Below are 55,785 nucleotides of genomic sequence, written 5' to 3'. Positions count from 1 at the left end.
AAGGACCCGGATGTGCTCTCCGCCCGCCTGGCCGCCGCGGTGGAAAAAGCCGTCACCGGCCGCCAGGACCCCAAGGCCGCGCTGGACGAGGCGGCGGCGTTCTGGAGCGGCAAACTGTAAAACGCGCTTGACCGCGGCGGAGTCTCAGACGCCGCCTCCCGCAACCCGCAGGCCGTCGCCGCATTCCGGCGTCGGCCTGCCGCTACGTCACAAGGTTCTGCCCATGCGCACCAAGACCACGCTGCAAGCCTATCTGTTCCTGGCCCCGGCGCTGTTGCTGATGCTGGCGTTCTCCTTCTGGCCGGTGGGCTTCGGCAGCTTCATCGCCTTCACCCAGTACAACCTGATCGACAGCCCTCGCTGGGTGGGCCTGGACAATTTCCGCGAGCTGTTCGCAGACGACTTGTTCCTGGCCTCGCTGAAGAACTCCGCCATCTACCTGTTGGTGGTGCCGGTGATCCAGATCGTCGCCATGCTGCTGGCGGTGCTGGTCAACAACCAGCTTCCCGCCATCAAGTGGTTCCGCGCCGCCTACTACCTGCCGGTGGTCACTTCCGTATCGGTGATCGGCATCATCTGGAACTTCATGTACACCGAAGACGGCGTGCTTAACGCCGCGCTGCACTGGCTGCGGGTGGTCAACGAACCGGTGGGCTGGCTCAACGACGACCGGATTGCGCTGTTCGCGGTGATGTTCATCACCGTTTGGCGCGGCCTGGGCTGGTATATGGTGCTCTATCTGGCCGGCCTGCAGGCGGTGCCGGCCGACATCTACGAAGCGGCGCAGCTGGACGGCGCCAACGCCTGGCAGCGTTTCTGGCGCATCACCGTGCCGCTGCTGGCCCCCACCATCCTGCTGTGCTCGATGATGTCGGTGCTGGCCGCGGTCAAGGCCTTCGAGGAGGTGCAGATCATGACCAAGGGCGGGCCGATGCAATCCACCTACACCGCGCTGTTCTACGCCTACGAGTTCGGCATCAAGTCGCTGAACTTCGGCCGCGCGCTGGCCGCCAGCCTGGTGATGTCGGTGTTCTGCGTGGCGCTGGCCTGGTTGAACTTCCGCTATCTGCAGCCGCGCGAACCATAAGGAAACGCCATGCAAAACACCGCCACCCTCGCCGCGCCCGCCGCCCGCAGCCACAGCGCCCGGCTAAGCAAGCTGGCCGGCCGCGGCCTGCATTATCTGGTGCTGAGCCTGATCTCCGTCGTCACCGTCTACCCGTTCTGGTGGACGCTGGTCACCGCGCTCTCCACCGAGGGCGACGTGTTCGCCTTTCCGCCGCCCTTATTGCCCAGCGCCCCCGGCCTGGACAACTTCAAGGAGGCGGTGTCCAGCATCGACCTGCTGGCCTTCTACAAGAACTCCGTCGTCATCGCGCTGGCCACCGTGGCCGGCACCCTGCTGGTCAGCGCGCTGGCCGCCTACCCGCTGGCGCGGATGCGCTTTCCTGGCCGCAAGCTGGTGTTCGGCGCCATTCTCGCCACCATGATCCTGCCCAGCGAAGTCAACTTCCTGGTCAACTTCATCACCGTGTCCAAACTGCAGCTCACCGACAGTTACAGCGGCGTGGTGCTGCCCACGCTGGCCGGCGCGGTGGGCATATTCCTGATGAAACAGGCCTTTGAGGCCGTGCCGCAGGACTTGATAGACGCCGCCCGCGTCGACGGCGCCGGCGACTGGCAGATCTTCTGGAAAATCATGTTGCCGCTATCTCGTCCGGCGCTGGCGGCGCTGACCATACTCACCATGGTGTCGGCGTGGAACCAATACATCTGGCCGTCCATCGTGATGTCCAGTCCGGACAAATTCCCGCTGTCGGTGGGCGTGCTCTACCTGTCCGGCGCCTTCAGTTTCAAAACCCGGGTGGTGGCCGCCGGCGCGGTGCTGACCGTGCTGCCCATCCTGCTGGTCTTCCTGTTCACCCAGCGCTACTTCCTGCGCGGATTCGATGGAGCCGTCAAATGAGCGATACCCTGCAACAACTGGCCGGCCAGGCGCTGATGGTGGATGTGGCCGGCCCGCGTCTGGGCGAAGACGAAGCCGCCTTCCTGCAACAACTGGGCGCGCGCGCCATCTGCCTGTTCCGCCGAAATGTGCCGGACGAGGCCAGCATCCGCCGGCTGATAGCCGATCTGCAATGCGCGCTGGGCGAGGACATCCTGATCGGCATGGACCAGGAAGGCGGCGCGGTGATGCGCACCCTGTTTCTGCCGGCGGCGCCGTCGGCGATGGCCCTGGGCGCGGTGGACGACGCGGAACTCGCCGCGAAAGTGGGCGCCGCGGTAGCGCGCGGGCTGGCCAGCCTGGGCGTGAACTGGAACTTCGCCCCGGTGCTGGACCTCAACAACAACCCGGACAATCCGGTGATCTCGGAACGCTCCTTCGGCGAAAACCCGCTCAAGGCGGCGAGACTGGCGCGGGCCTGGATCAGCGGCCATCTATCCGAAGGCGTGGCCTGCTGCGTCAAGCACTTCCCCGGCCACGGAGACACCCACACCGACTCCCATCTGGATCTGCCGGTGGTGGACAAGCCCAAGGCCGAACTGCGCGATTACGAGCTGTCGCCGTTCGCCGCGCTGGCCGACCTCGCCCCCGGCATGATGAGCGCCCACATACGCTTCCCGACGCTGGACGCGGACTGGCCGGCCACGCTGTCGCCGGCCATCCTGCGGCAACTGCTGCGCGAGCAGTTGGGCTATCAGGGCGTGATGATCACCGACGGCATGAATATGAAAGCCATCCGCGAACGCTGGGGCCAGCCCCAAGGCAGCGCCCAGGCGCTGGCCGCCGGCGCCGACCTCAGCCTGGTACTGCAATTCCAGGACGAAATGGAAGAGAGCAAGCAGGCGCTGATCGACGCCGTCGCCGCCGGCCGGCTGAGCGAGGCGCGGCTGCAAGAAGCCGCCACGCGCGTGGACGCGCTGATCCGGCGCTACCCCAGCCGTCAGCGCGATTACGAACCGGCGCAGCGCGCCGCCGACGCCGAATTGTTCGCCGAAGCCTGGCGCCGCGCGCTGACCGCCCACGGCCAGCCGCAACGGCCGCCGGTGGGCGCCACGCTGCGCCTGGTGGTGCAGGACCAGGCGCCGTCCGACGGCGTGTCCGAGGCCGGCCTGTCCGCCGACGCGCTGATCGCCCGGCTGTCGCGCCGCTTTAGCCTGGAAGTGATCCGCTACCAAAGCCGCGAGGAACTGGACTGGCGCCGTCTGCCTCAGGACGGCCGCTACACCGTGGTCGCCTCCACCACCCGCGAACGCTATGGCGCGCGCGAGCGCGCCGAATGGCGGCCGGACCTGCACCTGGCCTTGTGGAACCCCTACGCCGCCGCCGATCTCGAGGCGCCGGCGCTGATCAGCTACGGCTTCGCCGACGCGGCGCTGGACGCCGTCGCCCAATGGCTGGCCGGTGAGATAGAAGCCGCGGGCGTGCTGCCGGCGCGCTTGCAATAAAAGGATTCGATATGGCCCACCTCAAGCTCAGCAATATCCACAAAGTCTACGACGACGGCAACGCCGTCATTCACGGCGTGGACCTCGCCGTCCGCGACGGCGAATTCATGGTCTTCGTCGGCCCCTCCGGCTGCGGCAAATCCACGATGATGCGCATGATCGCCGGCCTGGAAGACATCAGCGCCGGCGAACTGTGGATAGGCGGCCAGCTCGCCAACGACATTCAGCCGTCCAAACGCGGCGTGGCCATGGTGTTCCAGAGCTACGCGCTCTACCCGCACATGACGGTGCGGGAAAATATGGCTTTCGGCCTCAAACTGGCCGGCAAGAGCAAACAGGACATCGCCGCCGCCGTGCACCGCGCCGCGCTCACGCTGCAGATAGAACATCTGCTGGACCGCAAACCCAAGGCCCTGTCCGGCGGCCAGCGCCAGCGCGTGGCCATTGGCCGCGCCATCGTGCGCAAGCCGGAAGTGTTTTTATTCGACGAACCGCTGTCCAATCTGGACGCCGCGCTCAGGGTGCAGATGCGCATCGAATTGGCGCGGCTGCACAAGGAATTGGGCAGCACCATGATCTACGTCACCCACGACCAGGTGGAAGCGATGACCATGGGCGACCGCATCGCCGTGTTCAACGCCGGCCGCATCGAGCAGGTGGGCACGCCGCTGGAGCTGTACCAATGCCCGGCCAACCGCTTCGTCGCCGGCTTTATCGGCTCGCCCAAGATGAATTTCCTGCCGGCGGCCATTGTTGCGGACACTCCGGCCGGCCTGACGCTGGAACTGCCCGGCGGCAACCGGCTGAGTCTGCCGTTCCAAGGCCGCGCCGGCGACGCCGTCACCCTGGGTGTGCGCGCCGAACACCTGCGCTTTGCCGACGTCGGTGTGCCGGCGACGGTGCAGTTGGTCGAACATCTGGGCGATGTGCAAATCGTCTACGCCCAGGCCGACGGCGTGGCCGAACCCATCGCCGTCAAACTAGGCGGCCAGGACAGGGCGCCACAGGCCGGCAGCGGCTGCCGCCTGACGCTGGACGCCGAACACTGTCATCTGTTCGACGCCCGTGAGCAAACCTTGCCCCGGCTGGCGATTCAAGCGCAGGCCCAGGCCGAGACAGTGTGAGCGGCGGCAAGACAGGACGCAAAAAAGGACGCCATCGCGTCCTTTTTCATTTATCCACAGAAAAAGCTATCCAGCCTTTTTATCCACAGCTCGCCGTCGCGCCACACATCCGCTAAATGACGTCCGTATCGACAAGCGGCTAGCGCGGCTTATCCACAAGCCAGCATGCTTACGCCACTTTATCCACAGCAGCCAGCTCAAAACTAGTCCGCGCCGCGTCCAGCTCGAAACGAACCAGCTGCCCGGCATGCGGCCGCAGCTGCTCGGCCAGCCAGTCCATGCCCGCCGCGCCGGAAGGAAAACCGCCGTCCGGCCGCTCGCTGACGAAGACCACGTCGCGGCTGCCGGCGTCCAATTTGAACAAGTCCGACTCCAGCCAGTTCAGGCAACGGCACACCACCTGTCGTTCGCCGTTCAGCCATACCGCCTCGCCCGGCTGCGGCGTCTCCGCTTGATCCCTTCCCAGCGGCAGAAAAGGCTCGTCGCCGACGGCCAGGTCCAATTGCAATACGCCGCCCAGCTTGACGATGTCCTCGCCGCCAAACGGACTCAGGCTCAGCAAGGACGCCTGGTTGTACAAGTCCACCAGCGGCAGGATGCTGCGCAGCTTGTCCTTCTGCGCCGCCTTGACCAGGTATTCCAGCGAACAGCGCGCTTTCTTGTCGCCGGGCAAGTCCTTGTACATCTGCTTCCAGGCTTGCAACAACTCGTCCAGATCGCGTTCCGGCTCCGGCAAGGTCGGCAGCCGCGCGGGCAAAGCGGCGGCGTTGATATCCAGCGCGATCAAACCACTTACCTGGATCTGCGGCAGGCGGGACAATAAGGCGGGGCTCAGGGCAATCTGCATCGTCGGGTTTTCCACGGTTGAATCCGTGTCAGCATAGGCCCCCCGCGGACTAAGGGGAAACGCGTTTTTTTGCTGGGGTATTAGCGCGACTGAATCGCCACACGGCAATGCGCTAGGCCCCGTAAATGGGGCCAGTTCGCACCGGTATCGACGCGGGCTCAATGAATGGAGCCGCCCGCCTTGTCATCCGCGTCCAGGCACTCGGCGGCGCTAAGCACCGCTTCTTCCAGCAGGGAGAAGAAACCGGCCCAATACTCGCCCTCCAGACCTTCCGCGGTGAAATCGGCATGCTCCGCCATGCGCGCCAGCAGGGAATCCTCCCCAGCGCAGGGATGGTGCGCCACGTGTGCAATGTAATGGCCGGCAAACTCGCGGCCCATCCGGTAAGCCTCTTGATCGCTCGCGTTGGCCGGCACCGCCATACAGTACAGACGCAAGCGCGGCGGCAGGCAGACGGCGAAGGAAGGTTCTTGGACCGACTCCGCCTGGCCGGCGGCGTCATGGCGACGAAATGGACGTTTTACGGACATAAGGCCTCCCATTGTCATAGCGCCTGTTCCAGGTCTTGACGCAAGCTCAAGGGCGTAAACAGGCTTTTGCAGCGTGCCTTGCCTTCAGGCGTGGAGCGGATAAGGTAACAGCTTTTGCGGACCAAGGCCCGCGCGAGACAAAACCGGCGGCTGAGCCGCCGGATAAAGCGGCCGCCGCGCGCCGTCCTTAGAACGTGTTTACGACCTGCTGCGCGTCGGCGATACGGCCTTGCTCGCGAGACTGTGAACAGGCTCTGAGGATCAGCCTATCTTGATCAGCCCAAGCCCAACGGCCACCCCAAGCAAAACCAGCGAGAAGGCCCACATCGGAAGCAGGGAATAGCGAATGTGCCTCCCCATGTCCAAGCCGGCCAAACCCAGTCCCAGCCACAACGCAGGGGAAAAGGGACTGACGAAAGTGCCAATCACATTGCCGATTTGCAGCGCGTAAATGGCCGATGTGGTTTCCACTCCATAAGCGGACACAATTTCCAGGATCACCGGCAGCAAAGCAAAGTAATAAGCGTCCGTGCTCAACACCAGATCCAGCGGTAGACCAAACACGCCCAGGATCAAGTGCAGGTAGGGCGTCGCCTCGCTTGGCAAAACCCGCACCAGATCCGCCGCGATCGCCTTGAGCATGCCGCTGCCGTTGAGAACGCCCAGAAATGAGCCGGCGGCCAGGATGATGGCTCCCATCAGCAGGGCGTTTGGAGCATGCGCGCGAATGCGCTCCAACTGTTCATCCACGTCCGGATAATTAATGACCAAGGCGATTCCCAGGCCAATCATGAAGATATAACCGGACGGCAGAATGCCGGAAATCAGAGTGCCTATCACCCCCAAAAACAGAGCCATATTGACGAAAAACAGTTTGGGCAGCGGCTGCTTGTCATTGAGATCTTCCAGCGGCTCCGCATCGTCCGTCGCCTGCAAGGGGCCTTGCTTGCGCAACCGTCTGGCCTCGAATACGCCCAGCACCGCCGCAAGCACCACCAGCAAACCCGCGCCGATCAACTGCAAGGGAATCAAAGGCTGCCATAGCGCGGCCGGATCCAGATCGGTCACCGCCGCCGCGCGTCCCAGCGGGCCGGCCCACGGCATCATGTTGAGGATGCCCGCGCCCAACGCCAACAGCAGCATCATCAAATAGGGATTCATGCCCAAGCGCCGGTACAGGGGCAGCAGCGTGGGCACCGTCAGCAAAAAGGTGGTGGCGCCCACGCCGTCCAGATGCGCCAGCATGCCCACCACCGCCGTGCACACCGCCACGGTAACGACATTGCCTCTGGAAATCCCCACCATGCCGTTGACGATGGGACGAAACACTCCTGTGTCCTGCATCACGCCAAAGAAGGTAATGGCAAAGATGAACATGGTCGCCACTTGGATGACGGAGTTCAGGCCAGCGCTATAGAACTTGCCGATATCGGCGAATCCGAAACCGGCCAGCAGCGCGCCGATAAAGGGAATCAAGGTGAGACAGACAACAGGCGCAAGCTTGCGCAGGATCAACAGGGACACCACCATGACGATGATGGCAAGGCCAGCAAAAGTAAGCATGTGCTTCTCCGGGAGGCTGAATCGGATGATTCCGGAATTCAGTCGCCAACTGGACTGGCTATCGCCGTATTCCATCAGACGCTGAACAGACCGGGTGCAATGAGGTTTTTTTTATGGTTCGACTTTTGGCCGAACTTGCTTGCACAGCGAGCGGAGCTTTTGTGGGAGCCCTTCCGCTTGTTGAAAGCCAAACAAAGGGACTGGGCGGAAAAGCCTACACGGACAGCGGGATTATTGTCTATACATTTGCGCTTGGAGATACGAGCCGTCCTGACACCGTCTTGCCCGGCGCAAGACGCAGAAACGACAAAGCCCGGCATCGCCGGGCTTCTACTTCAGAACCTGTTCACGTCGCGGAACCTTACACGGCGAATGCCGCTTCGGCTTCATTGTCGCTCAGGCGGTCAGCCGTTGTTCCCGCGTGGCGCTCTGGCCCTGCAACCAGGCGTCGATCACCTCGGCGGCGTGCGCCGGCAGGTGCAGCTTGAGCTTGGAACGGCGCCACAGGATGTCCTCGCTGCGCGTCGCCCATTCTTCGTCCGCCAGGTAGCGCAGCTCGGCTTCGTACAAACCGGGCAGCAGCTCCGCGCCCAGTTGCTCCAGGCCGGCGGCCTCGCCGATCAGCCTGGCCACGCGAGTGCCGTAGGCGCGCGCCCAACGCCGCGCCAGCGCTTCCGGCAGCCACGGGTACTGCTGACGCAGGCTTAGCAGAAAACGCTCGAAGTCCGCGCCCGGCATGTCGCCGCCCGGCAGCGGCGCGTCGGCGGTCCAGGTGGCCTTGCTGTTGCCCAGCAGCGGCGCCAGTTTGTCCACCGCTTCTTCCGCCAGTTTGCGGAAGGTGGTGATCTTGCCGCCGAACACCGACAACAGCGGCGTGCCGTTCAGGTCCATTTCCAGCGAGTAATCGCGGGTGACGCTGGCGGCGTTGCTGGCCTCGTCGTCCAGCAGCGGGCGCACGCCTGAGTAGGTGGACAACACGTCGGCCGGGCTGATTTGGGTCTGGAAGTAACGGTTGCTCATCTGACACAGATAGGCCACTTCCTGATCGTCTATCGCCACCTTGGCCGGGTCGCCGCGGTATTCCACGTCGGTGGTGCCGATCAGGGTGAAATCCTGCTCGTAGGGAATCGCGAAGATGATGCGCTTGTCCGGATTCTGGAAGATATAGGCATAGGGGTGGTCGAACAATTTCTTGACCACGATGTGACTGCCCTTGACCAGACGGATGGACTTGCTGGACGGCAGCGCCAGCGTGTCCTTGATCAGGCTTTCCACCCACGGACCGGCGGCGTTGACCAGTGCGCGGGCACGCACCTGGCTGCGGCTGCCGTCTTCGGCCTGCAGCTCGCACAGCCAGTGTTCGCCGTCGCGGCGGGCGCCGATGCAGGCGGTGCGCGTCAACACGCGCGCGCCGCGTTCGGCGGCGTCCTTGGCGTTGAGCACCACCAGCCGCGCATCCTGCACCCAGCCGTCGGAGTAGACGAAACCGCGCTTGAACGCCGGCTTGATCGGCCGGCCGGCCGGGTGGCTGGCGAAGCTGACGGTTTCGGAGCCGGGCAGCACTTCGCGGCGCGCTAGGTGATCGTAGAGAAACAGGCCGCAGCGTATCATCCATTCCGGGCGCTGGTTCTTGTCGTGCGGCATCACGAAGCGCAGCGGCCAGATGATGTGCGGCGCGGCCTTGAGCAGCACTTCGCGCTCTTGCAGCGCTTTGCGCACCAGGCCGAATTCATAGTATTCGAGATAGCGCAGGCCGCCGTGAATCAGCTTGGTGCTGGCGGAGGAGGTGTGCGCGGCCAGATCGTCCTTTTCGCACAGCATCACCGATAGGCCGCGTCCGGCCGCGTCGCGCGCGATGCCGGCACCGTTGATGCCGCCGCCGATCACCATCAGGTCGTAAATCTCCACTGCCATTTTCCCTACCTCTTTCTTCCGAAGGGCCTGCTTAGAACCTGTTCAAAGTCTGCTGCGCGTCGTGGGGCGTTACACGGTGAGTACCCCTTCGAAATGCTCATGTACCGTATGTACATTCCGCTTTCTCTGGGGTTTTCGCCTTGTCCCGCTCTTTCCAACAAGACTTTGAACAGGCTCTTAGCGCCGTTATTCCCTCGCGGGCGCGCGTCAGCGCCCCAGCGATGCTATCCTACCCAGAATAATTATAAACGAACAAAAATACAACATTTTGCTTTCGTTTTAATGTGATTAGAACGCGATTTTGTCTATTTTTCCGTCTAAACGCGGAAATACGCAAAAAAATAGGCGGCAACCAGAGTCGCCGCCTCGTAAAGCGCCCGGCAGCGCCGGGCCCTGCGGGATCTATGCCCGGTTCAAGGCGGCGTCCTGCCCCCGCCCGTGCCAGGTGGTCAGCGCCAACAGCACGATGGCGACGATGCAAGAACCCACCATCAGCATGAAGCCGCCGTCCCAACCGAAATGATCGACGGTATAGCCCACCACCGCGTTGGCGGCCACCGAGCCGCCCAGGTAGCCGAACAGGCCGGTGAAGCCGGCGGCGGTGCCGGCGGCTTTCTTCGGCGCCAGTTCCAGCGCATGCAGCCCCACCAGCATCACCGGGCCGTAGATCAGGAAGCCGATGGCGATCAGCGCCAGCATGTCCACGGTGGGGTTGCCGGCCGGGTTCAGCCAGTACACCACGGTGGCCACGGTCACCAGGGCCATGAACAGCATGCCGGTGGCGCCGCGATTGCCCTTGAACAGCTTGTCGGACATCCAGCCGCACAACAGGGTGCCGGGAATGCCGGCCCACTCGTACAGGAAGTAAGCCCACGACGATTTATCCACCGAGAAGTGCTTGACCTCTTTCAGATAGGTGGGGGCCCAATCCAGCACGCCGTAGCGCAGCAGGTAGATGAAGACGTTGGCGAAGGCGATGTACCACAACAGCTTGTTGGGCAGGATGTATTTCTTGAAGATGTCGCGAGCGCTCAGTTCCTGCTCATGGCTGGCGTTGTAGTCTTCCGGGTAGTCGTTTTTATAGGCCTCTACCGGCGGCAGGCCGCAAGACTGCGGGGTGTCGCGCATGGTCAGGAAGGCAAAGATAGCCACGCCGATGGCGGCGGCGGCCGGCACGTAGAAAGCCGCGCGCCAGTCGTTGAACCAGCCCATGCCCAGGATGAACAAGGGGCCGATCAGGCCGCCGCCCACGTTATGGGCGCAGTTCCAGATCGACACGATGCCGCCGCGCTCCTTCTGCGACCACCAGTGCACCATGGTGCGGCCGCTGGCCGGCCAGCCCATGCCCTGGAACCAGCCGTTGAGGAACAGCAACACGAACATGATGCCGACGCTGGAGGTGGCCCAAGGCACAAAGCCCATCAGCAGGAAGACCGCGGCGGACAGGATCAAGCCGACGCTGAGAAAGACGCGGGGATTGGAACGGTCCGACACCGCGCCCATCAGGAATTTGGAAATGCCGTAGGCGATGGCGACGCCGGACATGGCAAAGCCCAGATCGCCGCGCGAATAGCCTTGCTCCACCAGGTAGGGCATGGCCAGCGAGAAGTTCTTGCGAACAAGGTAATAACCGGCGTAGCCGATGAAAATGCCGAGGAAGATCTGCCAGCGCAGTCTTCGATACAAACTATCTTGCTCAGAGGAGGGCAATAGCGGCTGATGCGCCGCCGGACGGAACATGCTGATCATGGGAACACCTCATTTTTTAGTGTGGCAACTACGGTCCGATCTGCGCCGGCTCCGGATTACAAGCGCGGCGGCCAAAACGCCGCCGCGCGAAAACTGCGGCCGGTCTCATAGAACCGGCCAGGTATCACAAGGTATAAGCCAAGGCCGCCAGCGCGCCGCCGATCAGGGAGCCGACCACCGGCACCCAGGCATAGCCCCAGTCGCTGTCGCGCTTGCCGGGGATCGGCAAAATGGCGTGCATGATGCGCGGCGCCAAATCGCGGGCCGGGCTCATCGCGTAGCCGGTGGTGCCGCCCAGCGACACGCCGATGCCCAACACCAGCAGGGCCACCGGCAGCGCGTCGATGGCGCCCAGCGACATCTTGGGCGCCACCATGCTGAGGATGGCGAACACCAGCACAAAGGTGGCGACAATCTCGGACACCAGGTTGCCCGGCAGGCTGCGGATGGCGGGGCCGGTGCAGAAAGTGGCCAGCTTGGTGTCGGCGCAATCGGTGCTGTCAAAGTGCTTGCGGTAGATCAGCCACATCAGGCCGGCGCCAGTCATGCCGCCCAGCATCTGCGCCAGCACATAGCCCGGCACCTTGGCCCACGAGAACTTGCCCGCCACCGCCAGCGCCACCGATACCGCCGGGTTCAGGTGGGCGCCGCTGATCGCCGCCACGCTGAACACGCCGACGAAGACCGCCATCGCCCAACCAAAGGCGATGACGATGAGGCCGCTATTGTGGCCCTTGGTGTTTTTCAGCAGCACATTGGCCACCACACCGTTGCCCAGCAGCACCAGCAAGGCGGTGCCGATGAATTCGCCCATTAAAGGATTCATGATTGTTTCTTCCGGATAAGGAGTGCGTCCACCCGCCGCTCTTTGGCGGCGGGCTTGCCCAGTCAGCGCGCGAAACCCGCGCCGCTTACGCTTGTTCGTCGTCGGCCCAGACCTTGGCGGCGTTCACCGCGCGCTGCCAGCCCTTGACCTTGCCGGCCACTTGCGCGGCTTCCAGCTGCGGCTTGAAGCGGTGGTCCAGCTGCCACTGGCCCTGCACGTCGTCGATGTTCTTCCAGTAGCCGACGGCGAGGCCGGCCAAGTAGGCCGCGCCCAGCGCGGTGGTTTCGGTGATCTTGGGACGCACCACGTCCACGCTCAGGATGTCGGACTGGAACTGCATCAGCAGTTCGTTGACGGTGGCGCCGCCGTCCACGCGCAATTCGGCAATATCGAGGCCGGCATCGGCTTCCATTGCCTTGAGCACATCCATGGTCTGGTAGGCGATGCTGTCCAGCGCCGCGCGGGCGATGTGGGCCGCCTTGGTGCCCAGGGTGGCGCCGACGATGGTGCCGCGCGCGTTGGGGTTCCAATGCGGCGCGCCCAGTCCGGCAAAGGCCGGCACCAGATAGACGCCATCGCTGTCGGCCACTTCCTGGGCCAGCGGGCCCACGTCGGCGGAATGACGAATGATGCCCAGGCCGTCGCGCAGCCATTTGACCACCGCGCCGCCGATGAAGATGGAGCCTTCCAGCGCGTACTGCACCTTGCCGTCCACCTGCCAGGCAATGGTGGTCAGCAAATTGTTCTTGGATTCGATCGGCGCGTCGCCGGTGTTCAGCATCATGAAGCAGCCGGTGCCGTAGGTGTTTTTCACCATGCCGGGGCGGGTGCACTGCTGGCCGAACAAGGCCGCCTGTTGGTCGCCGGCCACGCCGGCGATGGGAATTTCCACGCCCAAGTGCGCGGCGTGGGTGTGGCCGTAAACTTCGCTGGAGCTTTTCACTTCCGGCAGCATGCTGGCCGGAACGCCCATGATGTCCAGCAGTTCGGCGTCCCATTCCAGGGTGTGAATGTTGTACAGCATGGTGCGCGAGGCGTTGGACACGTCGGTGACATGCACTTTGCCGTGGGTGAAGTTCCAGATCAGCCAGCTGTCCACCGTGCCGAAGGCCAGCTTGCCGTCGCGGGCGCGTTCGCGCGCGCCCGGCACATTGTCCAGAATCCACTTGATCTTGCTGCCGGAGAAATAGGCGTCCACCAACAGACCTGTCTTGGAGCGGATCAACTCGCCCAGACCTCGCGCCTTCAGTTCGTCGCAGAACTCCGCGGTGCGGCGGTCCTGCCAGACGATGGCGTTGTAAACTGGATGGCCGGTTTCGCGGTCCCAGACGATGGTGGTTTCACGCTGGTTGGTGATGCCGATGGCAGCGATACTGCGGCCGTCGATGCCGGCCTTGGCCACCGCCTCGGCCGCCACGCCCACCTGGCCGCCCCAGATTTCCTGCGGATCGTGCTCCACCCAACCCGGCTGCGGGTAGATCTGGCGGAACTCCTTTTGCGCCAACGACACGATGTCGCCGCTGCGATTGAACAAAATGGCGCGAGAACTGGTGGTGCCTTGATCCAAGGCCAACACGAATTGATCCTGCATGGGGTTTCTCCTGTTCAGCCGGTGGGCGGCCTAATGTCTGAATGTTCGTTCGTTGCATGCGGCGACGGATACCTGTTGCGGACCGTGCTCCATCGCTCAAGTTATTGATAATGTTTCTTTTTGTACTTATGACGTTCGTTTTATTTTCGAGCCATTCTAGGCCCCGGCAAAAGCTTGTCAATCGTTCTTCGTAAAAAAATCTTAATATGGCGACTTTCCATGCCGTCCCAATTCATGCTGCAGGGCAATAAAGACAAGGGTTTAGCGGCTGTAGCGTCTCACTACAAATAGTGCTGTTTCAGTAAGTTATCGAGTAAAAGCCCTATGCTGCAGCGCATTGACCCGCGTCATTCTCCACTGACTCTGTGTTGCAACAAAGTTTTTGTCTTTATCTGGAGATAAAATAACCATGCTCTGGTCCCAGGATCCACCCGGGGCCAGCTTTTCGGTGGCTTGGCTTGTTTGCCGCCGAGGAGGGAAAAACGCGCAAAAACGAACATTTTTCCCAGCCGAGTGGCGAGATTCGCACAAAGGCCGCTCATTTTCCGGCCCTCCGTCCCGCCGGCTTTACGTAGTCAAGCCGCTACAGTCTGACTGTGGCAGCATGACAGACAGTTCCATCAAGCGCGGCGCAGCCTGGATGGACAGACACACGGATGTGATTGGCAAAACAACACCGCCATGTCCGGCCGCGCGCAACGCCGCGGCTGGATCGGGCATAAAGGACTGTCATGCTTCGCAACACCAAAATCCTCGCCACGCTGGGCCCGGCTTCCAGCACACCCGAAATCATCTTGGAACTGGCCCGCTCCGGCGTTAACGTGTTCCGCCTCAATATGAGCCACGGCAATCACGACGACCACCGCGCGCGCCTGGCTTCCATCCGCGCCGCCGAAGCCGTGGTCGGCCGCCCGCTGGGCGTGCTGGTGGATCTGCAGGGACCCAAGCTGCGCATCGGCCAGTTCGCCTCGCCGGTTACCGTGAACACCGGCGACAAGTTCGACTTCGTGCTGGACGAGGTGGACGGCGACGCGCAACGCGCCAGCTTGCCTCACCCGGAAGCCTTCGCCGCGCTCAAGCCCGGCCACCGTATTCTGGTCAACGACGGCAAACTGGCGTTTCACGTGGAACAGGTGGAAGAACGCCGCATCGCCACCCGGGTGGAAGTGGGCGGAGAGTTGTCCAGCCGCAAAGGCTTCAACCTGCCGCAAACCATACTGCCGCTGTCCGCCATCACCGATAAAGACCGGGTGGACGCCGAGTTCGCTCTGAAGGAAGGCGCGGACTGGCTGGCGCTGTCCTTTGTGCAAACCGCCAACGACGTGCGCGAACTACGCGAACTGGTAGGCCGGAAGCTGGGCATCGTGGTCAAGATCGAAAAACCGTCGGCGGTGGACGAACTGGACGCCATCACCGAACTGGCCGACGCGGTCATGGTGGCGCGCGGCGACCTGGGCGTGGAGTTGCCGCCGGAAGACGTGCCGGTGGTGCAACGCCGCATCGTTCACCAATGCCGTCACCTGGGCCGTCCGGTCATCGTCGCCACCCAAATGCTGGAATCGATGATCACCGCGCCCACGCCCACCCGCGCCGAGGCCAACGATGTGGCCACCGCGGTTTACGAAGGCGCCGACGCCGTGATGCTGTCCGCTGAAACCGCGGCCGGCCAGTTCCCGCTGGAAGCGGTGCGCATCATGGACCGGGTCATCCGCCGCGTGGAAGGCGCGCCGGACTATCGCCGAGTCATGGCGCTGGATTACAGCGCCGCCGACGCGCCGGATCGCGCGGACGCCATCGCCGCCTGTGTGCGCAAGGTGGGCTCGTTGCTGCCGGTCACCGTATCCGCCGCCTTCACCACCAGCGGCTCCACCTGCCTGCGGCTGGCGCGCGAGCGCCCGCACACGCCCATTCTCGGCCTTTCTCCTCGGCTGGACACCGCGCGCCGGCTGACCCTGGTCTGGGGAGTCGTGGCTTATAACGGCCCGGACGCGGAAAACCTGGAAGACATGGTGGTGAAAACCACCTTCGCCGCCACCAAGTTGGGCCTGGCGGAACAAGGGAAACCCATGGTGATCATCGCCGGGGTGCCGTTTGGCACGCCGGGCACCACTAATTTGTTGCGCATCGTCTACCCTTGAGCGCAGGCTGAACGTCAAAGCAAACGGAACCTTGCGGGTTCCGTTTTTGTTTGGCCGTCGCCGGCCGCGGCAACGGCTATGCTTAGTTGATCAGCACGCTCCGGATTCGCCTCGATGACCGCTCGCATCCGCCGCTTCGGCCTGACCCTGCTGCTGCTCGGCGCTTGCCTGGCCGGGCCCTGCCGCGGACAGGACGCGGAAACTCTGACCGTAGCGGTGGACGCCAACGCGCCGCCGTTCATGTACGAGGAGAACGAGCGGGTCGGCGGCCTCTACCCGCGGCTGGTCAGCGCCGTTTGCGACAAAGCCGGCATTCCCCACGTATTTCGGGCTTTGACGTGGCGCCGCGCGCTGTTCGAACTGGACCGCAGCGCGATGGCGGCCGCCGGCATCTACAAAACCGTCAACAGAGAGCAGCGCTATGACTTCAGTCTGCCGCTTTATCAGGAGCACATCGTGGTGGTCTATCTCCGCCAGCACCCGATCGAGTTCCGAGGCCTGCCGGACCTGGACAATAAGCGCGTCGGCGTGATGGCGGGCTGGAGCTACGGCGACGAGTTTGACCGCGCGCGCGCCGACAAGCGTTTCATTGCCTATGAGGGCGACTCGGACCGCCAAAACCTTCTGCTGCTGCAACGCGGCAATCTGGACGCAGTGCTGGCGATACAGGAGGCGATGGACGCCAGGCTGCAAAACGGCGCCTATTCCAACCTGGCGGTGGCGCCGGCCATCCTGGCCAGCAAAGCCACTTATCTGGCCATCAACAAAACCTCGCCGCAACTGCCGCTGCTGCACCGCTTCAATCAGGCACTGGAGAAAATGCGTCAGGACGGCAGTTATCAACAGTTGGTGAAGCAGTTCTTCGCCGGCCACGCCTCCGCCAAACCCTAAGAACCTGTTCCCTTGATGCGAAACTTGGAACAAATTCTAGGCAGATCGCTCTCTCCCCCATGAGCAAAACGGTTTTTGTTATAGTCATCTACTTGTCCTACCGATGACTATGCCATGTCCCTTTTGCACCTGTCGCCGCAGCAAGCCCGCCATCTGCAACTGGCCGCCCAAGGCCTGCTGAACCCGCCGCGCCGCAAAGCCGGCAAGGCCGACGTGCTGGCCGCCATCCGCCGCATGGCGCTATTGCAGATCGACACCATCCACGTAGTGGCGCGCAGCCCCTATCTAGTGCTGCACAGCCGGCTGGGATCTTACGACCCCGTCTGGCTGGATGAATTGCTCGCCGAAGGCCGTTTATTTGAATACTGGGCGCACGAAGCCTGTTTCGTCCCCTCCGAGGACTACGGTCTGCTCCGTCACCGCATGCTCAAACCGGAGGCGATGGGCTGGAAGTTCTCTCTGCGCTGGCTGGAGCAACACCGCGCAGACATCGACGCGCTGGTCGAAGGCATCCGCGCCAACGGCCCGGCGCGTTCGGCGGACTTTGAACGCAAAGGCGGCAAGGGCAACGGCTGGTGGGACTGGAAACCGGAGAAACGCCACCTGGAAGTCCTGTTCACGCTGGGACGGCTGATGGTCAAGGAAAGGCGCAATTTTCAGCGCGTCTATGATCTGGCGGAACGGGTGAAACCCGGCTGGGATGACGCGCGCGATCTGCCCACGGAGGAACAGGCTCAATGGCGGATGCTGCGCAACAGCTGCCGCGCGCTGGGCGTGGTCAAGGCCGGCTGGGTAGCTGATTACTACCGCCTCAAGCGCGGCCGCTACGACGCCATGCTGCACCAGATGGCCGACGCCGGCGAACTGATTCCAGCCCGCATCGACGGCTGGCAACACGACGTCTTCGTCGACGCCGATCTGGCGGAAGCCGCCTCCGGCGAACTCAAAGCCAGCGCCACCGCCATTCTGTCGCCGTTCGACCCGCTGGTCTGGGACCGCAAGCGCGCCTCGGAACTGTTCGACTTCGACTACCGCATCGAATGCTATACCCCGGCGCCCAAACGCCAGTACGGCTATTTCGTGCTGCCCATTCTCAACCGCGGCAAACTGGTGGGCCGGCTGGACGCCAAGGCCCACCGCGCCCAGGGCGTATTCGAAGTCAAGGCGCTGTACCTGGAACCCGGCGTCCGCCACAGTGCCCGGCTCACAGCGGACCTTAAGGCCGCGCTGCAAAAACTGGCGGACTGGCACGGCGCGCCGCGGCTGCGCGTGGAGCGCGCGCCGGGAGCGCTGGCGGCCGCGCTGATGGCCTGACGCTCCTAGATGGCCGTCAGTTGCTTGCGATACTGGATATAGCCCAGGTTCTCCGCCAATTGGTCGTAGAGCCGTCTTGCGGTGGCGTTGGTCTCATGAGTCAGCCAATACACTCGCGAGCATTCCCGTTTGCTCGCCCACTGGTACACCCATTCGATCAACTGCCGCCCGGCGCCCAGGCCGCGGCAATCCTCAGCCACGAACAGATCCTGCAAATAACAATAATCGCCCAGAGTCCAACTGCTGGGGTGCAATACGATATGCACCAAGCCCACCGCCCGCTCGCCGTCCCAGGCCAGCCAGCCGCGCATCGCGTGATCCGGCAGCACATAACGCCGCCAGGTCCCGTTGATGGTGGCCTCGTCCATCGTCACTTGGTAAAAACGCTGATAACCGCGCCAAAGCGGCAGCCAGGCCTCGTAGTCTTCCGCCCGCAGCGGACGGATGGAAAGCGTATTGCTCATGCCGATCTCCAGTGGCGGCGCGAACGCGCCCAATACGCGCATTGTGGCTCAGCCAAGACGAAGTCATAAGAACCACTTGGCCTTGCAGCCAGGAGCCACCGACGGAACTTCGGCCTTCGCCGACGCTCAATACAGCATTTTCCCCAACGAGGACGTTTACATGCGCGCCACGCTTTTGATCGCCGTCGCTTCCGCCCTGGCTCTGGCCGCTTGCAGCGAGAAGCAAACCAACCAATTGCAGGAATCCGCCTCCAGCGCCATCGGCACGGTGCACAACTCGCTGCAGGACAGCAGCGCGCCGCTGGGCCAGCTCAAGGAACAAGCCAGCGCCGCCATCGGCGCGGCCAAACAAGCCGGCGCCGCGTTAAGCCCGGAACTGAAAGAACAAGTGGATAAGCTGAAAGAGCAGGCTTCCGCCGTGAAAGGCGCGTTGCAGGCCCAGGAGAAAAAGGCCGAACAGCCGCAATCCGAGCAAAAATAAGCCCAACCGCGTTGGCGGCATTTTTATGCCGCCGCGCGTTTTCTTTAGCGGATCTTTAGCCCCCTCTGACTAGGATGAGGTCGCACCCTAGCCAAAGGAGAAATCCGCCATGCTGACCCTGCCCGACCTCTGCGGCCCGCAAGACATCCTGCTCAATCAAACCCTGGCCGACAAGGCCGCCCTGCTGGAGCACGCCGCCTCCCAGCTGGCGCAGCGCCACGCGCTGCACCGCCCAACGCTGGCCGCGGCGCTGCATGAGCGCGAACAGGCCGGCAGCACCGCGCTTGGCCATGGCCTCGCGCTGCCGCACGCCCGCATAGAGGGCCTGACGGAAGCCCGCGCGCTAATGCTGCGACTGCAAACCCCCATCGCCTTCGACGCCCCCGACCAGCAGCCGGTGCATACAGCGCTGGTGCTTCTTTTGCCGCGGCAAAGCCGCGAAGCTCATCTGCATCTGCTGGCCAGCTGCGCGCGCATGTTCGCGGAGCGGCCGTTCCGCCAAGCGCTGGAACGCTGCCACAGCGCGCAGGCGCTCTATCACCTGCTGTGCGACTGGGCCGATCCGGAAGAGCTGAACGATCCGCACTTCCTGCTGGACAGCAACCGCTACTTCATGGACAGCGAAGCCAGCTTGCGGCCGGATTACACGGTGAAGCGCAAGATGGTGGCGCGTTTCTGATCACAGTTTGCTGATCGATACCCCGCCGTCGACGAACAAGGTGGTCCCAGTGACGAAGCTGGACGCGTCCGACGCCAGGAACAAGGCCGCGCGCGCAATCTCCTCCGGCGCGGCCATGCGCTTGAGCGCGTGCAGGCCGGCCACCGCCTCGCGCTGCTCCGGCGTCGCCGCCGCGGCGCGGCCCATCTCGGTGTCGGTGCCGCCCGGCAGCAAAGCGTTGACGCGCAATCCTCTGGCGCCGTATTCCGCCGCCAATGTGCGCGCCAGGCCCACCAGCCCCGCTTTGCTGGCCGCATACGCGGCCATACCGGGAAAGCCAATGGCGTGGCCAACGAAGGACGAGGTGAAAATCATCGAACCGCCGCCTTGCAGCAAGGCCGGCAACTGGTGCTTGGCGCACAAAAAGGCGCTGCTGAGATTACCGTCCAGCGTCGCGCGCCAGTCGTCCAGGGAAATCTGATCCAAGCTGCCCAACGCGCCCAGGCTGCCGGCGTTGTTGAAAGCGATGTCCAAGCCGCCGAATCTATCCAGCGCCAGCTCCACCGCCGCGCGCGCGCAATCCTCCGAGGTGAGATCCCCGGCCAAGGCCGCCGCCTGACCGCCGTCGGCGACGATTTCCGACACCAGCCTATCCAGCTTGGCCGCGCGCCGCGCCACCAACACCACGCGCGCGCCTTCTCGCGCAAACAGCTTGGCAGCCGCCATGCCGATGCCGGAACTGGCGCCGGTGACGATGGCGGTTTTATTGATCAATGCGTTCATTGGGTTTCCTCCTGAAAGTGAATGAGGCCCGCGCCGGTTTTCGGTGCGGTTACAGCTTCAGTTTCAGGCCGATCAACCCGATTGGCATTCCGATTCTTGCTGACTTGATGCGCGGTTTCGACGCGAAAACCGTTTATCATGACGCGATTCCATTTCCATTCGAATTTTCGTCATGAAATCATTCAAGGTTCAGTTAGTTTCCGCGCTACTAGCGCTGAGCGCCGCCGTTCACGCCGCCCCCGTCCTAGACGCGACGACGCGCACCGCCGTGGTTTCGGCTTTCGGTCCGGAGGAAACCCTGCTGCTGAGCCAGGCCTCGGACAAACGAGAATACCGGGTCAACGGCGTGCGCTTCGCCACCGCGCAGCTGGAAGGCCAACCGGTGCTGCTGTTCATGAGCGGGGTCAGCATGGGCAATGCGGCGATGAATACTCAACTGGCGCTGGATCGCTTCAATGTGAGCCGCATCGTGTTCAGCGGCATCGCCGGCGGCGTGGACGACCGGCTGCGCATCGGCGACGTGGCGGTGCCGCGGCGCTGGGGCAATTACGCGGAAGCGATCTACGCGCGCGAAACCGCGCCCGGACGCTACGCGCCGCCGCCCTACGCGGACCCGGCCGCGCGCGCCAACTACGGCATGATCCACCCGCGCGACGTCAAGCTGGCCACCGCCGACGGCGGCAGCGAAACCCGCTTCTGGTTCGAGGTGGACCCGGAACTGCTGCGGCTGGCCAAAGATTTGCCGGCCGACATCCTGCGCGGCTGCGACGCCGCCAAACGCTGCCTGTCCGCGCCGCCGCGCATCGTCGCCGGCGGCAACGGCCTGTCCGGCCCCATCTTCATGGATAACGCCGGCTACCGCGACTATCTGGCCAAGACTTACCAGGCCCAGGTGGTGGATATGGAAACCGCGGCGGTGGCACAAGTGGCGCACGCCAACCGCGTGCCCTTCATCGCCTTCCGCAGCCTGTCCGACCTGGCCGGCGGCAGCGAGCACGCCAATGAAATGGACACCTTCATGCAGATCGCCGCCGACAACGCCGCCAATACCGTGCGGGCGCTGCTGCGCGCGTTGAAGCACTAGCCAAGCTGCAACAACACCGCCAGTTCATCCACCTCCTCGCTCCAGTCCGCGTCGTCCGCCAGGGCCTGGCGCAGGAAATCCGCCTGCGCCGGCGTCCAGAACGGCGCATCGGCCAGCACGGCGTTGCGCGGCAAGGGATGGCTGGCGATGAAGGCGCGAATCGCGGCGGGATCGTCGGCCAGGCCCAACTGGCGGAACAGGCCGGACAGAGAGTGCTCGCTGGTGTCCATGACGCTTCTCCTGTGAAGGGATGTCTGATGATAGACCCGAATCAGCAGCGCCGCCTCCGTCCCTTGCGCCATCAAAAACGGCGGCCGCGGCCGCCGTTTGCTCATAAGCTCACACTCACACCTTGTCGTAGAGCTTGGAGCCGCCTTTCAGAAACTCCACCGACTTGGTCTGCATGCCCCGCGTCAAGGCGTCCTGATCGCTGATGCCCTGCTTGGCCGCGTATTCGCGCACGTCCTGAGTGATCTTCATGCTGCAGAAGTGCGGTCCGCACATGCTGCAGAAATGCGCGACCTTGGCGCTGTCCTTGGGCAGGGTTTCATCGTGGAAAGCCCGCGCCTTGTCCGGATCCAAGCCCAGATTGAACTGGTCTTCCCAGCGGAACTCAAACCGCGCCTTGGACAAGGCGTTGTCGCGAATCTGCGCGCCGGGATGCCCCTTGGCCAAGTCCGCCGCGTGCGCGGCCAGCTTGTAAGTGATGATGCCTTCCTTGACGTCGTTCTTGTCCGGCAGGCCCAAGTGCTCTTTCTGGGTGACGTAACACAGCATGGCGGTGCCGTACCAACCTATCTGCGCCGCGCCTATCGCCGAGGTGATGTGATCGTAACCGGGCGCGATGTCGGTGGTCAGCGGCCCCAGGGTGTAGAACGGCGCCTCGCGGCACCACTCCAGCTCCTTGTCCATGTTTTCCTTGATCAACTGCATAGGCACATGGCCGGGGCCTTCTATCATCACCTGCACATCGTGCCGCCAGGCGATCTGGGTCAGCTCGCCCAAGGTTTTCAACTCCGACAACTGCGCCTCGTCGTTGGCGTCCCAGACGCTGCCCGGCCGCAGGCCATCGCCCAGACTGAAGGCCACGTCGTAAGCCTTCATGATCTCGCAGATATCCTCAAAATGCGTGTAGAGGAAGTTTTCGCGATGGTGGGCCAAACACCATTTGGCCATGATGGAGCCGCCGCGCGACACAATGCCTGTCATGCGGCCGGCGGTCATCGGCACATAGCGCAGCAATACGCCGGCGTGGATGGTGAAGTAATCGACGCCCTGTTCCGCCTGTTCGATCAGAGTGTCTCGGAAGATTTCCCAGTTCAGGTCTTCAGCCTTGCCGCCCACTTTCTCCAGCGCCTGGTAGATGGGCACCGTGCCGATGGGCACCGGGGAATTGCGGATGATCCATTCGCGGGTTTCATGGATGTTCTTGCCAGTGGACAGGTCCATGATGGTATCCGCGCCCCAGCGGATGCCCCAGGTCATTTTATCCACTTCTTCGCTGATCGAAGACGTTACCGCGCTATTACCGATATTGCCGTTGATTTTGACCAGGAAATTGCGCCCTATGATCATGGGCTCGGATTCGGGGTGATTGATGTTGGCCGGCAAGATAGCGCGGCCGGCGGCGATCTCCGCGCGCACGAATTCCGGCGTGATCTCCTCCGGCAACGCCGCGCCGTAAGCCTGGCCCGGATGCTGACGCGTCATCAGTTCCGCCAACCGGCTGTTCTTGCCGCCGGCTTCGCGCAACGAATCCAGATATTCACGACGCCGCATATTTTCGCGAATGGCGACGAACTCCATTTCCGGCGTGATAATGCCGCGGCGCGCGTAATGCATCTGGCTGACATTGCGGCCCGGCAACGCCCGGCGCGGCTTACGCGTCAGATTGAAGCGCAGTTCGGCCAGTTTGAGGTCGGCCTCTCGGGCGCGGCCGTATTCGCTGGACAAGCCGGCAAGCTGCTCGCAATCGCCGCGCTCGGCGATCCAGCCGGCGCGCAGCGGCGCCAGACCGCTCTGGATATCGATGCGCGCGTCCGGGTCGGTATACGGACCGCTGGTGTCGTAGACGGTGATAGGCGGATTGGCTTCGCCGCCAAACTGGGTGGGCGTGTCGCTCTGGCTGATCTCGCGCATCGGCACAAGGATGTCAGGCCGGCTGCCAACGACATGGATCTTGCGGGAATTGGGCAAGGGCTGAATGGCGGCGGTATCCACCACCATGGAAGGCTTCTGTGTTGCGGGCGCGTTCATCGGGCGGTTCTCCTGGTCGATGAATGGCGCAAGGAGCGGGCCGCCGCCTGGGCGGGCTGCGGGCCAGTCCGACAAGGTCGGGCCGCAAGCAGCTTACGCTTCCCTACGCCGGTATTATCCGGGTCAGGTTCCAAGGGTGTTTCTCACCCGCGCAACAATCTTTAACGATTATCCTATCCTTTCAAGGATATGGATCATCTTGCCGACCGTCGCGCAGGACCCCTAGCGATGCTGTGAAGGTACGGCAAATGTGGGATAATCGCAAGTTATCGTCATGACACGCCGCCGCGTTTTTCTTGCGGCGACAAGCCCCTCCGGAGTGAGCTGATGGATTTTGAGAATGCCCGTTTCAACATGGTCGAGCAGCAGATTCGTCCGTGGGACGTACTTGACACGAACGTGCTGGACTTGCTGTTTCACGTGAAACGCGAACAGTTTGTCGCCGCGGACAAACGCAGCCTGGCCTTTGTCGACACCGAGCTGCCGCTGCCCAACGGCAGCTTCATGTTGCAGCCCAAAATGGAAGCGCGCCTGGTTCAAGACGCCGCCATCCAGCCCCGGGACAAAATCCTGGAAATCGGCACCGGCAGCGGCTATCTGACCGCCTTGCTGGCCAAGCTGGGCCAACACGTTTACAGCGTGGAAATCGACCCTGCCCAGCGTGAAACCGCAGCGGCCAACCTGAAGCAGGCCGGCATCTCCAATGTAACGCTGGTGGAAGGCGACGGCGTGCTGGGCCTGCCGCAACAAGCGCCGTTCGACGTGATCGTCGTCGGCGGTTCTCTGCCGGTGGTGCCGCAGGAACTGAAAGACCAGCTGGCCGTGGGCGGCCGCCTGATCATGGTGGTGGGCGATCTGCCGGTGATGACCTGCAAGCTGATCAAGCGCGAAACCGAATCCAGCTTCAGCGAAACCGGTTTGTTCGAAACCTGTATCGCCCGCCTGGCCAAGGCGGAAGCGGTGGAACCGGAACGCTTCGCGTTTTGATGGTCCAGGAAATCCGCGCCCGCGATCTGGCGGCTGCGCTGGCCGACACCGCCGCGGAGCCCCCGGTGCTGCTGGATGTGCGCGAAGCGTGGGAAGTGCAGCTGTGCATGATTCCCGGCTCGCTGCACATTCCGATGAACCTGATCCCGCTGCGCATGAGCGAACTGCCGGACGCGCCCATTGTGGTGATCTGCCACCATGGCGTGCGCAGCGCGCACGTGGCGCGCTTCCTGCTGGACGCCGGTTTCGAACAGGTGCTGAGCCTGGCCGGCGGCGTGGAAGCCTGGGCTGCGGAAGTGGACCCGCAAATGGCGCGCTACTGACACGCCCGCCATCAGCGCGCATCGCCAGCCGTTCCCGAGGGAACGGCTTTTTCATGGAACGAAACCGGTTTGCCGGATTCCAATTCCCCTCACGATAGCAAGAGCCGTAATTTTCTATGCAAGCATTGTCTTACCTGTCTCCCGCCCTGGCCCGCGTTCATCCGGCTTGGGAACAAGTGCTGTCAACACCGGACATTCAACAGCAACTGGCCGGCATCGACAGGGAACTACAGGCTCAGCAAGCGCAGGGCAAAGTCCTCTTCCCGCCTGCGCCGTTGACCTTCAACGCGCTGACCTTCACCGCGCCGGCCGATGTCCGCGTGGTGATACTGGGGCAAGATCCCTACCATGGCGACGGCGAGGCCATGGGCCTGTCGTTTTCCGTGCCGCCAGGCGTGCGGGTGCCGCCCAGCTTGCGCAATCTGTACAAGGAACTGGCGGCGGATCTGGGCTGCGGCGTGCCCAATAGCGGCGACCTGACCCACTGGGCGCAGCAAGGCGTGCTGCTACTCAACAGCGTGCTCACCGTAGAGCGGGACAAGGCCGGCAGCCACGCCAAACTGGGCTGGCAAATGGTCAGCGACGCGCTGATAGACGCCGTCAACGCGCAAAGCGCCGGCTGCGTGTTCCTGCTATGGGGCAATTGGGCCAAAACCAAGGCCGAGCGCATCGACGCCAGCCGCCACCTGGTGCTGGACGCTGCTCATCCATCGCCGCTGTCCGCCAGCCGCGGCTTCCACGGTTGCCGCCATTTTTCGCAAGTCAACGCCTGGTTGCTGTCGCGCGGCCGAGGCGCCATCGAATGGGGCGTCCCGACACCGCAGAACAACTTGTTCTGACCCAGGACACGGGCAGACACATCACCGTTCCTGCCCGTTTGACTCTTTTCCGCCGCGCCGCCATGCCCTAAGCTAGGGCTCCCGCCTCTATCCCGTGTTAGCGCCGTGGAAATTCTCGTCCTGCTGTGCCTGATTCTGCTCAATGGCCTGTTCGCCATGGCGGAAATCGCCATCGTCTCCTCCCGCAAGGTCCGCCTGCTGCAACGCGCGGATGATGGCCAACGCGGCGCGCAAGCCGCGCTGAAACTAGCCAACGACCCCAGCCGCTTCCTGTCCACGGTGCAGATAGGCATCACTTCGATCAGCATTCTGTCCGGGGTCTACGGCGAGGCGGCGCTGTCCGAACAGCTGCGCCGGACGATGCAGGACTATCCCCTGCTGGAACCTTACAGCAAGCCCCTGTCGGTGGCGCTGATGGTTTTCATCATCACGCTGCTGTCGCTGATCTTCGGCGAACTGGTGCCCAAGCGGCTGGCCTTGCTAAACCCCGAGGCGGTGGCCACCACGCTGGCAAGGCCCATGCTGCTGCTGTCGCGGCTCAGCGCGCCGCTGGTCCAGGCCCTGAGCCGCTGCACAGACGGTCTGCTGCGCCTGATGGGCGCCAAAAAGAGCAGTGACCCGTCCATCACCGAGGAAGAAATCCGAGTGCTGATGGAACAAGGCGCGGACGAAGGAGTGTTCGACCGCGCCGAACAGGAGCTGGTGACCAATATCTTCCGTCTGGACAACCGCAAGGTGGCGGCGGTCATGACGCCGCGCAAAGACATCGTGGCGCTGGATCTGGACGATGCGCCCGAACTGAACCACCGCCTGCTGCAAAACCACCACTTCAACCATTTCCCGGTGTGTCGCGGCAGCGTAGAGCAAATCGTCGGCGTGCTGCACGCCAAACGCGTGCTGGACCGCATGTTGACCGGGCAGCAGCCCGATGTTGCCGCCGAACTGTCCCAGCCGCTGTACGTGCCGGCCAAGATCACCTTGATGCAGCTGCTGGAGCAGTTCAAGCAAACCCGTCATCACATGGCGCTGGTGGTGGACGAATACGGCGAACTGGAAGGCCTGGTGACAATGAACGACGTGCTTGAAGCCATCGTCGGCGACATGCCGGCGATCAGCGCGGAAAACGACGACATCGCCCAACGCGAGGACGGCAGCTGGCTGATAGACGGCATGCTGTCGCTGGACCGCTTCAAGGAGTTTTTCGACATCGACGAAGCGCTGCCGGGCGAAGCCGGCGGCAATATCCACACCCTGGGCGGCATGATGATGTTCCAGTTGGGCCGGGTGCCCAGCGTCACCGACCGTTTAGACTGGAACGGCTTCGGTTTCGAAGTGGTGGATATGGACAAGACCCGGGTCGACAAGATCCTGGTGACCCGTCTGCCAGCGCCGCCGACGGCGCTGCCGGCCGACGACGGCATTTAGAGCCGCTAAGAGCCTGTTCAAAGTCTCGCGAGCAAGGACGAGACAAGGCGAAAACCAGCGAAAAAGCGGAATGGTCGAGCGGCACATGAGCATTTTGAGCTTGTACTCACCGTGCAACGCTTCACAAAGCGCAGCAGACTTTGAACAGCTTCTTAGCGGGTCGTAAGCGCTCGTCCACACACCGTGCTGCGACGGCTGCCGCCGGCGCGGCGTTCCCAATCGTCGAAACTGGCTAGCTCGGCGAAACCCGCCTTGCGCATCATGCCGCCGGACGCGGCGTTTTCCTCATGCCTGTCCGCCGCCACCCAGCGCGCGCCTCTCTCGGCCAAATCGTCGCAAGCCTGTTGCAGCAACAGGCTGCCCAGACCCTGTCCGGCCTGATCTCGCCGCACCACCGCCTCCATGATGTAGCCGGCGGCTTCCGCCGCGACCCCGTTCGGACGATATTGCGGAAAACGGTCCTGCATCCGATACAAAATGGCCGCGCCCAGCAGGCCGTCGCGCTCGAACAGCGCCGCCCAGGCTTCCCCGGCCGCTACCTGACGCAAACTCTCCTCCACGCCGTCCGCCGGCAGCCAGTTCCACGGATTGGGCCCATGTTCCATGATCAGTTGCCGCAGCGCGTCCACATCCCCCGCGGCGGCCAAGCGATATTGCCAACTCATGCGCATCCTTTCTCAAAACGCAGCGTGGCCTGGCCCGCGTCTACTTCCAGTTCGGCCCAGGCGCCGTTCATCAACGTCCATTGCGGCGGCACGTGGCCGATATCGGCATCCACGATCACCGGGTATGGCAGTCCATCCAAAGCGGCTTCCAGAGCCCCGCTATAGCTCAAGGCCTTGGCGTCGGCGGCGTCCGGTCCGCTGCTGCGGCCCAACACCAGCCCGCTCAAGCCGTCCAGCGCGCCGGACAGCCTCAGGCCCAGCAAGGCGCGCATCAACTCGCAAGGCCTCAACTCGCAGTTTTCCAGGTAAAGCAGCGCGGGTTCCCGTTTAAACGCGCGCAAATCAAAGTAAGGGCTGCCCTGCAGCCGGCTCAGCGTATCCAGGCAGCCGCCGATCAGCCTGCCGGCGATGCGGGCCTTTTGCGCGCCCAACACGCGCAGCGTGGACGGATAACGCTCTCCGGGAGCGTCCCAACGCCAAAACGCCTTGTAATGGCCTTGCTGCGGCGGCAAACCGTGGTGCAAGGCATGCAAGAGCGCCGAATTCTCCTCCGCCCGCTGCGGATTGCCTAGATCGAACAGATTCGGCCCGTGCAGCGTCGCCCACCCCGCCAGCAGAGTCAGCGGCGTCAGCAAGGTGGAAATATCGGAAAACCCGGCCACCCATTTGGGCGGCAGCCGCGCCAAGGCGGCAAAATCGATGCCGGGCAGCAGTTCCATCGCCCGTTCGCCGCCCCAGGGCGGCAGGATGGCGCGAATGTCCGGATCAAAAAGAAAGCGTTTCAGCTCAGCCAGCCGTTCAACAGCTGGCGCGCTGGCGTCTTGGGACTCGCCGCGCAGACAAGCGCCTTCCTCCACCTGCCAGCCCTGATCTCGCAGGCACTGCAAAGCGCGATCCAACTGTCCGTGCAAGACAGGGGGCACGCCGGAGGAAAAGGCGGTGACGGCGATGCGATCCCCCGGCTGCAACGGCGCGGGAAAAACCATCATGGAAAGCGTCTCCTGTGGATAAGCATCATGGGCAGTCAATCATTGTCCATCCCTCAGATCCAGGGCGAAGCTGCGGCTGGTTTTCAATTGCTGATAGCCGAGATGACGATAGAAGGCGTGGGCAGCTTCCCGGTGTACACCGGAACGCAGTCGAATACGTGGATAACCCAATTGCCGCGCCCAGGCTTCGCAAGCGCGCAACAATTGCTTGCCAAGGCCTCGTCCTTGGTGAGCCGGCGATACCACTAGTCCGCCGATTTCGATCGCCGGAGGCGCTTCCAGCAGGCGAACGCCATGGCCATGGATCCAACCGACCACGGCTCCCTCCCACAACGCCACCCAAACCTGGTTGTCCGGCAGTGCTGCCAGCCGTACGAAGCGCTCGCCGATTTCCGTCTCCGTCGCCTCGTAGCCCAGATCCAGGCATAGCCGCGCCACCGCGAGCGCATCCTCTGCCCGCATTGTTCTGATCTCCGCCATCTATCTTCGTCCAGTTGCTCAAGGAAATGACATTGTCAGCACAAGGCGAGACTGCCGGCAAGCCGGCTATTTGCTTTTCAACCGTCGTAGTTCGATCAATTTGGCGTATTTGATGTAGCTGTTGAAGCAGCCGATGCTGATGTGGACCAAACCGGGCACGCCATCGAGAAAACCACGGCGGAAAAAGTAGAACTTGATGAAGCGCAGCAAGGGGCTGAGGATAAGTTTCGCGATACCCACACGTTTTCCCCGTTGAAAAAGCCGTTCAGCCTGCAAACTGGTGTAGCGGTTCTGCTTGTTCAGATATAGCGCGATGTCTTCGCCGGACTCGTGCATCAGTTCGTGCCGCAGCTTATGCACAGGGCCGTTGGAGATCACGTACTCATGCACCAGATCATCCGACCAGCGCGCATGTCCGCGATGGAACAAGCGTAAAGACCAGTCCGGATAACCTTCGCCGTGTTTCAGAAAACGGCCCATGAAACGGTTGCAACGCGGAAACTGAAAGGCCTTGGCCTGTGGATTGTCCAGCATGACTTTGATTTCATTGATCAAATCAGGGGAAAGCCACTCGTCGGCATCCAGACACAACACCCAGTCGTGGCTGGCGGCTTCTACCGCCAATTGCTTCTGAGGACCGAATCCCAGCCAGTCTTGGTGGATAACTTTTGCCTTATAGGCGGAAGCTATCGCCAATGTCCTGTCCGTGCTGCCTGAATCCACAAGCACGATTTCATCGGCGAAGCCCACGCTGTCCAAACATTTTTCCAACGAAGTTTCCGCATTCTTGGTGATTAGCACCACGCTTATTCGCGCACGCATCTTGTTATATGTTTTCCCATATGTAATTTGAAGAAACTGGTAGAAGTCGTCTCTTTGCTGTGGATAACTATGTTTTTCACATTGTTTTCATGGTGTTGGATTAGCTGGAATCTTGTTGTTCATCCATCTTTTTGCAGACTGAAGACTTGTGGATAAATCTGACTGTTCCTTGAAGTTACCACTTGTCCACAGGCCCGATCCCATTTGTTCCCACTTGCTTGTGCATGGCGTAAATTTGTCTGCGAACCTTCTTACGCCACCGATAACTCTTTAACGCAATTTTATATTGATGAAACTGATATAGTTGGCCATTGCTGTGGATAAGCGACAAAAACTTCAAAGGGTTCAGTTACTTGTCCTGTTGATGGGCTTTGGATAGTTTGGGTGCGCTGCGGCATCGCAAATTGTGGATAAATCCGAACCTAGTTGTCCACAGCTGTTTATCCACAATTGAACTGCAGGGATTTTACTTGGTTAACCACAGGCATGCTCGGGTACAATGCGCGCCATGATGAATGTGCTGATTGTGCGCACCTCGTCGATGGGCGACCTTATCCACACTTGGCCCGCCATTTCCGAGCTGAAAGCGCATTACCCCAATTTCCGCATCAGTTGGCTGGCCGAAGAGGCTTTCGCCGACATTGCCCGTTTGCATCCGGCGGTGGACAGGGTGATTGCCTTGAATTGGCGGCGCTGGAGCAAGCGCTGGTGGCTGCCGTCCACCTGGCGAGAGATCCGGGCCTTGCGGCGGCAACTGCGCGACACGCCTTGGGAATTGGTGGTGGACAGCCAGGGCTTGTTGAAAAGCGCCTTGCCGGCCAGTTGGGCCAAGGCGCCGCTGACCGGCTACGGATGGGGCAGCGCGAGGGAATCGTTGGCCAGCTGTTTTTACGATAAGCGTCACAAGGTGGACTGGAGCTTGTCGGCGATAGAACGCAACCGTCTGTTGTTCGCGCGGGTATTTGGTTATCAGCCCCAGGGCGCGCCCCGTTTTGGCGTGCCGGCCGGCGAGCGGCCAGGCTGGGTGCTGTCCGGCCGTTACGCGGTATTGCTGCACGCCACCAGCAAAACGTCCAAAGAGTGGCCGGAAGGCCATTGGGTGGAACTGGGCAAACGCTTGTCCATGCAGCATGATCTGGTGATGGTGCTGCCCTGGGGCAATGATCGCGAGCGCCAGCGCGCCGAAAGGCTGGCCGCGCAGATGCCGGCCGTGGTGGTGGCGCCCAAGATGAATCTGATCGAGGCCGCCGGCCTGCTTGGCCACGCCAACGCGGTGGTGGGCGTGGATACCGGGCTGACTCACCTGGCCAACGCGCTGAACGTGCCCCTGGCGGCGATTTACACGGATACGGATCCGGCCGCCACGGGCGTGGTGGAAACGCCGTGGGCCACCAATTTGGGCGGAATCGGGCTGTGCCCGTCTGTGGACGAGGCGCTGCAAGCCTTGTTCACGCGCAAGGACTGGACATGAATTGGCAACGCAGACTGTATTCCTGGGCCTGGCTGCTGGCCACCCCGCTGGTGCGGCACTACCTGAAGAAGCGGGCGCGCAAGGCGCCGGCCTATCTGGAGCATTGGGACGAGCGTTTCGGCAGTCAATTGCAGCCGCGCGCGCAGGGAGCGATTTGGATACACGCGGTATCGGTGGGCGAAACCCGGGCCGCGCAGCCCTTGGTGGCGGCGTTGCGCGAAGTCTGGCCGGACGCGCCCTTGCTGATGACGCAGATGACCCCCACCGGGCGCGCCACCGCCTTGCAGCTGTATCCCGATGCCGAAGTGCGCTATCTGCCCTACGATTATCCCCAAGCCGCGCAGGCTTTCCTCGCCGCCTATCAGCCGCGCTTGGGCGTGTTGATGGAGACCGAGCTGTGGCCCAATCTGATTCATACCGCCGCCGAGCAGAAGGTGCCCTTGTTTCTGGCCAATGCGCGCTTGTCTGAAAAATCCCTGAACGGTTATCTCAAAATCAGCGGGCTGATTTCACCCGCGGTGGCGGCGTTGAGCGCTGTTGCCGCGCAAACGCCGGAAGATGGCGAACGTTTGCGGCAATTGGGCGCAAGCGAAGTCGAAGTCTGCGGCAACACCAAGTACGATATTCAGCCGGCGCCGGCGCAGCTGACGCTGGCCGGCGAGTTCAAATCCAGGATAGGCCGCCGCCGGGTTATGGTCTGCGCCAGCACCCGCGACGGTGAGGAAGCCTTGATTCTTGATGCGTGGCGGGCGGCGGCTCAAGCGTTGGGCGACGCGCTGCTGGTGTTGGTGCCTCGTCATCCGGAGCGGTTCGACGATGTGGCCGCGCTGGCCGAGAGCCGCGGCCTGAAAGTACAGCGCCGCAGCGACGATGCCGCGGTGGACCCCGCCACCCAGGTATGGCTGGGCGACAGCATGGGCGAAGCGTTCGCCTACTTCGCTTGCGGCGATCTGGCCTTTGTCGGCGGCAGTTTGCTGCCGTTGGGCTGTCATAATCTGATCGAGCCGGCCAGCGTGGGCGTGCCGGTGTTGTTTGGCCCGTCCATTTTCAATTTCAAACAGGCGGCGGCGCTGGCGCTGGCCGCCGGCGCCGCGCGCCAGGTGGCCAACGCTACGGAGTTGATCGGCGCTGTGGTGGAGCTGTTGGGCGACGAAGGTCGCCGCCAGTCGATGCGCGAATCGGCCTTGGCCTTCAGCGGCGCCCATAGCGGGGCCAGCCAGCGCATGAGCGCTCTGTTTCGCCGCAAGTTGCAGGCCTGAACCGCAAGGGCGAGAGCTCAGCGTCCTCGCGTGCGAAAAAATTAATGATTCGCCGGCTGATCTGCGCCGCGCCTTCTTCTACTCTTCAAACAAGAGCCGCGTCGCCGACGCGGCTCTCCCGAGGCCGCCGGCCCGGGACGGACGTGCAAAACCCAGTCATGCCCCAGGCCGGTCCACGCCGTCGGAAAACTTCCGAGCGGACTGATCGAACATGACTGGCGCAACGCGCCGCCGCATCGACTCCGCTGTCTAACAAGACAAGGAGCTACCATGTTAGCCAATTACAGCGTGTTGCCCACGATGAGCCTGCCGTCCACCACCGACCTGGTGCGTTTGGATCAGCGCCCGCACCCGCCCGTCACCCTGAACAGCTCGGCCCTGGAGGTCATGACCGATTTGCGATTGATCAATCCGGTGGGTATTCATCAGGGCGCCAGCTTGCGCGAAGCGCACGACCGGATGATCAGCCACGGCATACGGCTGTTGTTCGTCCATGATGGCGACGGACAATTCACCGGCCTGATCACGGCCACCGATTTGCTGGGAGAGCGGCCTATCCAATGCATGAAGGAACACGGCAAACATTATGTTGATATCAGCGTTGGCGACGTGATGACGCCGCGTAAGCAACTAGAAGCCTTGAACCTGATTGATATCGAGCACGCCAGCGTGGGCCACATGGTGGCGACGATGAAGCAGATGGGGCGTCAGCACGCGCTGGTGGTGGAGCTTAATCCGAGCAGCGGCCATCACGAGTTGTGCGGGCTATTCTCCACCTCCCATATGGCGAGGCTGTTGGGCATGCCGCTCTCCTTCATCCGCGTGCCGCAAGCTCTGTCGGAAATTCAATATTCCCTGCTGCACGCGATATGAGGGGCGCTGCGCGCAAGTCGGCAAGAATCGGGTCGCCGCGGCGGCCCGATCTGCTTATGCTGGCGCTGTGATCGAATGGAGAACAGACCATGAACGGTGAAATTCTCGAAGAAGACCGCGACTACGGCCGCATTCGCGACGCCATCCGCTACTTGGTGGCGAACGCGGAGCGCCAGCCGGAACTGGCCGAGCTGGCCGGCGCGCTGCATCTGTCGGAATCGAGGCTGCAGCGGCTGTTCACTCGTTGGGCCGGGGTCAGTCCCAAGCGTTTTTTGCAGCATCTGACTTGTGAGGCGGCCAAGGCGAGGCTGAGTGGACAGGCCTTGTTGCCGTTGTCGCATGAACTGGGCCTGTCCGGCGGCGGACGCCTGCACGATCTGTTCGTGACGCTGGAGGCGATGACGCCGGGCGAATACCGCAACGGCGGGGCCGGGCTGGAAATCGAATGGAGCGTGGAGGCCAGCCGTTTTGGTTCGGTGCTGGTGGCGCGGACCGCGCGCGGCGTGTGCGCGGCGCAATTCGTGGCGGATGAGATGGAGGCCGTGGCCTGGTTGAGCCGGCGCTGGCCCAAGGCCGCGCTGCGCCACGTTCCGGGCGGCGGCGCGGCGGTGGCCGCCGCCATGTTCGAACCGCTGCGCGCGGAAGGCCAGGCGCCGTTGGCGCTGCGGGTGCAGGGCAGCAATTTCCAGATTCAGGTCTGGCGCGCGCTGCTGTCGATTCCCTACGGCGGTTTCGCCAGCTACGGTCAGATTGCCGCCACGGTGGGACGGCCGCGGGCGGCGCGGGCGGTGGGCAGCGCGGTGGGCGCCAATCCGGTGGCCTGGTTGATTCCCTGCCACCGGGTGATTCGCGCCGAGGGCGCTTTGGGCGAATACCGCTGGGGGGCGGAGCGCAAAGTGGAACTGATAGGCTGGGAGGGCGCGGTGATGGCCGGCTTGCAGCCGGCTTGATGCGGCTTCGCCGTTATCCCGTCCGTTGGCTGAGCTGTAGAAAGAACAAGCGCGCCAATTGATCCAGAGCGGAGTCCCCCAGGCTCTCCGGCCGCCGGTACAAGGCCATCGGCACCGCGGGCAGCGGCGGCAGCGAGTCTCGCGGCAGTGGGGCGACGCCGGGCAGTTCGTCGTCCGACAGCAAGGCGCCGACGCCCAGGCCGGCTTGCAAGGCGGCCTGCACCGCCAGCAGGCTGGAGCTTTCCAGGACCACGCGGTAGGGGCGGCCGGCCGTTTCAAGCACTTGCAGCATGGCGTCGCGCCAACTGCAGGGCGCGGCGAACAGAATCAACGGCAGGGGATCTGCGGCCGGCATCTTGCCGTCCTGAGCCAACCAGGGCAACGGGCATTCCACCACCCAGCTGGGCGTGGCGTCCAGCTGCGTCACCCGCGGGCTGGCGATCAGCAAATCCAGCTCTTCGCGCTGGAAGGCCGCGCTCAATTCCCGCCCCGGCGCCACTCGGATGTCCAGTTGCAGCTGCGGCCGAGCCGCGGCGAAGTCCGCCAATACCTGCGGCAGATTGCGGCTGACCAGATCCTCGATCAAACCGATGCGGCAGCGGCTGGCCGGCGCGACCGGCGTGGAGGGACGCATTTGTTCAGTCAGGCTGACGATGCGTTCGGCGTAGGGCAGCAATTGCTGCCCCGCCGCGGTGAGGCTGACGCCGCGCGGCGAACGCTGCAGCAGGGTTTGGCCGCAGTGCTGTTCCAGTTTGCGCAATTGCAGGCTCAAAGCCGGTTGAGTGCGTCCCAAGTCCGTTGCCGCGCGATTGATGCTGCCGCGGCGGGCCACGGCGATCAGCGCGCGCAGCAAGCCGGTGTCCAAGTCTCTAGTCATGATTTTTTCTTATAACAATGCCTTGAATTTTCAGTCTACCTATAACTGGCGGGAAGGTTTAGCCTGTAGGCGAATATTTCTGATGAGGCGCGCAAATATGTTTATCGCGGCGTTACTGCTGGCGGTCGCCGGCTCCGTCGTCTATCACTTGTCGATCAAGCAGGTGCCGGAAGCGGCGAATCCCTTCTTTTCATTGGCGGTTAGTTATGGCGTGGCCATGTTGGTGTGCGTGCTGGGAATGTGGTGGTTGCCTGGAGGCGGCCAGCGCGGATTGGCCGCGCTGAATTGGAGCAGCCTGGGGGTGGCGGCGGGCATTGTCGGCATCGAGCTGGGCTTTTTGCTGGCTTATCGCGCCGGCTGGCATGTCGGCTACGCGGCGCTCAGTTCCAATGTGCTCACCGCGCTGGTGTTGCTGCCGCTAGGCTATCTGCTGTTTCGCGAGCAACCGTCTCTGGGCAAGCTCGGCGGCATGGCCTTGAGCATGGCCGGCTTGTGGATGATGCTGCGTTTCCGTTGAGCGCCGCCCGGCGGGCGGCGCTTGGAACGTGTTTACGATCTAGCGAGCAAGAGCGAGACACGGCGAAAACAGCTGAGAAAGCGGAATGGTCACGTGGCACATGAGCATTTCGAAGGTGTACTCACCGTGCCACGTTTCACGATGCGCAGCTGATCGTAAACAGGTTCTTAAACCGATTCTCAACCGGCGTTCAACGGCAGGTAAACGGCCAGCTTGAAGCCGTCGGACTGATCGCAGAACTCCAGCCGGCCTCTATGCTGTTTGACCACGCGGCTGACGATGGCCAAGCCAAGGCCGCTGCCGCCGTCTGTGCCGCGATGTTCGGCCAGCCGTTCAAACGGAGCCAGCGCGATTTCGCGCAGCTCGGCCGGGATGCCCTTGCCGTGGTCCAGCACGCTGAGCACGGCGAAGCCGTCGACTTGCTCGACGCAGACTTCCACCGGCGGCGCGCCGTAGCGGCGAGCGTTTTCCAGCAAATTGGACAAGAGCCGCTCCAGCGCCAGTCCGTCGCCCTGCAACTCCGGCTCGGCTCGCCGCTCCAGGCGCGCGTCCATGCCTTCGCGGGCGAAGCGGGACACCACGCTGGCGGCGAGGTCGGCCAATGCCACCGGCTCCAGCCGGGTGGTTTCCTCGGCGCGGGCGAAGTCGATGAATTGGCGCACGATCTGCGACAGCTCGTCGATGTCGGCCAACATATCGTGCTGGTCCGGGCTGTCCTGCTGCAGCTCCAGCGTCAGCTTGAGCCGGGTTAGCGGTGTGCGCAGATCATGAGACAGGCCGGCCAGCATCAACCTGCGCTCGCGCGCGGCGCTGTCCAGCGCCTGCGCCATCAGGTTGAAATTGTGGGCCAGCACTTTCACCTCGCGCGGGCCGTCCTCCGGCACCGCCGCCGGCATGTTGCCGGCGGCCAGTTCTCGGCTGGCCAGCACCACGCGGCTGATTGGCCGCGCCACGCGCCAGGCGACGGCGAAGGCCAGCAAGCTGGCGACGATGGACGCCAACAGCGCCGCCTGGATGATGGTGTTGATCGAGCGGTCGCTGTAGCGGCCGAAGGGCAGCACCAGCCAGTAAGCCTGGTCCAGCACGTGCACATTGACCCACAGTTCGCGACGGTCGTCGATCTGGGCGTAGCGTACCTCGATCGCTTCGTTGAGGCCGTGCGACAGCCGCTGCGCCAGGGTTTCGCCCAAGCGCGGCACGTAGTCGGTGAAGTTGACGCCTTGATCGGCGTTGATCGGCAGCAACCGCGGCAGGCCGGGCCGGTTGTAGCCGGCCAGGAATTCGGCGCGCTCGGTGTTGGTCATCGCCTCCATCGTGCCTTCCAGGAAGGCCAGAGTGTCCACCGTTTGCGAATACAGCTGCTTGTCCAAGAGCTTGTGGCGCTCGCCGGCGGCCATCCACAGGGTGACGAACTGAGTGGTCAGCACCACCAGCACCACCAGCACGGCCAGCCGGAAAAACAGCGAGCCGGTCAGCTTGCGCACGGCTTACTCCCGCGGCGTGCCGTCCGGCACGAACACATAGCCGTAGCCCCAGACCGTCTGGATGAAGCGCAACTGGCTGTCGCCGCTTTCCAGCGCCTTGCGCAGCCGGGAGATGTGCACGTCTATGCTGCGGTCCAACGATTCTCCGTTGCCCTTGCCCAGAGCCATTTCCATCAGTTGCTCTCGGGTCAGCGGCCGGCGCGGGTGGCTGACCAGTACCGACAACACCGCGAATTCCGCGCTGGTCAGCGTGACCGGCTGGCCGGCCTTGCGCAATTCGCGCTGGCCTAGGTTGAGCACGAATTCGCCGAAGCTCACTTCCTCGTCGGCGTCGTGGCGCGCGCCCAGCGCCGGCGTGGCGTGATGACGGCGCAGCACCGATTGGATGCGGGCGGTGAGTTCGCGGGGATTGAACGGTTTGGGCAGGTAGTCGTCGGCGCCCATCTCCAGGCCGAGGATGCGGTCGATGTCCTCGCCGCGCGCGGTGAGCATGATGACCGGAATGGTTTCGCCCTGGGCGCGCAGCCGGCGCACCACCGCCAAGCCGTCTTCGCCCGGCATCATCACGTCCAGCACCATCAGGTCCGGGCGATTGCGCGCCAATTTGCGGTCCAGGTCTTTGGAGTCCGGCAGGGCCTCCACCGCGTAGCCCTGTTGGCTCAGATAGCGGGTAAGCAGCTCGCGCAGCTTGGCGTCGTCGTCGACGACCAGTATCTTATTGTGTTCCATGCGATTTTTCCTCGGAGCGGTGTGTCAGCTTAGCGGCTGGCCCCGGGCTGCGGCAGCGCGCCTGATGAAGATATGTTAAGCCCGTTCTCGCGATCACACACCTTAACAAATCAGAGATTGTCGCTCATGTCTCCCTCATGCCGCGAGTCTAGGCTCCGTAATGAAGTGTTCCGGCGCCTTGGGCGGTTCTCGATGCCTTTGGCATCCGCGGCGCATGGTGTATGCTGTCCGCCCTCGCCGGACTTGGGTCCGGAGTCCCTTTTCCAGCATGTTCGACAGGATAAAACAGGTTTCATGATGCGGTTGCCGATTCTTCTCATATTTGCCTTGCTGCAAGCGCTTGCCGGCGCGCCGGCCCTGGCGCGAGGGAAGGAACGCGGCCCCATGCCGCCGGATATGGAACCGGCGCAGGGCCGCCGCTGCCAGGCGCAGCCCGATCCGGACTGCAAGGAATTGCGTCGTCTGCGCAATTTGCGCCTGCGCGAGGCCGTGCAGGACGGCGATTTGCCGAAGGAGCAGATGCACCGGCCGCCGCCCCCGTACTGGCGGATGAGCCCGGACGGTGCCGCGCCGCCGCCGCCGCCTGATCGCATCAAGCCTCATTTCTGGCGAGACCGCCGCAAACATGGTTCGGAATGAGCCTTCTCAGCGTCAAGCCCGGCTGGCGAAGCGGGATTTCTATTGATAAGCTTTGAATAGAGTACGCCAGCCTTTTCATTCCAATTCAAATTCTCATTGCCGGAACGTTTTGCGAAGCAAACCGATTTCGCGGGCATGAGCCTGGCTGGCCATCCGCCGCGCCGATAGCGCGCAGCGTCGTTTTCGCCCAATAGAATTTGTTCATGATCCCGCGAGTCGGGGGCTGCGGCGTGCGGACACGGCGTATCGGTGCTTCAACGCCGTATCGCTGGAACGCAGCAAACATTGAACAGCTTCATAGGCGGGCGCGGAGATAACCGGTCATGCGCAAGGGGCATGCCTTGAAAAACAATAGGGGATACGGCGCGTTGCGGCGCGCCTGGGGACTGGGGCTAGCTTTGTGCTGGCTGGCGGAAGCGGCGGCGGCGCAGTGGGATTGCAGCCGCGCTACCGCGCCGCAGCGTTGCGAGCTGTACCGCCAGGGGGCCATGGCCTGCAATGATTTGCCGGTCAACGGCCGGCACGCCTGCATGCAGTTTTACACTCCGGCCTTGAGTTGCCTGCGAGAGCGCGACGCCAAGCGTTGCGAAGCCTTGCGGGCGGCGCACAGTTCTTGCGACGGGTTGGAAGGCAAGGCGCGACGCGTCTGCGTCAATGAGCGGCTGCCGCCGCCGGATTGCGCGCGCTCCGCCAATCCCGCGCGTTGCCGAGCCCGCGCTGAAGCCGAACTCAAATGCGCGGACCGCGAGATCGCTCAGCGGCTTTGCGTGCGTCAGGCTTTGCAGCCGGACTAAGAAACTGTTGCGCGTCGTGAGACGCCCCACGGTGAGTACGGCTTCGAAATGCTCAGGTACCCTATGTACACTCCGCTGTCTCAGCCGTTTTCGCCTTGTCTCGCCCTTGCTCGCGAGACTTTGAACCGGTTCTTAAGTAAACCCCTGATCCCCACAGGTACTGCCTGCGCCGGCGCGCCTTGGCTCGGGTTCTTTGCGAGCTCTTGTTAGCGCTGTCATTTAGCCGTGGTCGGATCAAACCACAGGCTGCGGTCGGCGAAAGGCGTGCTGGGCGGCAGGAACGGGTTGTCGATGCGGATCAGCCGCCGATGCTTCAGATCCAGCCGCTGGATCAGGCCGGCATGGTATTTCTGGAATAGCCGCTGGTACTCGCCGTTGCGCAGTATTTGTCTCATGCCCTGATCCACGCGTTGCGCCAGCCGTTGCCCTTCCGCGTCGCGGCCAAACCAAAAATACGTGGGCAGTGGGTAGTACAGCAATAAAGACCGCTCCAGCGCCATGTGCTGATATTGCGGCTGGTACACGCGGATTTCCTCCTCCACCTCCGCCACGCCGCGCGAAAACGCGTCGCCCAGGCCGCGCTCCAACATGCGGAACAGGCCGTCGTAATTGGGGTCGGTCACCACGGTCAGCCCGGCCTGTTTCAGGATGGCGTTGTCGCCCCAGCCATCGCCTTGGATGATGCTGAAGCGGCGCAAGTCCGCCAAGCTGGCCACCGTGTTGAAATCCGCTTGCCGCGTGTCCCGGATCAACAGTACGCGATAGCCGAGCAAGCCGCGGTCTATCGGAATCCGCACCGGAAAATAGCGACGTTCGTAGTCGCGGTTGGTTTCGCGGATCACCACATTGAGCCGGCCGCGGGGATGACTCAGTTCCTGCAATTGACGCGCTTCGTTCATGCGCGGCGCGAAGCGCAGACTGTAATCCCCCCAATTGGCGCGGGTGGCGTCCAACGCGGCGCGCAGAATGGCCCAATGGTAGTCGTAGCGTTCATCGACGGAGGTTTCCGGCGAGTGGCCGATATAGATCATGCCGGCAGCCAGGGCGGATGATGGCGACCCACAGCCGAACGCGACGAGGACGGCCAGCCAACAGCCGGCCAACCGGCGTAGAAATAGGGATTGCCGCATCGGAAGAACCTCGAAAAAGCGCGCAGACGCAGTGCTCCGCTTCTTCATCATGGATAGCGGCGCCGCGGCGCGCAAGGGGCGCTCGCTGGTGCCGGATTTGCGTGCGGTCAAGCGATTATGCAAAACAAGGACTAGCAGTGAATATTCATATCGACATGAATATATCAGCCTCCTATCATCTCCCGGATGCCGGAACGGCCTTGTCGGCAAGCGGCATTCACACTCGGGGGACGACTTATGCAATTCAAAAAAACACTGCTGGCCTTGTCGCTGGGCCTGGCCTTGGCGCCCGCGCTGACCATGGCGGTGCCGCCGTTGACCGCCGCCAACAGCGGCTCCACCGCGGAAGCCGCGCGCGGCAACGCCTGGCTGGAAATTGATAAGGCGGCGCTGGATCACAACCTGGCCGAGCTCAAGCGCCTGGTGGGCGCAGACACCAAGGTGTGCGCCATCTTGAAGGCGGACGCCTATGGCCATGGCATTGCCAACGTGATGCCGTCCATCATCGCTCAGGGCATTCCCTGCGTGGGCATCGCCAGCAATGAAGAGGCCCGCGTGGCTCGCGCCAGCGGCTACAAAGGCGTGGTGGCGCGCGTGCGCAGCGCCACGCAGGAAGAGATAGCAGACGGCCTGCAATACGATATGCAAGAACTGGTGGGCAATCTGGAGCTGGCGCGTCAGGCATCCGCGCTGGCCAAGCGTCAGGGCAAGACGCTGCAAATCCATCTGGCCATCAATTCCGCCGGCATCAGCCGCAACGGCGTGGAACTGGCCAGCAAGCAAGGCCGCCGCGACGCGCTGGCCATGCTCAAGCTGCCTAATCTGCAAGTGGTGGGCATCATGACCCACTTCCCGGTGGAGGATAAGGCCGACGTGCAAAAAGGCCTGGCGGCGTTCAATGAGGAAAGCGCTTGGCTGATCAAGGCCGGCGGGCTGGACCGCAGCAAGATCACCCTGCACTGCGCCAATAGCTTCGCCACGCTGGAAGTGCCGGAAGCGCGGCTGGACATGGTGCGCCCGGGCGGCGCCATCTTCGGCGACACCGTGCCCAGCCATACCGAGTATCTGCGCGTGATGGCGTTCAAATCGCGAGTGGCGGCGGTCAACCGTTATCCGGCCGGCAATACCGTGGGCTATGACCGCACTTACACCTTGAAGCGCGAGTCTCTGCTGGCCAACATCCCGGTTGGATATTCCGACGGTTATCGCCGCGCTTTCACCAATAAGGCGCATGTGTTGATCAATGGTCAGCGCGCGCCGGTGGTGGGCAAAGTGTCGATGAACACCTTGATGGTGGATGTGACCGAGATTCCAGGCGCCAAGATAGGCGACGAGGTGGTGTTGTTTGGCAAGCAGGGCAAGGCCGAAATCAGCGCCGCCGAGCTGGAGGACATCAACGGCGCCTTGCTGGCGGACCTCTACACCGTGTGGGGCAATTCCAATCCCAAACTGCTGGTGAACCGCTAAATCGGGACGCGTCGCCGCCGCCGCCAGCGGCGGCGGCAGTGTGAGTCTTCACAGTCTGCTGGCGAATTGCCTTGGTTTGGACTTAGATGAATCATGTCCCCGCATCAGGAGTAAGCCATGCAGTTCGACGAAGTTCGCCCCGAGCATTTCACCACGCTGTCCCGCAACCCGTTTCCACATATTCTGATTGACCGGGCCTTGCAGCAGATCGCCGGCGGGAGCGCCGACGGCTCGCAGTTCCGCAAGGATGTGCTGGCCGCCGCGGGCTGGAGCCATGGCGGGCTGACGCCGTTCGGCAAGTACCCGGCCGATGCCTGCGAGGCGTTCAACCGCATCCGTAAAGTGCTGGAAGTCACCCAGGAGCCGGACGCGATCCTGGCGGAGCTGGATAAGGACGCGCCCAAGGTCTGATTCCGTACACGGCTCATGCAAAAGCCCGCCAGATGGCGGGCTTCGTCATTGCGCGGAGACGCTGGACCTAAGAACCTGTTTACGATCTGCTGCGCGTCGTGAAGCGTTGCACGGTGAGTACGAGCTCAAAATGCTCTTGTACCACTTGACCATTCCGCTTTTTCGCTGGTTTCCGACTTGTCTCGCCTTAGCTCGCGAGATCGTAAACACGTTCTAATCGGCCGCCTTCCTCAGGATGGCGTACAACTCGTCCTTGAGCCGCAGTTTTTCCTTCTTCAGGTTTTCGATTTCGAAGTCGGCGGAAGGCTCGATGCGCGCTTCCATATTCTTGATCTTCTGGTCCAGGTCGTTGTGTTTGTTGAACAGGCGGGTGAAGTGATCGTCTTCGGTTTTCAGCTTGCTGATCAATTCGCGGTATTCGGGAAACATGGGCGACTCCTTGGGCGGGTGGATACATGGAGCGGCTAACGACACGGGCCTGAGCGAAGCGTGAGGGCAAAATCCCGTGGTCGTCAGCGATCGGATACTGCCAAACCATGCTAACACCGCGCGGCGGCGAAGGTTATTGATCCAGAGCAGATACCCACCCTTAGGCCAGCCAGGCGCAGCAACAGGTTTCCAGGGCGTGTTCAAAGTCTCGCGAGCAAGAGCGCGACGCGGAATGTACATGGGGTACATGAGCATTTCGAAGTCGGTTTCAACGTGGTATCGCCGATGCGTAGCAGACGAAGAACAGGTTCTCAGGGCTTGAACCAGGGCCGTCCGTGCTGGGTGGGAAGCTGATAGCGCTTGGCCAGTTTCTCGTAGCCGCCGGCGGCGGCGAAGCGGCGCAGGCCCAGATTGAAACGGTCGCGATCGCGGACATCCCGAAAGGCCAGCCGGTAATGAGTGGGCGTGAATAGCGCGTATGGACAGAGCCTGGCTTTGATGTCGATCTCGCGGCGGAGATCGTGGCTAAACTGCTGGAAGATATTGACGTCGGAAATCGCCACGTCGGCGCGCTCGCTGTACAACAGGCGGTTGAGGGTGATCTGTGGCGATTCCTCGCGATAGGACGGAATCTGCGGCGTCAGCGCGGCGAAGGCGGGGCCCAGATAAAGGTGGGCGCCCTGAAAGGCCGCCACTCGGAAGCGAACCAGGTCCTCCAGCCGCTGCAGGTGGATGCGGCGTTTGCACAGCGTGATCGCCATGTTCTGGTAAACGATGTAGGGCTCGGAAACATGGCCGCCGCTGTTGGCGATGGCGGCGTCCACCTGGCCGCTTGCCAGCCAGTTGTGCGCGCGCAGATTGGGGCCGAAGCGGATCCGCGGCTGATAACCGGCCTGGCTCAAGGCCTGGCTGACGATGTCGTATTCCACGCCCTTGCCGCGCTCCGCGTCGATATAGGGTTGTTTGGTTTCACCCAGCGCCACCCGCAGCGACGGCAGGGCCCCAATCTGGGCACTGAGCAGCAGGGCCGGCAGGGCGCGGAGGACGAGATGGAGCGGCGTGAAAGCCATGGGCCGGTAGCGAATATCGATATGGTTGCAATGGCGCGCCCGCGGGCGGGGCCGTCGAATAGGTTCTTTATAGCCGCTGGCTCGGGTCTGGCCTTGTCTGATGAGAGGACGTGGGCCGCGGCTGCCGCATTGTAGCGATTGCGAGGCTGTGCTTCCCAGGTTTCCGGCGGAGAGCCGGCAAAAAGCGAGAATATGGCTTATCCACAGGGTTTGGCGCAATACCGTGCTTATCCACAGCGCGCTTAGAGCCTGTTTACGATCTCGCGAGCTAAGGCGAGACAAGACGAAAACGGCTGAGAAAGCGTAGTGTACAAAAGCGGTACATGAGCATTTCGAAGGGGTACTCACCGTGTAACGCTTCATGACGCGCAGCAGATCGTAAACAGGCTCTTACTTGATGCCCAGCCTTTCCATCCGATAGCGCATGGATCGGAAGGTGACGCCCAGCGTCTTGGCGGCCTGGGTGCGGTTGAAGCGGGTGCTCTCCAGCGCCTTGAGGATGGCTTCGCGCTCCACCCGGTCCAGAAAGTCCTGCAGCGCCTCGCCATCGGCGCAGGTTGGCGCCTCTCCATCGCCCTGGCCGCCGTGATCGCTAGGCAGCAGTTGCAGGTCCCGCAACTCAATCCGGGCGTCGTTGGCCAGGGCCACCGCGCGTTCCAGGATGTTTTCCAGTTCGCGGAAATTGCCCGGATAGTTGTATTCCAGCAAGGCCTTGAGCGCCGCCGGCGCCAGCCGCGGCTTTTCGTCGGGGGAAAAGCGTTCCAGCAGGCTGGCGATGTAGCGCGGCAGGTCCTCGCGCAGTTCGCGCAGCGGCGGCATGCGCAGCGGCAGCACGTTGAGCCGGTAGTACAGATCCTGGCGAAAGTTGCCGGCGTCTACCCGCGCCGCCAGGTCCTTGTGGGTGGCGCAGATGATGCGCACGTCCACCGCTTCTTCCTGGGCGTTGCCCAGGCGGCGCACTTTCTTTTCCTGAATCGCGCGCAGCAGTTTGACCTGCATCGCCAGCGGCAGGTCGGCCACTTCGTCCAGAAACAGCGTGCCGCCGTTGGCTTGTTGAAAGAAGCCGTCGCGGTCGTTGTCGGCGCCGGTGAACGCGCCTTTGCGGTAGCCGAAGAATTCGCTTTCCATCAGCGTTTCCGGGATGGCGCCGCAGTTGACCGGGATGAATGGCCGTTCGGCGCGCGCGCTGTGCTCGTGTATCATCCGCGCCGCCTGTTCCTTGCCGGTGCCGGATTCGCCGCTGACGTAAACCGCGGCCTGGCTGCGCGCCAGCTTGCCGATCAAGCGCAGCGCTTCCTGGATCGCCGGCGATTCGCCGTCCAGCCGCACCGCGGCCTCGGTTTTGCCGTTGTCCACACGCAGCACGGATTTCACCAGGCTGCGCAATTGAGCCAGGCTGACCGGTTTTTGCAGATAGTCGAAGGCGCCGGCCTTCATCGCCAGCACCGCGTTGTCGGTGTTGCCGTAGGCGGTGATCACGGCGATGGGCACGTCCAGGCCCTGTTCGGCGATATGGCGCACCACTTCGATGCCCTCGCCGTCCGGCAGGCGCATATCGGTCAGCGCCAGGTCGAAGGGCTGGCTGTTCAGGCTGAGTTTGGCGGCGCCGACGCTGGCGGCGGTGGCCACGTCCAGCCCCATCTTGATCAGGGTCAGTTCCAGCAGTTCGCGGATGTCCGGTTCATCGTCGATCACCAGCACGCGCAGGGAGGATTTAGCCATAAGCCTTGTGACAGATCAGACGGAACACGCCGCCGGGTGGGCAGTAGTCCAAGCGCGCGTCGTTGGCTTCCGCCAGTTCGCGCGCGATGTACAGGCCCAGTCCGGTGCCGGCGCTTTCCGTGGTGAAAAAGGGTTCGAACAAGCGGGCCTGGGCATCTTCGCTCATGCCTGGGCCATCGTCCATTACCTTGATGGTCAGGTGATTTTCCACTTCGCCCACTTCGATGCGCACCGCGCCCGGCTGTTTGCTGGAGTAGCGCCAGGCGTTGGCCAGCAAATTGTTGAGAATCTGGCCAAAGTGGCCGCGGTCGAACTGGACCGCGGCGGCCTGCGCCTGGTAGACGCAGCAGATTGCGCCGGCGGCGGCGGCTTCCACTACGCCGAAGTGGTCCAGCAGCTCGTCCAGAAAGGGCTGCAGCCGTATCGGCTCGGGTTTGATCCGGTCGCGGCGGTTCAAGGCCAGCACTTCTTGCACCATGTGGTTGATGCGCTTGCTGTTGCCCTGCACGATGCGGATCAGCCGCTGGCGCGCGGGGTCGGTTTCGTCTTCGGCCAGCAGGTCGGCCGCGTGGTTGATCGCCGACAGCGGGTTGCGGATTTCATGGGCGATATTGGCGGTGAGCCGCCCCAGCGCCGCCAGTTTGACGCGTTTGCCCTCCTCCGCCATGTCCGCCATGTCGCGCATGAACAGCAGGAGCGCGTGGTCGTCGCCCACCAGCACCGGCACCATGCGGCCCACCAATTGACGCCCGCGGATGTTGCGGTCGATGAAACTGGGATTGGGCTGGCAGCCGTTGTGCCGCCAGCGCTCCACCAGCGGCAGCAGTTCGGGAACGACGTGGCCGCGGCGCATGGCGCCGAAGTAGCGCGCCGCCTGATTGTTGAACTGGCGCAGCAGGCCAGAGGGATCCAGCACCACCACCGCGTCGCGCTGGCTTTGCAACACCAGTTCGTTCAGGCGGTTGAGGTTGGCGATCTCGCCGCCGCGGCGGGTGGCCAGCGCTTCGGAGTCGCGCGCCACGCGGCCCAGCTTCCAGGTAACGATGGAGGTGATGAAGCCGGCGGTGGCCAGCAGCGCGGAGTAGTAGAAATCCGAGCCGCGGCCTATGCCCAGGTATTGCTCGACGCCGACGAAGGACAGCAGGATCAGTGTGGCGATGGAGGCGTAGAACAGCGCATAGCGGCCCGATGACAGCAGGCCGGCCACTGCCAGATAGGGCAAGAGCAGGATGCCGTAGCCGCTGCGGACGCCGTCGTTGATGCCCATCAGCAGCACAATCATCGCGATGTCGGCGGCGATGGCCAGCGTCAGTTGCAGGGTGTGGGCCAGCCGGCCGTTGCGCAGCAGGAACCAGGCGCCGATCAGAGCGGCGTAGACGCCGCTCCACAGATAGAAGGCCTTGCCGCCGGCCACCAGCGATTCGCCTTCGCGGTTGGCGAACAAGGACATCGCCAGCAGCACCAGCAGCAGCGCCGCCCGGAAGCTGTTGATGAAGACCAGCCCGCTGCGCGGGGTCAACGGCGTCGGCGGGCGGTCCCGGTTCATGTCGTAGGCAGCTCGCTGATGGCGCTGACGCTCCATTTCTTCGGCATCAGCTTGCCCTTCTTGCCGCGCTTGCCGGCGAACTCCGCCAGCGCCAGTTTTTCATCGGAGGCCTTGCCGCGCACCGACAGCGTGGACAGCAGCGCTTTTTCGCCGTTGACCAGGCCGATGGCGGTGACGGCTTCGCCCTCTTCCACCGCCATCAGCATCAAGCCGCGGCCCTTGGCCAGCTCTTTGAGTTCGGCGGCCGGGAAGGCCAGCAGGCGGCCGTTGTCGGCGGCGGCCACCAGTTGGGTGGCTTCAATGATGCCGGTGGCCGGCAGCGGCGCGGGGGTCAGCACGGTTTCTTCCGGATTCAGCGTCAGGAAGGCTTTGCCGGCCTTGACCCGTCCGGCCATGTCGCCCAGCTTGGCGATGAAGCCGTAGCCGCCGGAACCGGCGACGACAAAGCGGGCCTCGTCCTTTCCGGATAGCATCTGGGCCGGCTTGGCGCCGTCCTGCAGGTCCACCAGCGACGCCACCGGCACGCCGTCGCCGCGGCCGGTGGGCACGTCGGCCGGGTCCACGGTGTAGGCGCGGCCCTTGCTGTCCAGCACGATCACCGACCACACAGTGCGGGTTTCCACCACGGTGTGCAGCGCGTCGCCGTCCTTGAAGGCCAGCGCGGCGAGGTCCACGTTGTGGCCGACGCGGGCGCGGATCCAGCCCTTCTGCGACAGGATGATGGTGACCGGTTCGTCGGCTATGGTCTGGGTCAGCACCGCGCGCTCGGCGGTCTTGATCTCGCTGCGGCGCTTGTCGCCGTACTTGGCGGCGTCGGCCTGGATTTCCTCGCGCATCATGCTGCGCAGCGCGTCCGGCGTGTCCAGCACGTGGCGCAGGCCTTCGCGCTCCTCGCGCAGATCGGACAGCTCTTTCTCCAGCTTGAAGCCTTCCAGCCGCGCCAGTTGGCGCAGGCGGATTTCCAGGATGTCCTCCGCCTGGATCTCGGTCAGGCCGAAGGCCTTGATCAGGTCCGGCTTGGGCTCGTCGGATTCGCGTATCACGCGTATCACTTCATCGATATGGATGAAGGCGATCATCCGGCCTTCCAGGATGTGGATGCGTTTTTCCACCTGGGCCAGCCTGTGCTGCAGGCGGCGGGTGACGGTAACGCGGCGGAAGTCCAGCCACTCGCTGAGAATGGGCTTTAGGCCTTTCTGACCCGGCCGGCCGTCCAGGCCTATCATCACCAGGTTCATCGAGGTGTTGCCTTCCAGGCTGGTCTGCGCCAGAAGGATGTTGATGAACTCGTCCGGGTCCTGGCGGCTGGACTTGGGTTCGAACACCAGGCGCACCGGACACTCGCTGTCGGATTCGTCGCGCACGCGGTCCAGCAGCGACAACATCAGGCTCTTCAGGTTTTGCTGGTCCTGAGTCAGCGCCTTCTTGCCGGTCTTGACCTTGGGGTTGGTGGCTTCTTCAATCTCCGCCAGCACTTTCTGCGCGCTGGAACCGGGCGGCAGCTCGGACACGATCACGCGCCACTGGCCGCGCGCCAGCTTTTCCACTTCCCATTTGGCGCGCACGCGCACGCTGCCGCGGCCGCTCTCATAGGCGGCGAGGATGTCTTCTGCCGGGGTGATGATCTGGCCGCCGCCGGGGAAGTCCGGCCCGGGCACGTATTGCATCAGCGCCGCGGTATCCAGCTCAGGGTTGTCCAGCAAGGCGATGCAGGCGCTGGCCACTTCGGTCAGATTGTGCGGGGGGATTTCGGTGGCGAGACCCACGGCGATGCCGGAGGCGCCGTTGAGCAGCACCATGGGCAGGCGCGCCGGCAGCAAGCGCGGTTCCTCGAAGGCGCCGTCGTAATTGGGCACGAAGTCCACCGTGCCCATGTCGATTTCCGACAGCAGCAGGTCGGCGATCGGCGTCAGCCGCGCCTCGGTGTAACGCATTGCCGCCGCGCCGTCGCCGTCGCGGCTGCCGAAGTTGCCCTGGCCGTCGATCAGCGGGTAGCGCAGCGTGAAATCCTGCGCCATGCGCACCAGCGCTTCGTAGGCGGAGCTGTCACCGTGCGGGTGGTATTTACCCAGGATTTCACCGACCACGCGCGCCGATTTCACCGGCTTGGCGCCGTGGGCCAAGCCCATGTCGCGCATCGCGTACAGGATGCGCCGCTGCACCGGCTTCTGGCCGTCGGCCACTTCCGGCAGCGCGCGGCCCTTGACCACGCTCATGGCGTATTCCAGATAGGCGCGCTCAGCGTAGAGGTCCAGTGGAATCCACTCGCCGTCGTTGGCGTCCGCCGCGGGCGGAGTGGGCGGCGGCGGGGTCAGGGCGGCGGCGCCGTCCGGCGTATTCTCGGCAAACAGATCGTTATCGTTCATATGGGCAAGACAGGAGGTGAATCGGTTAGCGTTCATCGGCCGGCGTTTGCGCCACGGCAAAGCCTGTCCTCACGGTTATAGCTGGCGAGGACGCGTTGTCGTAAGCTTGGCCCGGACGCGCCGCAAGCCGGCCGATGATAATGAATCAGTTCAGGGGAATTCTACTATGGCAAACCGAGTTGCGTGGCACTGCCACCGTTTCGATGGTTTTACGCCGCTGGCGTTGTATCGGGCCTTGCAGCTGCGCGACCAGGTGTTCGTTGTGGAGCAGCAGTCGATTTACGGCGATGTGGACGGCGTGGATGTGCACTGTCTGCACCTGTCCGGGCACGACGACGGCGGCCGGCTGCTGGCTTACGCGCGCTTGATTGCGCCGGGGGAGAAATACCCGGACGCGGCGGCGATAGGCCGGGTCGTGGTGGCGCCGGAGGCGCGCGGCCAGGGCCTGGGCAAGGCGCTGCTGGCGCAGGCGGTGGCGCAGTGCCGCGCGCATTTCCCCCAGGCGGCCATCATGTTGTCGGCGCAGACCGACGCGCAGACCTTGTACGAGAGCTTCGGTTTCCACGCGGTGTCCGAGCCTTACGACGACGGCGGAATCCTGCATGTGGATATGCGGCGCGAGGCCGGCGCTTAAAACCATTTCATCGAGCCTTCCGCAATGAAAAACCCACCCCGCTAAAGGGGTGGGCGCATCAAGCGGAAAGGCGGACTCAGCGTTTGACCGCCGGGCCGTCGCTGCCCAATTCCACCGCGTAAGCCAGCGCCAGTTGCGAGAACTTCAGCGCGTGGCGAGCCTGGTTGCCGGCGCTGGCGAGGGTGTCGCGCACGGTGTGGATGTTGGGGTTGGATTGGTTGAAGGCGGATTCGAACGGGAAGGATGCCGGATAGCCGTTCTTGTGCCAGGAGGCGTGGTCGGAGCACGCATAGCCGCAAGAGCTGTAGCCGACGGTCAGATTGGGCAGATAGGTTTCGGCCAGATTGGCGAGGAAGGTGTTCTGCGCCGAGTTGGTGTAGTCGGTGAACAGGAAGATGTCGTCCTCGCTGCCCTGGTAGTTGGTCATGTCCAGTTGCAAGGCGCCCACCACGTTGACCTTCTGTTGCTTGTAGCGGTTGGCGATGTCGGAGGAACCCCGCAGGCCCACTTCTTCCGCCGCGTAGGCCATGAACTTGATGGTGCGGCGCGGCTGATAGTTGTTGGCCAGCAGCACGCGGATCACCTCGGTCAGGCTGGCGATGCCGGAAGCGTCGTCGTCGGCGCCCGGCGCGCGGCTGTTTTCGCCGGTGCCGCTGCCCACGGTGGAGTCCAGGTGGCCGCCCAGCACCAGGGTTTCAGCGGCATTGTCCTTGCCCTTGATGGTGAGGATCACCGATTTTTGCGGCCAGGCGCTGTGGGCGAACTGCTCCACGGTCACGTCGCTGCGGCCGGCGGCCAGCTGCCGCCATTGATTGGCGATCCAGTTGGACGCGTTGACGCCGTGGCTGGTGGTGTAGAAGCGGTTTTGGTAGTTGGACAGGGATTGGATGGTGCCGAGAATGTTGCTGTCCTGCAGCTGCGGCAACAGCTTGTTGACGGTGGCCTGGTCGTTGATCTGGTAGCTGGGCAGCAGCGTGCCGGCCACCGGCGCCTTCAGCGCGGTGCGCGCGTCCTGCAGATCCTTGTGCACGATGAAGCCGCCGCAATGACGCAGACTGTGGTGGATGGCGTCCGACAACTGCGGCAGCACGCTGTCGTCCACTTGCACCAGATGGACTTTTTCGGTGGCCACGCCCTTGGCGGACACGCCGGCCGGCAGCGCGTTCACCGCCAGCTGGCGGCTTTCCTGGCTGCGGCTTTTCGGGCTGACTTGTTGTAGCAATTGGTAGGCGTTGTCGCCGATGGAAATCCATACCGGCGCGGCCTGGACGGCGCCGGCCAGGCTGGTGGCGGCCAGCAGCGCGACGAGACTTGGTTTGAGAGTGAGCATTCCGGAATTCCTGAGCGATGCCGGCCATGGGCGGACCATGGCCGGCGGATGGGAGAAACGGCGCGAATCGTCATGACCGCGCCGTCAGACGGTCATCAGCTGTCGCAAGCCACGCCCACGGTGGAGAAGGCCTTGGTGACGTCCGCGCTGTTGTAACCGCGCGCTTCGGCTGCTTTCTCCACGCCGCAAGCGGCGCTGTTGTAAGTGGCGTTGGCGGTCCAGTACAGGCGGTTGGCGTCCACGAACACTTCAAAGGCCTTGCGGGTGTTCCAGCCGGGGCTGGTGGCGATCAGGTAGAACGCCTTGTTGTACACGCCGCTGGAGTAGTGCACGTCCAGGCCGCTGGTGTAGTCATTGGCGTGTCCGATGGAGCGGCCGTCCTTGGTCGGGTCGGCGAAGTAGCGCAGCGCGCCGGTCTTCTTGAAGATCTCCGCGCCCACCAGGAAGTCGTTCTTGCCCTTCATGTAGTACTCGGCGGCTTCGCCGGCCATGTCGGAGAACGCTTCGTTGATGCCGCCCGACTGCTCGCTGTAGACCAGGCCGGAGTTCTGCTCGGTGAAGCCGTGGCTGACTTCATGAGCGGACACATCCAGCGATACCAGCGGGTAGAAGCGGGTGGCGCCGTCGCCGAAGGTCATCGCGCTGCCGTCCCAGAACGCGTTTTCATAGTTGCGGCTGTAATGCACCTTCATCAGCAGCTTCTGGTTGATCGGACGCAGGTTGAACCAATCCTTGTACAGGTTGAACACCACATTGCCGAAGTAGTGGGCGTCGTTCAGCGGCGAGTAGGCGCCGTTGATGGCCTTGTAGGTGTTGGTGGGGCAAGCGAACTTGAACGGGGTGGTGCCGCTGGTGCCGCCGTTCAGGTTGATGGTGGCGACATTGCCGCTGTCCATCTTGCAATCGCTGGTGACGACCAGCGGGCCGTAGTCGGTGCCGTACAGGTATTTGCCGGTCTTGGCGTTGCCGCCGGGGCCGTTGGCGTCGTTGTGGTTCAGGCCTTCCCACTGTTTCAGCACCTGGCCGCTATTGGCGTCGACGATGAAGTGCGGACGGCTGGGTTCCTTGCCGCCCTCCACCAGGAAGGACACCAGATAGACCAGCTGGGCGGTGTTGCGCTTATCCAGGCGCACCACCAGTTCGGTCTTCTCGTTGCGGGTTTCATAGCCGTTGGCCTTCAGTGCCTTGGCGTTGGCCAGCACCTGGGAGGCGCTGAGCGCCGGCTTGACCGAAGCCAGGTCGGAGGCGATGCCGCGCACATAGTAGCCGGACAATTTGCTGGCCGCGGCGGTGGACGAGCCCTTAGCGAATTGCTTTTCCTCCACGACGGCTTCGCCCCATACCGGCACGCCCTGATAGTACTGCTGGTAGCGGGTGATGACTTTGCCGTTGGGGAATTGCGAGCTGCGCTGCGCCTTGAGTTCGCCCTGGTTGATGCCGGCGGCGCTGAACGCGCTGGTGCCGGCGGCGAGTTTGCTGGATTTGCTCAGCGCATCCAGATTGACGCGCTCGGCGGCTTGGGCGGAGCCGTAAGCCAGAGCCAGCGCGGACAACACCAATACGCGAACCATCGCAGTTTGGGTTTTCATCACGAATTTTCTCCAATGTAGATCAGCGGGACACGGTAATGGCCCGCGTCAAGCCGACGGATCTTGCGTAAAGGCCGCCGGCGCCAGACAGGCTTGCGCCTGCCCTTTCGGACGCTTGGAAATCTCTCCGAAGATGGCTGCCGCCATCGGGCGGGGTTGAAATTCTCTGCGTCCCTTATGCGTTCCCGACATGGGACATCGCTCTGAACATGGGAAAGGGGTTGCTGAAATCAGAGGACGTTGGCTTGGTTTGTTCTGACGACCACTTGCCAAATGCATAAATTATGTATTGGTTTTTCCGCCTTGATATGCATCTGTTCTAAGTGCCAGTTGCCTGGATACTTGCGGCGGCGGGCATGACCGAAATCAAAGCAGGGCGTCGAATCCTTGGTAGACAAGGAGAAGAGAGGGAAACATCAAGAAAATCAAAAGCCGCATCATCCGGATGCGGCTTGTTGCTATGCGGCAACATCCAAATCGCTATAAAAGCGGACAAACTGTCTAATTATGGATGGTTGCAATTTTTTGCTCATGCATAAAGCGCATGATATCAATGAGTTGTTCTCACCCGGGTAGGGTCAAGGCGCCAGCCGCGCGATCTTCCAGGCGCCGTCTTCCAGCAAGGAATACTGCACTCGGTCATGTAGCCGGCTGGGGCGGCCTTGCCAGAATTCCAGCCGGTCCGGCGTCACCGCGTAACCGCCCCAGTGCGGCGGCCGGGGCACGTTCAAGGGGTGTTTGACCCCGAACATCGCCGCGCGCGACACCAGCACGCTCTTGGAGCTGATCTCGCTGCTCTGTTCGCTGGCCCAGGCTCCCACGCGGCTGGTGTAAGGCCGGCTGGCGAAATAGGCGTCCGAGATTTCCGGCGCCACCTGGGCCGCGCGGCCCTCGATGCGGATCTGCCGCTCCAGCTCCGGCCAGAAGAAGGTCAGCGCCACATAAGGGTTGTCGTTCAACTGGCGGCCTTTTCGGCTTAGATAATTGGTGTAGAACAGCAGTTGGCCGTCCTCCACGCCCTTGAGCAGCACGATGCGCGAAGTGGGACGTCCGTCCGCTCCGGTCGTGGCCAGGTTCATCGCCGTAGGCTCTGGCACTTGCGCGGAGATGGCCTGGTTCAACCAGTTCTCCAACTGGGCCAACGGGTCCGGCAGGCACTCCTCCGGCGATAGTTCTTGCTTGGAAAAATCCTTGCGGATGTCTGCGAGGTTCAGCGACATTTCGTCCTCCTTGAAGGGGCTATCTTATGCCAGCTCCGCTTGGACCATATAGGGGTTTGCGCAAGAAGAGCGCGCTATTTTAGACGGCGCGCGGCGCTGGATTCTGCTATGTCATATAAGGCGCTGACGACGGACCGGCGGGGCTTGCCCCCGCAGCGCAGGACGTGCGGTTCAAGTTAGGCTAAAATACCCCATTTCTTTCCGCGGCTTATCCGCCCATGCATCTGTTCGCCCTTGGTTTGAACCACCATACCGCACCGCTCTCCATCCGGGAAAAGCTGGCTTTTCCTGCGGAGGTGTTGCCCAAGGCGCTGGACAGCCTGGTCAGCTCGCATGCGGCGCGCGAGGCGGCCATCGTCTCCACCTGTAACCGCACCGAGATCTATTGCACCGGCAGCGATCCGCAGGCGGCGCTCAGCTGGCTGGCCAAGTTTCACGGCCTGGCGCTGGCGGAGATGCAGCCCTATCTTTATCAACTGGACGAGGCCAACGCTGCGCGTCACGCTTTCCGCGTCGCTTCCGGCCTGGACTCCATGGTGCTGGGCGAGACCCAGATCCTGGGCCAGTTGAAGGACGCTGTGCGCAGCGCCGAACACGCCGGCACCATGGGCACCCTGCTCAACGGCCTGTTCCAGCGCACCTTCGCCGTAGCCAAGGAAGTGCGGTCCAATACCGCGGTGGGCGCCAGCTCGGTGTCGATGTCGGCGGCGGCGGTCAAGCTGGCCGAGCAGATTTTCCCCACCATCGGCGAACTGAATATCCTGTTCGTCGGCGCCGGGGAAATGATAGAGCTGGTGGCCACCCACTTTGCCGCGCGCAACCCCTCCTGTATCACCGTGGCCAACCGCACGCTGGAGCGCGGCCAGCGGCTGGCGGAGCAGTTCGGCGGCAACGCCGTCACCCTCGCCGAGCTGCCGGACATCTTGCCGCGCTACGACGTGCTGGTCACTTCCACCGCCAGCCAGTTGCCCATCATCGGCAAGGGCATGGTGGAGCGGGCGATCAAGGCGCGTCGCCACCGGCCCATCTTCATGCTGGACCTGGCGGTGCCGCGAGACATCGAAGTGGAAGTGGGCAAGCTGGCC

General features: G+C 63.1%; 54 protein-coding genes and 1 riboswitch (2 of these 55 running past the window's edge). Of the genes, 27 read left to right on the top strand and 27 right to left on the bottom strand.

Annotated elements, in window-relative coordinates; translation table 11 throughout:
* The 5 genes from BR71_RS10375 to BR71_RS10355 all read left to right on the top strand — a co-directional run.
* Positions 1–120: the 3' portion of an ABC transporter substrate-binding protein gene (locus BR71_RS10375; RefSeq protein ID WP_043636557.1), read on the top strand. It extends 1,140 nt beyond the left edge of the window; the window shows 120 of its 1,260 coding nt (coding positions 1,141–1,260); the start codon falls outside the window, past its left edge; the stop codon is at positions 118–120.
* A 103-nt stretch (positions 121–223) separates the two neighbouring features.
* On the top strand, positions 224–1,087 hold the full coding sequence (locus tag BR71_RS10370; RefSeq protein ID WP_043636682.1) for a carbohydrate ABC transporter permease: 864 nt from the start codon (positions 224–226) through the stop codon (positions 1,085–1,087).
* Positions 1,088–1,096: 9 nt separating this feature from the next.
* Positions 1,097–1,966: a carbohydrate ABC transporter permease gene (locus BR71_RS10365; protein ID WP_043636554.1), complete on the top strand. Its 870-nt coding sequence runs from the start codon at positions 1,097–1,099 to the stop codon at positions 1,964–1,966.
* Entirely contained in the window at positions 1,963–3,450 is a 1,488-nt protein-coding gene (gene nagZ / locus BR71_RS10360; RefSeq protein ID WP_043636549.1) for a beta-N-acetylhexosaminidase, read from the top strand. The genes BR71_RS10365 and nagZ overlap by 4 nt, the downstream gene beginning before the upstream one ends.
* Before the next feature lie 11 nt (positions 3,451–3,461).
* On the top strand, positions 3,462–4,574 hold the full coding sequence (locus BR71_RS10355) for an ABC transporter ATP-binding protein (RefSeq protein WP_052370483.1): 1,113 nt from the start codon (positions 3,462–3,464) through the stop codon (positions 4,572–4,574).
* Positions 4,575–4,743: 169 nt separating this feature from the next.
* Here BR71_RS10355 and BR71_RS22940 read toward each other — a convergent pair whose 3' ends face one another.
* The 7 genes from BR71_RS22940 to glpK form a co-directional block, all read right to left on the bottom strand.
* On the bottom strand, positions 4,744–5,421 hold the full coding sequence (locus tag BR71_RS22940) for a B3/B4 domain-containing protein (RefSeq protein ID WP_052370482.1): 678 nt from the start codon (positions 5,419–5,421) through the stop codon (positions 4,744–4,746).
* 158 nt (positions 5,422–5,579) lie between these two features.
* The gene (locus BR71_RS10345) at positions 5,580–5,951 is read right to left on the bottom strand and encodes a hypothetical protein (protein WP_043636545.1); all 372 of its coding nucleotides are present in this window, start codon (positions 5,949–5,951) and stop codon (positions 5,580–5,582) included.
* 261 nt (positions 5,952–6,212) lie between these two features.
* Positions 6,213–7,589, bottom strand: coding sequence for a CitMHS family transporter (locus BR71_RS10340; RefSeq protein ID WP_337882500.1), 1,377 nt, complete (start codon positions 7,587–7,589; stop codon positions 6,213–6,215).
* Positions 7,590–7,910: 321 nt separating this feature from the next.
* Positions 7,911–9,428, bottom strand: a complete 1,518-nt coding sequence (gene glpD, locus BR71_RS10335) for a glycerol-3-phosphate dehydrogenase (RefSeq protein WP_043636541.1) — start codon at positions 9,426–9,428, stop codon at positions 7,911–7,913.
* Between the two features lie 402 nt (positions 9,429–9,830).
* Positions 9,831–11,177: a glycerol-3-phosphate transporter gene (gene glpT / locus BR71_RS10330; protein WP_019100342.1), complete on the bottom strand. Its 1,347-nt coding sequence runs from the start codon at positions 11,175–11,177 to the stop codon at positions 9,831–9,833.
* A 124-nt stretch (positions 11,178–11,301) separates the two neighbouring features.
* A complete protein-coding gene (locus BR71_RS10325; protein WP_039753674.1) occupies positions 11,302–12,003 on the bottom strand; it encodes an MIP/aquaporin family protein in 702 nt (233 codons plus the stop codon).
* 85 nt (positions 12,004–12,088) lie between these two features.
* On the bottom strand, positions 12,089–13,594 hold the full coding sequence (gene glpK / locus BR71_RS10320) for a glycerol kinase GlpK (RefSeq protein WP_043636535.1): 1,506 nt from the start codon (positions 13,592–13,594) through the stop codon (positions 12,089–12,091).
* Between the two features lie 731 nt (positions 13,595–14,325).
* On the opposite strand from glpK, the gene pyk reads away from it, so the two are divergent.
* The 3 genes from pyk to BR71_RS10305 all read left to right on the top strand — a co-directional run bounded on the left by pyk (position 14,326) and on the right by BR71_RS10305 (position 17,937).
* Entirely contained in the window at positions 14,326–15,732 is a 1,407-nt protein-coding gene (gene pyk, locus BR71_RS10315; RefSeq protein ID WP_043636530.1) for a pyruvate kinase, read from the top strand.
* A gap of 114 nt (positions 15,733–15,846) precedes the next feature.
* Positions 15,847–16,623, top strand: coding sequence for a substrate-binding periplasmic protein (locus BR71_RS22935; RefSeq protein ID WP_052370481.1), 777 nt, complete (start codon positions 15,847–15,849; stop codon positions 16,621–16,623).
* A gap of 114 nt (positions 16,624–16,737) precedes the next feature.
* The gene (locus tag BR71_RS10305; protein ID WP_043636525.1) at positions 16,738–17,937 is read left to right on the top strand and encodes a winged helix-turn-helix domain-containing protein; all 1,200 of its coding nucleotides are present in this window, start codon (positions 16,738–16,740) and stop codon (positions 17,935–17,937) included.
* Between the two features lie 5 nt (positions 17,938–17,942).
* Here BR71_RS10305 and BR71_RS10300 read toward each other — a convergent pair whose 3' ends face one another.
* Positions 17,943–18,401, bottom strand: a complete 459-nt coding sequence (locus BR71_RS10300; protein ID WP_043636660.1) for a GNAT family N-acetyltransferase — start codon at positions 18,399–18,401, stop codon at positions 17,943–17,945.
* Between BR71_RS10300 and BR71_RS10295 the strand changes: the two genes are divergently transcribed.
* Together BR71_RS10295 and BR71_RS22930 are read left to right on the top strand one after the other, a co-directional pair.
* Positions 18,400–18,882 carry a hypothetical protein gene (locus BR71_RS10295; RefSeq protein ID WP_231138263.1) on the top strand — a complete coding sequence of 161 codons (483 nt, stop codon included), beginning with the start codon at positions 18,400–18,402 and terminating at the stop codon, positions 18,880–18,882. The two genes, BR71_RS10300 and BR71_RS10295, sit on opposite strands and share 2 nt — an antisense overlap.
* 109 nt (positions 18,883–18,991) lie before the next feature.
* A complete protein-coding gene (locus BR71_RS22930) occupies positions 18,992–19,561 on the top strand; it encodes a PTS sugar transporter subunit IIA (RefSeq protein WP_052370480.1) in 570 nt (189 codons plus the stop codon).
* Here the strand turns inward: BR71_RS22930 and BR71_RS10285 are convergent, their stop codons facing one another.
* Positions 19,562–20,323, bottom strand: a complete 762-nt coding sequence (locus BR71_RS10285) for an SDR family oxidoreductase (RefSeq protein ID WP_043636521.1) — start codon at positions 20,321–20,323, stop codon at positions 19,562–19,564. It lies immediately after the preceding gene.
* 172 nt (positions 20,324–20,495) lie between these two features.
* Between BR71_RS10285 and BR71_RS10280 the strand changes: the two genes are divergently transcribed.
* The gene (locus BR71_RS10280) at positions 20,496–21,407 is read left to right on the top strand and encodes a 5'-methylthioadenosine/S-adenosylhomocysteine nucleosidase (protein WP_043636518.1); all 912 of its coding nucleotides are present in this window, start codon (positions 20,496–20,498) and stop codon (positions 21,405–21,407) included.
* On the opposite strand, the gene BR71_RS10275 is transcribed toward BR71_RS10280, so the two are convergent.
* Complete coding sequence (locus BR71_RS10275; protein ID WP_043636515.1) at positions 21,404–21,637, bottom strand: DUF2789 domain-containing protein; 234 nt, start codon at positions 21,635–21,637, stop codon at positions 21,404–21,406. The genes BR71_RS10280 and BR71_RS10275 overlap by 4 nt on opposite strands.
* A 115-nt stretch (positions 21,638–21,752) precedes the next feature.
* The gene (gene thiC / locus BR71_RS10270) at positions 21,753–23,633 is read right to left on the bottom strand and encodes a phosphomethylpyrimidine synthase ThiC (protein WP_425265941.1); all 1,881 of its coding nucleotides are present in this window, start codon (positions 23,631–23,633) and stop codon (positions 21,753–21,755) included.
* A 113-nt stretch (positions 23,634–23,746) separates the two neighbouring features.
* Positions 23,747–23,897, bottom strand: a riboswitch (TPP riboswitch).
* A gap of 93 nt (positions 23,898–23,990) precedes the next feature.
* Here thiC and BR71_RS10265 point away from each other — a divergent pair.
* The 4 genes from BR71_RS10265 (at position 23,991) to BR71_RS10250 (ending at position 27,237) form a co-directional block, all read left to right on the top strand.
* Positions 23,991–24,650 carry a protein-L-isoaspartate O-methyltransferase family protein gene (locus tag BR71_RS10265; protein ID WP_043636508.1) on the top strand — a complete coding sequence of 220 codons (660 nt, stop codon included), beginning with the start codon at positions 23,991–23,993 and terminating at the stop codon, positions 24,648–24,650.
* Complete coding sequence (locus BR71_RS10260; RefSeq protein ID WP_019103398.1) at positions 24,650–24,973, top strand: rhodanese-like domain-containing protein; 324 nt, start codon at positions 24,650–24,652, stop codon at positions 24,971–24,973. Before BR71_RS10265 ends, BR71_RS10260 begins: the two co-directional genes overlap by 1 nt.
* Before the next feature lie 116 nt (positions 24,974–25,089).
* Positions 25,090–25,812 (top strand): uracil-DNA glycosylase, encoded by a 723-nt coding sequence (locus BR71_RS10255; RefSeq protein WP_043636505.1) that lies wholly within the window; start codon positions 25,090–25,092, stop codon positions 25,810–25,812.
* Between the two features lie 105 nt (positions 25,813–25,917).
* Complete coding sequence (locus BR71_RS10250; RefSeq protein WP_043636502.1) at positions 25,918–27,237, top strand: hemolysin family protein; 1,320 nt, start codon at positions 25,918–25,920, stop codon at positions 27,235–27,237.
* Between the two features lie 152 nt (positions 27,238–27,389).
* Here BR71_RS10250 and BR71_RS10245 read toward each other — a convergent pair whose 3' ends face one another.
* The 4 genes from BR71_RS10245 to BR71_RS10230 form a co-directional block, all read right to left on the bottom strand.
* Positions 27,390–27,902: a GNAT family N-acetyltransferase gene (locus tag BR71_RS10245; RefSeq protein ID WP_043636648.1), complete on the bottom strand. Its 513-nt coding sequence runs from the start codon at positions 27,900–27,902 to the stop codon at positions 27,390–27,392.
* Complete coding sequence (locus BR71_RS10240) at positions 27,899–28,891, bottom strand: S66 family peptidase (RefSeq protein ID WP_052370479.1); 993 nt, start codon at positions 28,889–28,891, stop codon at positions 27,899–27,901. The genes BR71_RS10245 and BR71_RS10240 overlap by 4 nt, the downstream gene beginning before the upstream one ends.
* A 39-nt stretch (positions 28,892–28,930) precedes the next feature.
* Positions 28,931–29,353, bottom strand: coding sequence for a GNAT family N-acetyltransferase (locus BR71_RS10235; RefSeq protein ID WP_052370478.1), 423 nt, complete (start codon positions 29,351–29,353; stop codon positions 28,931–28,933).
* Positions 29,354–29,437: 84 nt separating this feature from the next.
* Positions 29,438–30,193 carry a glycosyltransferase family 2 protein gene (locus tag BR71_RS10230; RefSeq protein WP_043636496.1) on the bottom strand — a complete coding sequence of 252 codons (756 nt, stop codon included), beginning with the start codon at positions 30,191–30,193 and terminating at the stop codon, positions 29,438–29,440.
* Between the two features lie 499 nt (positions 30,194–30,692).
* On the opposite strand from BR71_RS10230, the gene waaC reads away from it, so the two are divergent.
* The 4 genes from waaC to BR71_RS24990 all read left to right on the top strand — a co-directional run bounded on the left by waaC (position 30,693) and on the right by BR71_RS24990 (position 34,746).
* On the top strand, positions 30,693–31,664 hold the full coding sequence (waaC, locus tag BR71_RS10225; protein WP_244269610.1) for a lipopolysaccharide heptosyltransferase I: 972 nt from the start codon (positions 30,693–30,695) through the stop codon (positions 31,662–31,664).
* Positions 31,661–32,923, top strand: a complete 1,263-nt coding sequence (gene waaA, locus BR71_RS10220; protein ID WP_043636494.1) for a lipid IV(A) 3-deoxy-D-manno-octulosonic acid transferase — start codon at positions 31,661–31,663, stop codon at positions 32,921–32,923. The genes waaC and waaA overlap by 4 nt, the downstream gene beginning before the upstream one ends.
* A 270-nt stretch (positions 32,924–33,193) precedes the next feature.
* Positions 33,194–33,796, top strand: a complete 603-nt coding sequence (locus BR71_RS10215) for a CBS domain-containing protein (protein ID WP_043636491.1) — start codon at positions 33,194–33,196, stop codon at positions 33,794–33,796.
* 89 nt (positions 33,797–33,885) lie between these two features.
* A complete protein-coding gene (locus tag BR71_RS24990) occupies positions 33,886–34,746 on the top strand; it encodes a methylated-DNA--[protein]-cysteine S-methyltransferase (RefSeq protein WP_043636484.1) in 861 nt (286 codons plus the stop codon).
* Between the two features lie 13 nt (positions 34,747–34,759).
* Here BR71_RS24990 and BR71_RS10205 read toward each other — a convergent pair whose 3' ends face one another.
* The gene (locus tag BR71_RS10205; RefSeq protein WP_043636481.1) at positions 34,760–35,623 is read right to left on the bottom strand and encodes a LysR family transcriptional regulator; all 864 of its coding nucleotides are present in this window, start codon (positions 35,621–35,623) and stop codon (positions 34,760–34,762) included.
* A gap of 97 nt (positions 35,624–35,720) precedes the next feature.
* Between BR71_RS10205 and BR71_RS10200 the strand changes: the two genes are divergently transcribed.
* A complete protein-coding gene (locus BR71_RS10200; RefSeq protein ID WP_019103774.1) occupies positions 35,721–36,140 on the top strand; it encodes an EamA family transporter in 420 nt (139 codons plus the stop codon).
* Between the two features lie 179 nt (positions 36,141–36,319).
* On the opposite strand, the gene BR71_RS10195 is transcribed toward BR71_RS10200, so the two are convergent.
* Both BR71_RS10195 and ompR read right to left on the bottom strand, forming a co-directional pair.
* Complete coding sequence (locus BR71_RS10195) at positions 36,320–37,624, bottom strand: ATP-binding protein (protein ID WP_043636478.1); 1,305 nt, start codon at positions 37,622–37,624, stop codon at positions 36,320–36,322.
* Positions 37,625–37,627: 3 nt separating this feature from the next.
* Positions 37,628–38,353, bottom strand: a complete 726-nt coding sequence (gene ompR / locus BR71_RS10190) for an osmolarity response regulator transcription factor OmpR (protein ID WP_043636475.1) — start codon at positions 38,351–38,353, stop codon at positions 37,628–37,630.
* 384 nt (positions 38,354–38,737) lie between these two features.
* Here ompR and BR71_RS22925 point away from each other — a divergent pair, with 384 nt between their 5' ends.
* Together BR71_RS22925 and BR71_RS10180 are read left to right on the top strand one after the other, a co-directional pair.
* Positions 38,738–38,992 carry a hypothetical protein gene (locus BR71_RS22925; RefSeq protein ID WP_156038937.1) on the top strand — a complete coding sequence of 85 codons (255 nt, stop codon included), beginning with the start codon at positions 38,738–38,740 and terminating at the stop codon, positions 38,990–38,992.
* Positions 38,993–39,315: 323 nt separating this feature from the next.
* Positions 39,316–39,786, top strand: a complete 471-nt coding sequence (locus BR71_RS10180) for a hypothetical protein (protein WP_052370476.1) — start codon at positions 39,316–39,318, stop codon at positions 39,784–39,786.
* A gap of 215 nt (positions 39,787–40,001) precedes the next feature.
* Here BR71_RS10180 and BR71_RS10175 read toward each other — a convergent pair whose 3' ends face one another.
* Positions 40,002–40,817 carry a transporter substrate-binding domain-containing protein gene (locus BR71_RS10175; protein ID WP_043636630.1) on the bottom strand — a complete coding sequence of 272 codons (816 nt, stop codon included), beginning with the start codon at positions 40,815–40,817 and terminating at the stop codon, positions 40,002–40,004.
* 336 nt (positions 40,818–41,153) lie between these two features.
* Here BR71_RS10175 and alr point away from each other — a divergent pair, with 336 nt between their 5' ends.
* Together alr and BR71_RS10165 are read left to right on the top strand one after the other, a co-directional pair.
* Positions 41,154–42,383, top strand: coding sequence for an alanine racemase (gene alr / locus BR71_RS10170; RefSeq protein WP_043636472.1), 1,230 nt, complete (start codon positions 41,154–41,156; stop codon positions 42,381–42,383).
* Between the two features lie 117 nt (positions 42,384–42,500).
* Entirely contained in the window at positions 42,501–42,794 is a 294-nt protein-coding gene (locus BR71_RS10165) for a hypothetical protein (protein WP_043636469.1), read from the top strand.
* Between the two features lie 213 nt (positions 42,795–43,007).
* Here BR71_RS10165 and BR71_RS10160 read toward each other — a convergent pair whose 3' ends face one another.
* From BR71_RS10160 to parC, 5 genes are all read right to left on the bottom strand, one after another.
* Positions 43,008–43,223 (bottom strand): HP1242/YdcH family protein, encoded by a 216-nt coding sequence (locus tag BR71_RS10160; RefSeq protein WP_043593468.1) that lies wholly within the window; start codon positions 43,221–43,223, stop codon positions 43,008–43,010.
* 311 nt (positions 43,224–43,534) lie between these two features.
* The gene (locus BR71_RS22920) at positions 43,535–44,293 is read right to left on the bottom strand and encodes a substrate-binding periplasmic protein (RefSeq protein ID WP_052370474.1); all 759 of its coding nucleotides are present in this window, start codon (positions 44,291–44,293) and stop codon (positions 43,535–43,537) included.
* A gap of 390 nt (positions 44,294–44,683) precedes the next feature.
* Positions 44,684–46,015 carry a sigma-54-dependent transcriptional regulator gene (locus tag BR71_RS10150; RefSeq protein ID WP_043636466.1) on the bottom strand — a complete coding sequence of 444 codons (1,332 nt, stop codon included), beginning with the start codon at positions 46,013–46,015 and terminating at the stop codon, positions 44,684–44,686.
* Positions 46,008–47,561 carry a sensor histidine kinase gene (locus BR71_RS10145; RefSeq protein ID WP_052370473.1) on the bottom strand — a complete coding sequence of 518 codons (1,554 nt, stop codon included), beginning with the start codon at positions 47,559–47,561 and terminating at the stop codon, positions 46,008–46,010. The genes BR71_RS10150 and BR71_RS10145 overlap by 8 nt, the downstream gene beginning before the upstream one ends.
* Positions 47,558–49,927 carry a DNA topoisomerase IV subunit A gene (gene parC / locus BR71_RS10140; protein ID WP_043636463.1) on the bottom strand — a complete coding sequence of 790 codons (2,370 nt, stop codon included), beginning with the start codon at positions 49,925–49,927 and terminating at the stop codon, positions 47,558–47,560. The genes BR71_RS10145 and parC overlap by 4 nt, the downstream gene beginning before the upstream one ends.
* 166 nt (positions 49,928–50,093) lie before the next feature.
* Here parC and BR71_RS10135 point away from each other — a divergent pair, with 166 nt between their 5' ends.
* Positions 50,094–50,561, top strand: coding sequence for a GNAT family N-acetyltransferase (locus tag BR71_RS10135; protein ID WP_043636459.1), 468 nt, complete (start codon positions 50,094–50,096; stop codon positions 50,559–50,561).
* Positions 50,562–50,637: 76 nt separating this feature from the next.
* On the opposite strand, the gene BR71_RS10130 is transcribed toward BR71_RS10135, so the two are convergent.
* Complete coding sequence (locus tag BR71_RS10130; RefSeq protein ID WP_043636455.1) at positions 50,638–51,891, bottom strand: M28 family metallopeptidase; 1,254 nt, start codon at positions 51,889–51,891, stop codon at positions 50,638–50,640.
* Positions 51,892–51,986: 95 nt separating this feature from the next.
* On the bottom strand, positions 51,987–53,480 hold the full coding sequence (locus BR71_RS10125; protein WP_156038935.1) for a M4 family metallopeptidase: 1,494 nt from the start codon (positions 53,478–53,480) through the stop codon (positions 51,987–51,989).
* Positions 53,481–53,836: 356 nt separating this feature from the next.
* Here BR71_RS10125 and BR71_RS24135 point away from each other — a divergent pair, with 356 nt between their 5' ends.
* On the top strand, positions 53,837–54,019 hold the full coding sequence (locus BR71_RS24135; protein ID WP_156038933.1) for a hypothetical protein: 183 nt from the start codon (positions 53,837–53,839) through the stop codon (positions 54,017–54,019).
* 39 nt (positions 54,020–54,058) lie between these two features.
* Here the strand turns inward: BR71_RS24135 and pdxH are convergent, their stop codons facing one another.
* A complete protein-coding gene (gene pdxH, locus BR71_RS10120; protein WP_043636452.1) occupies positions 54,059–54,700 on the bottom strand; it encodes a pyridoxamine 5'-phosphate oxidase in 642 nt (213 codons plus the stop codon).
* Positions 54,701–54,918: 218 nt separating this feature from the next.
* On the opposite strand from pdxH, the gene hemA reads away from it, so the two are divergent.
* On the top strand, positions 54,919–55,785 hold the 5' portion of the coding sequence (hemA, locus tag BR71_RS10115) for a glutamyl-tRNA reductase (RefSeq protein ID WP_019102442.1). The gene runs 387 nt beyond the window's last position; the window shows 867 of its 1,254 coding nt (coding positions 1–867); it begins with the start codon at positions 54,919–54,921; the stop codon falls past the right edge of the window.

Origin of the sequence: Chromobacterium haemolyticum DSM 19808 (assembly GCF_000711885.1) — a bacterium.
GTDB classification, from domain to species: domain Bacteria; phylum Pseudomonadota; class Gammaproteobacteria; order Burkholderiales; family Chromobacteriaceae; genus Chromobacterium; species Chromobacterium haemolyticum.
This window is presented reverse-complemented; position numbering and strand designations above follow the sequence as displayed.

Coding starts and splice junctions, on each gene's coding strand:
- BR71_RS10370 (WP_043636682.1), top strand. CDS start 224: ATGCGCACCAAGACCACGCTGCAAGCCTATCTGTTCCTGGCCCCGGCG.
- BR71_RS10365 (WP_043636554.1), top strand. CDS start 1,097: ATGCAAAACACCGCCACCCTCGCCGCGCCCGCCGCCCGCAGCCACAGC.
- nagZ (WP_043636549.1), top strand. CDS start 1,963: ATGAGCGATACCCTGCAACAACTGGCCGGCCAGGCGCTGATGGTGGAT.
- BR71_RS10355 (WP_052370483.1), top strand. CDS start 3,462: ATGGCCCACCTCAAGCTCAGCAATATCCACAAAGTCTACGACGACGGC.
- BR71_RS22940 (WP_052370482.1), bottom strand. CDS start 5,421: ATGCAGATTGCCCTGAGCCCCGCCTTATTGTCCCGCCTGCCGCAGATC.
- BR71_RS10345 (WP_043636545.1), bottom strand. CDS start 5,951: ATGTCCGTAAAACGTCCATTTCGTCGCCATGACGCCGCCGGCCAGGCG.
- BR71_RS10340 (WP_337882500.1), bottom strand. CDS start 7,589: ATGGAATACGGCGATAGCCAGTCCAGTTGGCGACTGAATTCCGGAATC.
- glpD (WP_043636541.1), bottom strand. CDS start 9,428: ATGGCAGTGGAGATTTACGACCTGATGGTGATCGGCGGCGGCATCAAC.
- glpT (WP_019100342.1), bottom strand. CDS start 11,177: ATGATCAGCATGTTCCGTCCGGCGGCGCATCAGCCGCTATTGCCCTCC.
- BR71_RS10325 (WP_039753674.1), bottom strand. CDS start 12,003: ATGAATCCTTTAATGGGCGAATTCATCGGCACCGCCTTGCTGGTGCTG.
- glpK (WP_043636535.1), bottom strand. CDS start 13,594: ATGCAGGATCAATTCGTGTTGGCCTTGGATCAAGGCACCACCAGTTCT.
- pyk (WP_043636530.1), top strand. CDS start 14,326: ATGCTTCGCAACACCAAAATCCTCGCCACGCTGGGCCCGGCTTCCAGC.
- BR71_RS22935 (WP_052370481.1), top strand. CDS start 15,847: ATGACCGCTCGCATCCGCCGCTTCGGCCTGACCCTGCTGCTGCTCGGC.
- BR71_RS10305 (WP_043636525.1), top strand. CDS start 16,738: ATGTCCCTTTTGCACCTGTCGCCGCAGCAAGCCCGCCATCTGCAACTG.
- BR71_RS10295 (WP_231138263.1), top strand. CDS start 18,400: ATGCCGATCTCCAGTGGCGGCGCGAACGCGCCCAATACGCGCATTGTG.
- BR71_RS10300 (WP_043636660.1), bottom strand. CDS start 18,401: ATGAGCAATACGCTTTCCATCCGTCCGCTGCGGGCGGAAGACTACGAG.
- BR71_RS22930 (WP_052370480.1), top strand. CDS start 18,992: ATGCTGACCCTGCCCGACCTCTGCGGCCCGCAAGACATCCTGCTCAAT.
- BR71_RS10285 (WP_043636521.1), bottom strand. CDS start 20,323: ATGAACGCATTGATCAATAAAACCGCCATCGTCACCGGCGCCAGTTCC.
- BR71_RS10280 (WP_043636518.1), top strand. CDS start 20,496: ATGAAATCATTCAAGGTTCAGTTAGTTTCCGCGCTACTAGCGCTGAGC.
- BR71_RS10275 (WP_043636515.1), bottom strand. CDS start 21,637: ATGGACACCAGCGAGCACTCTCTGTCCGGCCTGTTCCGCCAGTTGGGC.
- thiC (WP_425265941.1), bottom strand. CDS start 23,633: ATGGTGGTGGATACCGCCGCCATTCAGCCCTTGCCCAATTCCCGCAAG.
- BR71_RS10265 (WP_043636508.1), top strand. CDS start 23,991: ATGGATTTTGAGAATGCCCGTTTCAACATGGTCGAGCAGCAGATTCGT.
- BR71_RS10260 (WP_019103398.1), top strand. CDS start 24,650: ATGGTCCAGGAAATCCGCGCCCGCGATCTGGCGGCTGCGCTGGCCGAC.
- BR71_RS10255 (WP_043636505.1), top strand. CDS start 25,090: ATGCAAGCATTGTCTTACCTGTCTCCCGCCCTGGCCCGCGTTCATCCG.
- BR71_RS10245 (WP_043636648.1), bottom strand. CDS start 27,902: ATGAGTTGGCAATATCGCTTGGCCGCCGCGGGGGATGTGGACGCGCTG.
- BR71_RS10240 (WP_052370479.1), bottom strand. CDS start 28,891: ATGATGGTTTTTCCCGCGCCGTTGCAGCCGGGGGATCGCATCGCCGTC.
- BR71_RS10235 (WP_052370478.1), bottom strand. CDS start 29,353: ATGCGGGCAGAGGATGCGCTCGCGGTGGCGCGGCTATGCCTGGATCTG.
- BR71_RS10230 (WP_043636496.1), bottom strand. CDS start 30,193: ATGCGTGCGCGAATAAGCGTGGTGCTAATCACCAAGAATGCGGAAACT.
- waaC (WP_244269610.1), top strand. CDS start 30,693: ATGCGCGCCATGATGAATGTGCTGATTGTGCGCACCTCGTCGATGGGC.
- waaA (WP_043636494.1), top strand. CDS start 31,661: ATGAATTGGCAACGCAGACTGTATTCCTGGGCCTGGCTGCTGGCCACC.
- BR71_RS10215 (WP_043636491.1), top strand. CDS start 33,194: ATGTTAGCCAATTACAGCGTGTTGCCCACGATGAGCCTGCCGTCCACC.
- BR71_RS24990 (WP_043636484.1), top strand. CDS start 33,886: ATGAACGGTGAAATTCTCGAAGAAGACCGCGACTACGGCCGCATTCGC.
- BR71_RS10205 (WP_043636481.1), bottom strand. CDS start 35,623: ATGACTAGAGACTTGGACACCGGCTTGCTGCGCGCGCTGATCGCCGTG.
- BR71_RS10200 (WP_019103774.1), top strand. CDS start 35,721: ATGTTTATCGCGGCGTTACTGCTGGCGGTCGCCGGCTCCGTCGTCTAT.
- ompR (WP_043636475.1), bottom strand. CDS start 38,353: ATGGAACACAATAAGATACTGGTCGTCGACGACGACGCCAAGCTGCGC.
- BR71_RS22925 (WP_156038937.1), top strand. CDS start 38,738: ATGCCGCCGGATATGGAACCGGCGCAGGGCCGCCGCTGCCAGGCGCAG.
- BR71_RS10180 (WP_052370476.1), top strand. CDS start 39,316: ATGCGCAAGGGGCATGCCTTGAAAAACAATAGGGGATACGGCGCGTTG.
- BR71_RS10175 (WP_043636630.1), bottom strand. CDS start 40,817: ATGATCTATATCGGCCACTCGCCGGAAACCTCCGTCGATGAACGCTAC.
- alr (WP_043636472.1), top strand. CDS start 41,154: ATGCAATTCAAAAAAACACTGCTGGCCTTGTCGCTGGGCCTGGCCTTG.
- BR71_RS10165 (WP_043636469.1), top strand. CDS start 42,501: ATGCAGTTCGACGAAGTTCGCCCCGAGCATTTCACCACGCTGTCCCGC.
- BR71_RS10160 (WP_043593468.1), bottom strand. CDS start 43,223: ATGTTTCCCGAATACCGCGAATTGATCAGCAAGCTGAAAACCGAAGAC.
- BR71_RS22920 (WP_052370474.1), bottom strand. CDS start 44,293: ATGGCTTTCACGCCGCTCCATCTCGTCCTCCGCGCCCTGCCGGCCCTG.
- BR71_RS10150 (WP_043636466.1), bottom strand. CDS start 46,015: ATGGCTAAATCCTCCCTGCGCGTGCTGGTGATCGACGATGAACCGGAC.
- BR71_RS10145 (WP_052370473.1), bottom strand. CDS start 47,561: ATGAACCGGGACCGCCCGCCGACGCCGTTGACCCCGCGCAGCGGGCTG.
- parC (WP_043636463.1), bottom strand. CDS start 49,927: ATGAACGATAACGATCTGTTTGCCGAGAATACGCCGGACGGCGCCGCC.
- BR71_RS10135 (WP_043636459.1), top strand. CDS start 50,094: ATGGCAAACCGAGTTGCGTGGCACTGCCACCGTTTCGATGGTTTTACG.
- BR71_RS10130 (WP_043636455.1), bottom strand. CDS start 51,891: ATGCTCACTCTCAAACCAAGTCTCGTCGCGCTGCTGGCCGCCACCAGC.
- BR71_RS10125 (WP_156038935.1), bottom strand. CDS start 53,480: ATGAAAACCCAAACTGCGATGGTTCGCGTATTGGTGTTGTCCGCGCTG.
- BR71_RS24135 (WP_156038933.1), top strand. CDS start 53,837: ATGACCGAAATCAAAGCAGGGCGTCGAATCCTTGGTAGACAAGGAGAA.
- pdxH (WP_043636452.1), bottom strand. CDS start 54,700: ATGTCGCTGAACCTCGCAGACATCCGCAAGGATTTTTCCAAGCAAGAA.